A 57,671-nucleotide genomic window follows, 5' to 3' on the forward strand; every position below is an offset into this window, starting at 1 on the left:
TTATTTAGAAGAAATATTTATAGGAGAATGACAGATAAATTCTCTAAATTTATTTCTTTTTAGAGAAAAACGGCAGCTGTCTTAATTCTTCTTTTCGAATAAATCGTAATAGAATCAGCAATATCATATAAATTAGAGCAATAATGATGAGCAGCAGGATAAACGAGATTAAAGTTGTATCGGCTGTGTAAAATTGGTTTTTTATATAAAACGTCAGCAGGAAAGTAGTTCCGCATAAAATAATCATGCGGATAATCTCCTTCCAGGCAGGAAAATAATTTATTTCCTTTTTTAATACCATAATATGGAGAAAAGTAACGAGAACAACATTTGCGCAGATAGCGATTGCTGCTCCTTGGATTCCTAAATTGGAACTGGTTGCCAGCAGTATCATCGCTCCGAATTTTAAAATGACTCCAATCAATGAGTTCCACATTGCCGGCCGGGCTAAATCAAGTGCTTGCAGTGCTGCCTGCAATGGGGCTTGAATATATAAAAATAAGAAAAAAGGTGCCATAATAATCAACAACGGGGCAGCGGAATCCGAACGATACATAAGATTTAGCAGATCAGCAGCGAATAAAGTCATTACAATGGTGGCTAATGCCCCTGAAGCAAAGGAAATTCGGATGGATTGGTGAATACGGCTATGAATCAGTTCCTTTTGGTTCTTGGCAGCAGCTTCCGAAATAGAAGGAACAAGTGCTATTGACAGGGAGCTTGTTATAAAAGTCGGTAAAAATAATAAAGGCATGGTATAGCCCATTAATTCTCCGTATTGTTTCGTTGCAACAGCTGTAGTTACTCCAGCCAGCGCAAGAGATTGGACAATAATGATTGGGTCGAGAAAATTAGAAATCGAACCAATCATTCTGTTCCCCAGGGTAGGCATAGAAATAGATAATAGTTCTTTTGCGGTTTCTTTTCCGGATAAAACTGTTTCTGTAAAGTGTTTGCGTATTTTCAGCTTTCTTTTTTGACGAAATTTTCGAATCATGTATAAGAGAGAAGCGAATTCACCAATAATAATACTGAACATAGCGCCTGCCGCTGCATATTCCACCCCGTAAGGTAAAAGGATATATATGAATATACCGACGAAGGCAATCCGTACAACTTGTTCAAGAACTTGTGCGATACTTTGCGGCTTCATATTCTGTTTTCCCTGGAAATATCCCCTTAATACTGCGGAGACAGCAGCTATAGGGATAATCGGGCTAATCACCACTAGAGGAAGCAGTACACGTTTGTCCGTGAATAAGGTATCCGATAAAATGGGTGCTGCGAGAATCAAGATGACAGTAAACAGGATACTTGCACTTAAAGTTATCGCAAGGGAGACGGCAACGATTTGTTTTATTTTTTTCGAATCATTTTGAGCATCTGCTTCGGCTACACGCTTGGAAATAGCCACAGGAAGACCGAATTGCGTCAGCGTCATTACCAGAAATAAGGTAGGCAAAGCCATCATATAGAGACCGACACCTTCTTCACCCATAAAGCGTGCGACGACCATACGGTTAATGAAGCCCATAAAACGGGTCAGCATCCCGGCGATAATTAGAATCAATGCTCCTTGGATAAAGGATTGTTTTGTCATTTGTGTTGCCCCGCCTTCTCAAAAAAATAAATTTGATATACAATGATATATATGCTGTATAATGGACAAACCATGACAGTTGAATAAAAAAGTCGTACAATAAGAAAGTACTTCATGGTGATTAACAAGGATGCTTAAGAAGAAATGGTGGGATGAAATGGACAGCCGACATGTAGACACATGGAAAGAAATGATTTATCCGGCACTGAAAAGCAAACAAGAAGAATTAGAAATGCTAGGTTATGAACAAGCGACTCCAGAGGGCGTGTGGAAGTGTCTTTGTGTAAAAATCTGGAACGGAGAACCGGAAAAAAGGTTACATGAAATCGTTCAAGATATTTTTCATTTGAAATCATCTGTTTATTTAAGCTATTTAACGATTCAATCCTATGAAAATGATGATTTAGCCGCTTCAATCGAAGCACTTATAGGCAATTCACCAGATAACGGGTAAATAATACTCGTTTGAACACGTATGAAATGGTTGATATATGAAGGAGGAAGTGCAAACGATGAAAAAAAGAGGCAGAATCGTTGCCTTTTTTCTTGTCATCGCAATTTTGGCAGGAGTAATTGGAACAACGTTTAGTAATCTGGCAAGCAATGTGAACCTTGGCTTGGATCTGCAGGGAGGCTTTGAGGTTTTATATGAAGTAGAGCCTGTTGAAGATGGTCAGGAGATTTCAAGTAGTTTACTGGAAGGGACGGTCCAGACGCTGAATGACCGGGTGAACCGACTGGGAATAAGTGAAGCGGTTATCGATATAGAAGGAGATGACCGGATTCGAGTGCAGCTTGCAGGTGTTGACAACCAAGCTGAAGCAAGAGAATTGCTGTCTACATCCGCACAATTGTCTTTCAGGGATGTTGATGATGAAGAGTACCTTGATGGATCTGATATTGTAGAAGGAAGCGCCAGTCAGGATTATAATCCGAATACCAATGCGCCGATTGTTACCTTGCAATTACAAGATGCATCTAAGTTCGGTGAAGTAACCGAAGAAATTAGCCAAATGACAGATAACCGTTTAGTAATCTGGATGGATTATCAGGAAGGTGAGGATTCTTTTTCAGAAGAGGTGACGAAAGAAGATCCTAAATTTGTCTCTGCGCCGGCAGTAAGCGAGCCCATTCATTCTCGTGATGTCATGATTGAAGGAGACTTTACGGTAGAGTCGGCTCAGCAAATGGCAGATATCATTAATTCTGGTTCACTGGATGTACATATGAATGAAATTTTCTCTACATCTGTAGGTGCACAATTCGGCGAACAGGCATTAAATGAGACAGTTATTGCAGGACTGATTGGGATTGCTTTAATCGTTCTTTATCTCTGTGTAGTTTATCGCTTCAGCGGGATTATTGCTTCCATTAATTTGGCTGTATATGTATTCTTAGTTGTATTGATTTTTGAATTACTGAATGGCGTATTGACATTGCCGGGAATAGCAGCCCTGATTCTGGGAGTAGGAATGGCAGTTGATGCGAACGTTATTACGTTTGAACGTATTAAAGAAGAGCTGCGTGCCGGCAAGTCGGTGAAAGCTGCCTTTCAATCTGGAAATAAAAGCTCTTTTGTAACGATTTTAGACGCTAACATAACAACCTTAATTGCAGCTGCTGTGTTATTTATATTTGGGACAAGTTCTGTTAAAGGCTTTGCAACGATGCTGATTATCAGTATTTTAGTCAGCTTTATCACTGCAGTATTTGGCACAAGGGGACTTCTGGCTTTATGGGTCCAAAGCGGCTTCTTGAAAAAAAGAAAGACATGGCTTGGTGTCAATAAGAATCAAATCAAAGATATTGCAGAGGGCGAAGAAGCAGAGCCGACCGTTTTAGGAAAACAGGTTAACTTTACAAATCATCGCAGGAAGTTCTTTGCTGTAAGCTTAATACTTGTAATTATTGGAGCTCTCGTTATTGGCATCTTTCGAATTAATCCGGGTGTTGATTTTACAAGCGGCTCGCGAATAGAAGTAGTAGCTGACCAAAGCTTGACAGAAGAAGAAATAGAATCGGAATTTGCAACGCTTGGTTATGAAGTCAGCTCCGTGAATTTATCAGGTGAAAATAACGATATCGGAGTTGTCCGGTTTGACACGGTTCTTGACGAAGGGGAAGTGGATACCGTACAGCAGCACTTCCTGGAAATCTATGATCATGAGCCTAGTGTGAGTGTTGTATCACCAATTGTCGGTCAGGAGCTTGTGAAAAATGCAATCTATGCAGTTGCTATCGCATCCATATTTATTGTTGCGTACATTGCCATACGTTTTGAATTCTTCTTTGGGGTTACAGCAATTATTGCCCTCTTGCATGATGTCCTGTTTATGCTGATGGCTTTCAGTATCACGCAAATTGAATTTGATGTCACCATTGTAGCGGCAATTCTGACGATTATCGGTTATTCCTTGAATAATACGCTCGTTATTTTTGACCGAATCAGGGAAAACATTCGTCAGGAGAAAAGAGTCAAATCCTTTAAGAAGCTTGCAGAAATTGTGAATAAGAGTATTGTTCAATCATTTATCCGAACAATGAATACATCGATCACTACTATTATTGCTGTTGTTGCGTTCCTAGTACTTGGAGCTGCGTCTATATGGGCTTTTGCTTTCGCTCTCTTAATTGGATTGATTGCCGGAACTTACTCTTCTCTATTCCTTGCTTCCCATATCTGGTTAGTATGGAGAGGCAGAAAAGTGAAGGATAAGCCGGTAGACTTTAGAAAGAAAGAACGAGTGGAAGGACCGCAAGTATAAATACCTTAGAGTGCGTATTCAAAAAGCCCGAAGTACGGACACTCACTATGTCATGTGTATTGGATTTTTTGAATATCCTCTTTAAATAAAATGGATAAGAGCGATGAAAAAGAGAGCTTTCAACATGGTAATATGGTAATGTATTCGAATACGTCTGATCACGGACCTTGCCGGGTACAGTATCATTTGCAATATGGAAGCTCTCTTTTTTCATTAATATGCTTAAAATGATTCCTTATCGGGTAATAAACAGGTAGTAAATATTTTTTAATGGAGGAAGTTTTATGAATGCACAAGTTTATGTCATACTCGCAATTATATTTGTAATTATTATTGCCGTTTTTGCTGTAATCAATGTGGACCCTGTTGCAGTGAACTATTTATTTTGGACACAGGAGTCTCCTTTAATTCTGGTTATTCTTTTTTCTGTATTAATGGGAGGATTGATTACTGCAGCAGTAGGAGCTATCAGACTATACAGAGCACATCAAGAAGTGAAAAAACTCCGCACAGAAAATGAGCGTCTTAAAAAGCGCATGGCAGCAAATGGAATGACGGATGAACTGGATAATGAAAATGGCAGAAACGATAAAAAAGATTACCAAGAATCCCGAAAAGAAATGCGTGTGGAAAGAAGAAATGCGAAAAGAACAGATAAAGAATAATCTGTTTAATCAATTTAATTCATAATCAGAGAAATCTATTTGATGCCCCTGGCTTACTTTAGTATAATAACTAGGTCAGGGGTGAATTTATGCTATCAAGTAAAGCGAATTGGAAATATATAGATAATCCTCCTGTAGAGGAGAGAGAGTCGCTCGACATTGCGATGTCACCTATTGTAAAAGATTTATTTTTACAAAGAGGAATTACGACAACAGAAGAAGCAAAACAATTTATGCAGCCCGATCTCAACCATTTGATTGATCCATTTTGTTTAAACGGTATGGAAAAAGCCGTAAAGCGAATCAAAGAAGCGGTAGATAATAACGAAAAAATAGTTGTATACGGAGATTATGATGCGGATGGAGTAAGTTCTACGGTTGTTTTGCTGCACGCATTGAATAAAATTGGTGCAGTTTATGAATATTATATCCCGAATCGGTTTACAGAAGGATATGGTCCCAATGAAGCTGCCTTCAGGCAGCTTCATCAAGCTGGATTTGGATTAATTATAACGGTCGATACCGGGATTGCTTCAATTCGTGAAGCCGAAGTAGCAAAGGAGCTCGGGTTGGATTTAATTATTACAGACCACCATGAGCCCCAAGCGGAGATACCGGATTGTTATACCATTATTCATCCGAAGCTGTCTGAAGCGTATCCGTTTAAAGAACTGGCAGGTGTTGGTGTTTCTTTAAAATTAGCACATGCTCTTCTCGGAGAACTGCCTGTGGAGGTGCTTCCTTATGCAGCGATAGGTACGATAGCTGATCTGGTCCCGCTGGTGTCTGAAAATCGAATTTTAGCTGCATTTGGTCTAAAAGAATTGCAACGCACAAATTATGTTGGCTTGAAAGCATTAAAACAAGTATGTCAGCTGGAAGAAACCATAACCGAAGAAGATGTAGGCTTTCGCATTGGACCGCGTATAAACGCTGTAGGAAGACTGGGTGATGCTGATCTGGCTGTTGATCTTCTGCTGGAAGAGGACGCGGAAATTGCTCTGGAAATGGCGAATGAATTGAATCACATAAATGAACAGCGTAAGAAAATAGTTCAGGATATTGTAGATGAAGCAATGGACATGGTTCAAACAGATAAGCGGATTATTATTGTAGCTAAAGAAGGCTGGAATGAGGGCGTATTAGGGATAGTTGCTTCAAAATTAGTTCAAAAATATGATCGGCCGGCGATTGTGCTTGCGAAAAAGCCGGAACAGGGAATTGTAAAAGGGTCAGCCAGAAGTATTCCTGCATTTGATTTATTCGAGGGCTGTATGACAGTCAGAGATTTGTTCACACACTTTGGCGGACATGCCCAAGCAGCGGGGATGACATTACCTGCTGAAAATCTAGAGCCGTTAGAAACTGCTTTAAATAAGCTGCTTTTTGAAAATTTATCAGAAGAAGATTTTAAGCAGGAATTATATATTAATGCTATATTAGATATGGAAGATATCAATGTTTCTCTTATCGAGGAGATAGGAAAGCTTTCTCCGTTTGGTATGGGCAACTCAAAGCCGTTATTTGAGATAAAGGAGATACCAAAGGAAGTCCGTCAAATCGGAAGCAGAAAGAATCACTTGAAAATGCAATTTGCTTCTTCCAATGCCCAAATAGATACAGTAGGTTTTGGATTTGGAGAGCTGAAAGAAGCTATTTCGCCATACACTAAAGTATCCGTTGCCGGCGAGCTTTCTGTTAATGAGTGGAATGGGAGAAGGAATGCGCAAATAATGCTGGAAGATTTAAAAATTACGGAACGGCAGCTCTTTGACTTTCGCGGAAAAAAAGCAGAGCAATTGCTTTCTGAAACGGTGAAAGAAGTTTTTGTTTGCGGAGAGCCTCTCCGGTTGAGAGAGCATCAGGAGACATTTACCTATAAAGAGGCGCTTTCTAAGAAACTTGATGCTTATCAGACCATTGGTTTTACTGCGTTGCCGGCTTCATTAGATGATATGAAGAAGATTATTCGGCAGGTGAATCCTGAAAATATTGTCATCGCGATACGTCAGGTGCCAAATCAATATCCATTTCAATTCCCTTCCCGGAAAGAATTTGTAGACTATTATAGCTTGATTAAACAGCATAAGAAGTTTCAGATTAAAGAGATGCAGAAAGCGATTGAACAGCACCGGGGCTGGAATAAAGCAAAAGTAATGTTTATGTCGGAAGTTTTTGCAGATTTAGGTTTTGCAGAGAAAAAGGATGGATGGCTCCGTTATGCGGAATCAGGGAATAAAAAGGATTTATCCGAATCCGAAATTTATCAATCCTGCATGAAACAAAAAGAAGCAGAAAATATACTTATCTATTCGAATTATCAAGATTTAAAAAAATGGTTTGAAGCTTGTATGGACACGCCCAACAACCTGAAGGAGGAAGCAGTATATGGATTATAAAGAATATATTGAGATTGTGGAGAACTGGCCGAAAGAAGGTGTCCGGTTTAAAGATATTACGCCTTTGATGGCTAATGGACCAGCTTACAAATCGTCTGTCGATGAAATTGTAGAATATGCAAAAGAAAAAGAAATTGATGTGGTTGTAGGTCCGGAAGCAAGAGGATTTATCGTAGGATGTCCGGTTTCCTATGCCTTAGAAATTGGGTTTGCTCCTGTTCGCAAAGAAGGCAAGCTGCCGCGGGAAGTAATTAAAGTTGATTACGGTCTGGAGTACGGAGAGAATGTATTAACTATTCATAAGGATGCAATTAAGCCTGGACAGCGTGTATTAATTACAGATGATCTTTTAGCTACAGGCGGTACCATCGAAGCAACGATTAATTTAGTTGAACAGCTTGGCGGAATTGTTGCGGGGTGCGCTTTCCTGGTGGAGTTAAGTTATCTGGACGGCAAGGATAAGCTGGAAGGCTACGATGTACTTACCATCATGACCTATTAAAAGCTATGGAAAAAAGAGTCAAAACAGATTCTGATACTGTGTTGACTCTTTTTGTATAGATTAATTTATCCGTATATATTAGGTTTTAGTTGGACAGACATATAAAAAAAGTCTTATAATAGTAATTATTATCGAATAATGTATTTAAATCGAAGAAATGTAAGAGATTTTAATTCAAAAGATGGCTTCAAGCTCTAAAATACTTGTTGCTATTTTTATTTTTATACAATTTATTGAATACTGAAGGTAAATAAAGGTGATTACATGGCAAAAGATGAAAATGTCAACATTACAGATATTGTAGAAAAAGTAAAAGAGTATTTATCTGATGACGATGTTGCTTTAATTGAACATGCATATGAATTTGCAAAAGAAGCTCATAAAGATCAATTTCGCAAATCTGGTGAGCCGTATATCATTCATCCGGTACAGGTCGCAGGGATACTGGCTGAATTATTAATGGATGCAGAAACAATTTCAGCAGGCTTTCTTCATGACGTAATCGAGGATACTGACGTCACATTTGAACAGATGGAAGAAGAATTCAATCATGAGATAGCTGCGCTTGTAGATGGGGTAACGAAGCTTGGGAAAATCCGCTATGAAACAAAAGAGGCCCAGCAAGCAGAAAACCACCGAAAAATGTTCGTGGCGATGGCGAGGGATATTCGTGTTATCATGATTAAGCTTGCCGACAGATTGCATAATATGAGAACGTTAAAGCATCTGCCGCCAGAAAAGCAAAGGCGTATTTCCAATGAAACGCTGGAAATTTTTGCTCCGCTTGCCCACCGCCTGGGAATATCAACAATAAAGTGGGAGCTGGAGGATACGGCATTACGTTATCTTAATCCACAGCAATATTATCGTATTGTTCAGTTAATGAAGCAAAAACGGGAGGAAAGAGAAACTTATATCCAGGAGGTTATTGCTGACCTCTCCCAGGAATTTGAAGCTGTAAATATTAAAGCAGAGATGTCCGGGCGTCCGAAGCATCTATACAGCATTTATCAAAAGATGGTCAATCAGAAAAAGCAATTTAACGAAATATATGATCTTCTTGCTGTCCGTATTTTAGTTGATAATATTAAAGATTGTTATGCTGTTTTAGGTATTATCCATACAAATTGGAAGCCGATGCCCGGAAGATTTAAGGATTATATCGCGATGCCGAAGCAAAATCTGTATCAATCCCTGCATACAACAGTTATTGGACCAAAGGGCGACCCGCTGGAGGTGCAGATTCGTACCAAGGAAATGCATGATATTGCCGAATACGGGATTGCTGCGCACTGGGCCTATAAGGAAGGAAAGCAAGCAAAAGGAAAAAGCTCTTTTGAGGAAAAATTGTCATGGTTCCGGGAGATTCTGGAGTGGCAAAGTGAAACACATGATGCAGAGGAATTTATGGAATCGCTGAAGATTGATTTGTTTTCAGATATGGTTTATGTTTTCACACCAAAAGGCGAGGTAATTGAGCTGCCGTCTGGATCCATCCCAATTGATTTTGCATACAAGATTCATACTGAAATCGGTAATAAAACCATTGGAGCGAAAATCAATGGGAAAATGGAACCTTTGGATTACGAGTTGCAAAATGGAGATATCGTGGATGTGATGACTTCGAAGCATTCCTATGGACCATCGCAGGATTGGCTGAAAATGGTTCAAACCTCACAGGCTAAAAGTAAGATAAAGCAGTTTTTCAAAAAACAGCAGCGTGATGAGAATATTGTCAAAGGAAAAGAAGCTGTGGAAAAAGAAATTCGCGCCTTTGATATTGAGCCTAAAGAAGTATTGACTCCAGATAATCTGCAGCGTGTATTCGATAAGTTTAATTTTACAAACGAAGAAGATATGTATGCTGCTGTCGGCTATCAAGGAATTACCGCAGCGCTGATAGCAACCCGTTTAACAGAACGAATTCGTCATTTGAGAGAAGCAGATCAGGATTTAGAGACAAAAATAGAAGAAGTAAAAACCAATAAAGCAAAACCATCCTCTAAGAAGGATTCGGGTATTGAAGTGGCAGGAGTAAATAATTTACTTGTCCGGATTGCAAAATGCTGTAATCCAGTTCCCGGTGATGATATTTTAGGGTATATTACAAAAGGCAGAGGAGTGTCTGTTCATCGTGCGGATTGTCCGAATGTACAAACCGAAGAAGCGAGGCAGCGCTATATCGATGTAAAATGGAAAACCCAATACGCGGAACGAAAGCAATATCATGTAGACCTGGAAATTACAGGATATGATCGCCGCGGTCTGCTTAATGAAGTATTGCAGGCGGTCAACGAAACAAAAACAAATATCACACATGTGAATGGCAGGTCTGATCGTAATAAAATGGCAGTAATCCAATTAACTATTTTAATCCACAATACGAATCACTTGAAAAAAGTAGTTGATCGAATAAAGCAAATACAGGAAGTATATACCGTAACAAGAACAGTTCAATAAGGAGCGTTTGTTTTTTATGAAGGTAGTATTACAACGGGTGAAAGAAGCTTCTGTCACCGTCCGGGAAGAGAAAATAAGTGAAATACAAAAAGGATTTTTGCTGCTTGTTGGTATTACTCACGAAGACACAGAGGAAGACGTAAAATATCTCGTAAATAAGATTGTTCACCTGCGTGTCTTTGAAGATGAGAATGAAAAAATGAACCGTTCGATTAAAGATGTAGACGGGGGTATATTATCTGTATCGCAATTTACATTGTACGGAGACACTAAAAAAGGCAGACGACCAAGCTTTATCAAAGCAGCAAAGCCGGCCGAAGCAGAAGCATTGTATAATACATTTAATCAAGCATTACGTACAGAAGGCGTCATAACAGAAACAGGAGAATTTGGCGCAATGATGGATGTCCAGCTGGTAAATGACGGACCTGTTACATTGATTTTAGACAGCAAAGACAGATAAAAACGATTAAAGAATAAGATTCTTGTTTTGTGGAGATGCTATAAAAACTTAAAGAGGCCGAATCAAAAGGAGAAATGAAGTTATGCATCGACACACAAAACAACGCAATGCCAATAATTATTCTGAATTGATGATGACAGATTTCCATCATTTTATGAAAATGGAAAAATCATCAACCTATTTAGAAATAGCAACGGAGCTTGGAATTTCCATTCAGGAAGTAAAGCAATTGAAAAAAAGCTTAGGTCGTTCTTGACATTGTGAGCAACTAACCTTATTATTATAATCATTCCACTTCCACAAGTGTTTTCAGCGGGACGAGTAACCTCAGTCCCAGGATGTGGTGTAGCTTCTGCGTTGTCCACAGGGCGTGGGCGGTATTAGTAGAAGTTCCTTAAAATTAAATGATAAAAACCATTGAAGGAAAAAGTAATGTAAGTACAGATAGCAAGAGAGTAGTTGTCAAAGGCTGGAAGCAACTATCTATACGACTTATATGAAAGACATTCTGGAGGAGTTATATCGAAATAGATGAGTAGATATAAACGTGTTGCAGGCGTTAACTGATAAAGGTGGATATCATTCAGATATCAACTAGGGTGGCAACGCGGGTAAAAACCCGTCCCTTATTTTTTATAAGGGACGGGTTTTTTGTATTGTCCAATAAAAATATGGGGCAGCCGTCAAACGTTGCTTGTTATCATTTTCGCTAACCAGAAAATTACTTTCATCCGTGTTCTGTATATTCGCAAAGGAGGAAATAAAATGGCTATGAAGGCTCCAAGAGGAACAGTGGATATTTTGCCGGAAGATACGGCGAAATGGCAGTATGTTGAAAACAAAATTAAAGAAATTTGTGAAGCCTATTACTATCACGAAATACGCACGCCGATTTTCGAGCACACAGAAGTATTTCAGCGTGGGGTGGGAGATTCTACGGATATTGTACAAAAGGAAATGTATACTTTTGAAGATCGCGGAGGAAGAAGTCTGACCCTCCGTCCAGAAGGCACAGCTGCTGTAGCCCGTGCTTTTGTAGAAAATAAGTTATTTGGCAGTCCCAATTTACCGGAGAAGCTTTATTATTTCGGCTCGATGTTCCGTTATGAACGGCCGCAAAAAGGAAGAATGCGTCAACTAAATCAATTTGGCGTCGAAGCAATGGGAAGTGAAGATCCTGCAATTGACGCAGAAGTGATTGACCTGGCAATGCATATTTATCGCAGCTTAGGCTTGAAATCTTTGAAGCTGGTGATTAACTCATTAGGCGATAAAGAAAGTCGTCAAGCTCATCGTGACGCACTGGTGACTCATTTTGATCCATATCGTGAGGAACTTTGCTCCGACTGCCAATCACGATTAGATAACAATCCATTACGTGTATTGGATTGCAAGAAGGATCGTGATCATCCAGCAATGAAAACTGCGCCATCCATCTTGACCTATTTAAATGAAAAATCACAGGCTTATTTTGAGCAAGTGAAAGCTTATTTGGATGCAATGGATATTTCTTATACCGTAGACCCTAATTTGGTTCGCGGTCTAGATTACTATAATCACACTGCATTCGAAATCATGAGTGAAGCAGATGGATTTGGGGCAATCACAACACTGGCCGGCGGCGGCAGATATGATGGATTAATCAATGAATTTGGCGGACCTAACACTCCAGGTATCGGTTTTGGGATGGGATTAGAGCGCTTGTTAATGGCTCTTCAGGTAGAAAATATAGAAATCCCCGTAGATACAAAGTTAGACTGCTTTGTAGCAGGTTTTGGCTCTGAAAAGGTACGTACAGAGGCTGTGAAAGCTGTTCATCAGCTACGTATGGCCGGTATCCAGGCAGACACAGATTACCAGCACCGCAAAATGAAAGGCCAGCTTAAAGCAGCAGACCGGTTAAAAGCTAGATTTGTGATTTTCTTAGGCGATGATGAACTTGAAAAACAAATCGTAACCATTAAAAATATGGAATCCGGGGACCAAAAGGAAGTTCCGATGAAGGATATTGTTAGCGAATTTAAAGTGTTATTGGAGGAGAGCTAAAAAATGACAGAACGTGTTTTATCTGGACACTTAACTGAAAAAGAAATTGAAAAGGAGGTCAGGCTGAAAGGCTGGGTCCAAAAACGCCGTGATCTTGGCGGACTTATATTCATTGATTTACGCGATAAATCCGGAATCATCCAAATCGTTTTTAACCCAGATTATTCCGGGGAAGCATTAGAAATAGCTGAAAGCATCCGCTCGGAATATGTAATCGATGTGGTCGGAAAACTGGTTTTACGTGACGAGGCAACCATAAATCCCGCTATTGCAACTGGTAAATTGGAAGTGCTGGCCAGTTCAATCACCGTATTGAATAAGGCAAAAAATCCGCCGTTTATGATTCAGGATGATGTAAATATTGCAGAAGATATCCGTTTGAAATACCGTTATTTAGATCTGCGCCGTCCAGGCTTGCAAGAAACGTTTAAATTACGGCATCAAACAACGCAAAGCATCCGCAACTATTTAAATAAAAATGAATTCTTAGAAATGGAAACTCCGATTTTAACGAAAAGCACGCCGGAAGGAGCCCGTGATTACTTGGTGCCAAGCCGTGTACATCCTGGTGAATTCTATGCGCTGCCGCAATCTCCACAGTTATTTAAACAATTGATTATGATGAGCGGTTTTGAACGTTATTACCAAATCGCACGCTGCTTCCGGGATGAAGATTTGAGGGCGGACCGTCAGCCGGAATTTACACAGGTTGATATTGAAACTTCCTTTTTAACAAGTGATGAAATTATGACAATGACGGAAGAAATGATGAAAGAGGTTGTTAAAGAAGTAAAGGGCGTCGATATTCAATTACCTTTACAGCGGATGCCTTATGATGAAGCAATGGATCGTTATGGCTCGGATAAGCCGGATACCCGCTTTGGGTTAGAGTTAATCCATGTATCTGATATCGTAGCTGATTCTGGGTTTAAAGTATTTAAACAGGCGGTAGAGAATGGCGGTAAAGTAGCCTTATTAAATGTGGAAGGTGCTGCTGCCGGCTACTCTAGAAAGGATATTGATAAATTAACAGAGTTTGTCAATATTTATGGTGCAAAAGGCTTAGCTTGGCTGAAAGTAGAGGAAGAAGAAGTGAAAGGCCCAATCAGCAAATTCTTGTCAGATGATGAAAAAGCAGCGATTGTGGATAAAGCCAATGCAAGCAGTGGAGATTTGCTGTTATTTGTAGCTGATAAATCAGCTGTTGTCTATGATAGTTTAGGCGCTTTACGCTTAAAGCTTGGAAAAGACTTAGGGTTAATTGATGAAGAAGCGTTTCATTTCTTATGGGTAACAGATTGGCCATTATTTGAATATGATGAGGAACTGGGCCGTTATTTTGCAGCACACCATCCATTTACATCGCCAATTGAAGCGGATAAGGAAAAATTATTGACTGATCCAATCAATGTTCGGGCAAATGCATATGACTTGGTATTAAATGGATATGAGCTTGGCGGCGGGTCCATTCGTATTCACCAAACGGAACTTCAAAACCAGATGTTTAAAGCGCTGGGATTCACAGAAGAAGAAGCAAGAGAACAGTTTGGTTTCTTGCTGGATGCACTGGAATATGGTGCGCCTCCTCATGGAGGAGTTGCGCTTGGTCTGGACCGTATCATTATGCTTCTGGCAGGACGCTCGAATCTGCGTGATACGATTCTATTCCCTAAAACAGCGTCTGCATCTGACTTGATGACAGAAGCTCCGAGTGAAGTGAGCGGAGATCAATTGCAGGAATTGTCAATTGCATTGTCAAATCATGAAATGAAAGAATAGAAATAGTAGAATATGCACGGTATTTAAAATATCGTGCATATCATTTCAGGAATATTTGCTGAAAAATGTGAATTAAAAGCAACAAATCCTCAAGAATCTTGTGTTTATTTGGTTTTTCATATAAAATATAAAAACCTTCTAGTTGAGGAATCGGTTGAAATAAATAAAGGAGATGAATGATAGAAGCCATGGAAAATAAATTACAATATCAAAACAGAACAGCAAAAGAGTACGTGCAGGGAGTCTATGAGGAACTAAAGAATAGAAACAGCCACGAGACAGAATTTTTGCAAGCAGTAGAAGAAATTGTCGAATCTTTAGAAGGCGTTTTTGAGAAGCATCCTAAATATATGGAATTAGGCATTTTAGAGAGAATTGTAGAACCAGAGCGCTTGATTGCCTTCCGTGTACCCTGGGTGGATGATGAAGGCCGGGTTCAGGTAAACCGCGGATATCGTGTTCAATTCAGCAGTGCAATCGGACCTTATAAAGGCGGGCTTCGTTTTCATCCAACAGTAAACACAAGTATTATTAAATTTTTAGGCTTTGAACAAATCTTTAAAAATTCTTTGACCGGGCAGCCTATAGGCGGAGGAAAAGGTGGATCAGATTTTGATCCAAAAGGAAAATCAGACTTAGAAATTATGCGATTTTGTCAGAGTTTTATGTCAGAATTAGCTAGACATATCGGACAGGATACAGACGTGCCTGCAGGAGATATTGGTGTGGGCGCCAGAGAGATTGGCTACCTTTACGGGCAATATAAGAAAATCAAAGGCGCTGTAGAACCAGGCGTTCTAACAGGAAAAAGCTTAGGTTTTGGAGGCAGCTTGGCACGTAAGGAAGCAACTGGTTACGGTACAGTTTACTTTGTACAGGAAATGCTTAAAGATAATGGGCAGGACTTTTCTGGCAAAACAGTTATTGTATCCGGGTCAGGAAATGTATCGATTTATGCCATGGAGAAGGCAGCTGAATTTGGGGCAAAAGTTGTTGCCTGCAGTGACTCTAATGGATATGTCTATGATAAGAACGGCATCGATGTGGAACTTGTAAAGAAAATCAAAGAGGTAGACAGAGAGCGTATTAATGTATACTTAGAAACTTATCCAAATGCAGAATACGTTGCCGGCGGATCCGTTTGGGAGATTCCATGTGAGATTGCTTTACCTTGTGCGACACAAAATGAAATCGACGAAACTGCAGCAAAAACATTAATCAAAAATGGTGTTATTGCAGTAGGTGAAGGTGCTAACATGCCATCATCCTTAGATGCAATTAACCAATTCCAGGGAAATAATGTTTTATTCGCCCCAGCGAAAGCTGCAAACGCAGGCGGTGTAGCAGTATCAGCTCTGGAAATGGCGCAAAATAGCAGCCGCGTTTCCTGGAGCTTTGAAAAAGTCGATGAAAAGCTGCAAGGCATTATGCATGATATTTATCATAATAGCATCCAAGCCGCAAATGAATATGGTAAATCAGGAAATCTTGTTGCAGGGGCTAATATTGCAGGCTTCTTGAAAGTAGCAGATGCTATGGCAGAACAAGGAATTATTTAAATAAAAAATAGGCTTTCATATATTTGAACTTTGAATCAATGTATGCTAAGATTAATTCAAATAAAACGTTAATCATCCTGATGTGTACGTTAACAATTGGTATTTTGACCGAACACCTATAAGTTAGGGAGTCCGATTGGTCTTTAAAGTGCATGCATGCCTCAAGCAGGAAGCATAAAACCTTTAAAGCAGGACACCCACCTGCCAAAAGCGGGATCAAAACTTTATTGTTTGACGGCACTATCGGGATTACGCAAAAATACTGCACATTTTTTGTGCAGTATTTTTGTATATTGAAAAAAGGAATTCCGACTCCCTCCATCATTCCAATATATATGTCTGATTCAAACTAGTTAGAGCCTTGTGCAATCTGTTCAAGATTTCCGTTTTTATCCATACGGAAGGAAGGAGAATTCACAAGATTGGTATCCTCAAAAACTGTCATCTTGCGGGCACGATCCATAATCTGGATAAATGTCTGATAATCTTCTTTCATCGCTTGCAGCTGTTGTTCCGTATCTGCTAATTTCTTTTTTAATTCTTCGACTTTTGTCTGCAAGGATTGATTCTCACTCTCTAACGATTGCATCGACGATCTCGATTGATTGGAAGTATATAATTCTTTTTTTAGTGATTTTAAATACTTAATAACAGTATCTAAATTAAATGCTGCAACCGGTTCAGCACTTGTTTGTACGGCCGGCACCTCCACGGAAGTCTCCAGTGGCGGGATATTTTCTGTGCTTTCAACAGGCTCTGCTTTGGGAACAGCCTGAATGGTTTTGTTTAAAGCTCTTTTTCTTTCTTTTCTTTGTCTTTTTGCTAAATCAATTGCATTTTCGTATTTATTACGCACTTCTGCATTCCATCTGAATCCACAAGCTGCTGAAGTACGGTTTAAATGATCTCCCACTTCTTCAAAAGCGTTCAATTGGGTGCTGCCCTCACGAATATGCCGCAAGACAGTTTCTGCCAACAGCAAATCATCTTCATGAGACCAAGCGTCTTGTCTTACTTTTACCATGTTATTCACTCCTCATAATTATAAAAATACGTAGAAAATCTGTCATCCTTTATCGTTTAATGAATATACAGTTTTTCTTACACCTGCACGTTAAAAAGTGAGATTTCCTAACGTACTAGAAAGATTATAGTAATCTCTATTCTTTCCAGAGGAGTTTAAAATTATACATTGCTTTAAAATTATAGTGTGAGTTCAAAAGTTTGATAAAATGAAGCCTCCTGTTCTTTAAAGAGAGTGAAGAGTGCAAAAAAGCCCATACACATCAGGTCTAGAATGGATGTGTATGGGCGGAAAAAGGTCACTTTATCTAATTTTTGTTAATTCGTTCATATACTTGTTTTAATGCAGTCTCAAATTTTCCTGTGTCTTTGGGTGTATAGTAGTTTCGATTTTTAATGGTGTCAGGTAAATATTGCTGTTTGATCCATGCCCCTGGGTAATTATGCGGGTATTTATAATCTGCTCCTCTGCCAAGCTTAGTTGCCCCTGAATAATGTGCATCCTTTAAATGTGCTGGAATATCACCGCTGTTGCCTTTGCGAATATCCTCCAAGGCTGCGTCCAAAGCTTTATAGGCTGTATTTGATTTGGGAGAAAGGGCTAATTCCACAATAATATTAGCTAAAGGAATCCGCGCTTCCGGAAAGCCGATCCGTTCAGCTGCTTGAACAGCAGCAATGGCGCGCGGGCCAGCCTGCGGACTTGCCAGACCTACGTCTTCATATGCAATGACAATCAGCCTTCTGGCAATACTGTCTAAGTCGCCGGCTTCAATCAGACGTCCTAAATAATGAAGCGCTGCATCCACGTCGCTTCCGCGGATTGATTTTTGAAAAGCACTTAAAACATCGTAATGAGCATCTCCGTCTTTATCGTGAGAAAAGCTTTTTTTCTGCATACATTCTTCCGCAATTTCCAGTGTTATCTCGATTTGCCCCTCTGCGTCCGGCGGGGTAGAGCTGACCGCCAGTTCCAGGCCATTTAAAGCTGATCTCAAGTCCCCATTTGCTGAGATGGCAAAATGTTCTATAGCATCTTCATGGATATGAATCGCTTTATCTCCGTATCCGTTCGATGTATCCCGGACAGCGCGCTGCAGTGCCGTTTTAACATTGTCCAGCGTTAACCCGCGTAATTCAAATAAATGACAGCGGCTCCGGATTGCCGGGTTGATGGAATGGTACGGATTGCTGGTTGTACAGCCTATCAAGGTCAGTAAATTATTCTCTAAATGCGGCAGTAAAAAATCCTGTTTTGCTTTATCCAGACGATGTACTTCATCTAAGATAAGAACTGTTTGACCTTGCATTTTAGCCTGCTCGACAACAATTTCCATATCCTTCTTTTTATCTGTAACGGCATTTAAGGTTTTGGAGGGAAGTCCGATTGTTTCTGCAAGGGCAAATGCCATGGATGTTTTTCCTGTTCCGGGAGGGCCGAATAAAATCATGGAAGAAAGCTGGTTAGCTTTTATCATCCGATCAATTATTTTCGCTTGACCTACCAGGTGTTCTTGTCCTATAATATCATCTATGTTTTTTGGTCGCATTCGAAATGCGAGTGGCTGTTTATACATGACATAACTTCCTTCATCTGTTTAGGTATCGTATTCTATTAGCTTAAAGCGAATATAGAAGAAATGCAAGAGGTTAGCAGTCATGCTATAATAGGTATTGATAATATAAATAATCAAATTTGTATAGGTGGAATTAAAAGTTGGTATAATGAAAGAATAGGTTTGAATAGAATCTTTCAGCTATTATTCGTCCGCTTGAAGACCTTTATACTTCAGGGATTAAAAAGGAAGTTTGAGTACGTTTCATAACTTGATGGAACTTTACTTGCTAAAGTTTTTCAGCGGGGCGGGCAGCTGCAGTCCCGTTTATTAGAAAAGGTAAAGTGAAGCCGGACTGTATGAGGTTTCCCTTTGTAACAACTTATTATAGTACATTATATAAATGACAGAAGATAGTTAAAAAAATTGAGGTGTAAATGATGAAAATTTCAACTAAAGGAAGATACGGACTGACAATAATGATAGATTTGGCAAAAAACGAAGGGAACGGGCCGATTTCCCTAAAGGTTATTGCAAAGGATAATGATCTGTCAGAACATTATTTAGAGCAGCTAGCTTCTCCATTAAGAAATGCTGGATTAATTAAAAGTATACGCGGTGCATATGGAGGATACCAGCTTGCTAAAAAACCGGAGGAAATTAAAGCCGGTGATGTGATTCGGGTGTTGGAAGGTCCGTTAACCATTGTGGAAGGCATGGAAAATGAGAAGCCGGCACAGGCATCCTTATGGCTGCAAATCAGAGATGCGGTAAAAGATGTATTAGAAAAAACGACTCTGGAAGATTTGGCAAATTATGATGAAAGTGATGAAGGACCTGCAGAGGCATATATGTTTTATATTTAAGGGCTGGAAAGGATTTTGACTCATGGAAGCAATATATTTAGACCATGCCGCTACTTCTCCTATGGCAAGAGGAGTTGCGGAGGCAATGATTCCTGTATATGAAGAAATCATTGGCAATGCATCAAGCGTTCATTCTTTTGGACGGAAGGCAAGGCAGCAGCTGGATGCTTCAAGGCAGGCTCTGGCAGCATCTATTGGTGCAAATGAAAAGGAACTTATATTTACAAGCGGCGGAACAGAGGCGGATAATATGGCGCTCACAGGCGTTGCAGAAGCAAACCGGAATAAAGGGAACCATATTATCACTTCCATTCAGGAACATCATGCTGCTTTGCATACAGCTGAAAAGTTAGAAAAACAAGGCTTCCGTGTAACCTATTTACCTGTTGATGAAAAAGGGCTGGTCTCGACGCAAGATGTTGAAGCAGCTTTAACGGATGATACGATTTTAGTTTCTATTATGTATGTAAACAATGAGACAGGTGTTATTCAGCCTATCAGTGAGATTGGAGAATTGCTAAAGGAGCATCAGGCTTATTTTCATACGGATGCTGTGCAGGCTTACGGTTTGCTGGATATTGATGTGCATGCACAAAACATTGATTTACTGACAGCAACTGCACATAAAATCGGCGGTCCTAAAGGGATTGGCTTTTTATATGCAAATGAAAAAGTAGCTATGAGTCCGATTCAATTTGGCGGGGAACAGGAGCGGAAACGCCGCCCCGGTACAGAAAACATTCCGGCGGCAGTCGGTTTTGAACTGGCATCGAATATTGTAATGGAAACGAAAGCTGCAAGAAATCAACAATATGAGAAATATAAACAAATTTTAATAGATACCTTTACAGAAGCCGGCATTGATTTTGGTATCAATGGAGATCCGGAGAAGACTGTCTCCACGATAATCAATGTCCGTTTTCCAGGGGCGAATGTAGAAGCACTGCTTGCCAATTTTGATTTGAGCGGTGTTGCGGCTTCAAGTGGAAGCGCGTGTACAGCAGGAAGTGTTGAGCCTTCTCATGTATTGTCAGCCATGTTTGGTTCAGAAAGTCCGGTTACGACAAATTCAATTCGATTCAGTTTTGGACTGGCAAATACAGAAGAGAATGTAAAGGAAGCGGCAGAAAGAATTGCCGGAATCGTAAAACGATTAACAAGCTAAAGGAGGGGCGGAAATGAAAGAGAATAAAAATACACGTGTTGTTGTTGGTATGAGCGGCGGTGTCGACTCTTCCGTTGCAGCACTACTATTAAAAGAACAAGGATATGATGTTGTAGGGATCTTTATGAAAAACTGGGATGATACAGATGAATTTGGAGTCTGTACCGCGACAGAAGACTTTGATGATGTTGTCCGGGTCTGTAATCAATTAGATATACCCTATTACTCAGTCAATTTTGAAAAACAATACTGGGACAAGGTATTCACCTATTTTCTGGATGAATATAAAGCGGGAAGAACGCCAAATCCGGATGTGATGTGTAATAAAGAAATCAAGTTCAAAGCATTTCTTGACCATGCGCTTTCTTTAGGGGCAGATTATCTAGCTACCGGACATTATGCGCAGGTGGCAAGAGATGAAAATGGCAGTATTCAAATGCTGCGCGGGGCGGATGACAATAAGGATCAAACTTATTTCTTAAATCAACTCAGCTCAGATGTATTAGAAAAAGTCATGTTTCCGTTAGGGCATCTGCCAAAGCCGGAGGTCCGCAAAATTGCAGCTGATTATGGTTTGGTAACGGCAGCGAAGAAAGACTCTACCGGCATCTGCTTTATTGGAGAACGAAATTTTAAAACCTTTTTAAGTGAATATTTGCCGGCACAGCCAGGAAAAATGATGACGTTGGATGGGATTGAAAAAGGAAATCATGATGGGTTAATGTACTATACAATCGGTCAGCGTCAAGGGCTTGGCATCGGCGGTTCTGGTGACCCTTGGTTTGTTGTGGGCAAAAATTTAGAAGATAATTATTTATATGTTGCACAGGGCTATCATAATGATTATCTATATTCGGACTCGCTCGTAGCAACGGATATTAATTGGGTACAGCCGGATCAAATTGAAGAAACATTTACTTGCACAGCGAAATTCCGCTATCGTCAGAAAGATTCAGAAGTAACGGTGACAGTGAAAGACGATAAAGCCTATGTCGCATTTAAAGAAAGCCAGCGGGCAATTACGCCTGGCCAAGCCGTGGTATTTTATCAAGGCGATATTTGTCTCGGCGGCGGAACGATTGACGAAATTATTAAAGATAATAAAGCATTACAATATGTTGGTTAGTAGGATGGTTTGATAAATGGATAAAAATCAGCAGGCAATTGCATTATTAAATGAAAAAAAGTATGAAGAAGCAGCACAGCTGTTTAACGACGTTATTGAAGAGTCACCCAACGATCCGCTCGGTTATATTAATTTCGGCAACCTTTTAGTGCAGCTGAATGAGACAGAAAGGGCAGAGCGCTTTTTTGAGCGTGCTGTTGAACTGGATGAAAAAGCAGCAACAGCTTATTATGGTTTAGGTAATTTATATTTTGAGAAGGAAGATTACCAGAAAGCTTCGCAAAAATTTCTAAAGGCAATTGAGCAGGGGCTGGAGGAAGCGGATGCTTACTTTATGCTCGGGATGTGCTTCCGGAATCAAGAACAGTGGAAGCTGTCTTTACCTTATTTACTGCGGGCAACCGAACTAGATTCTCAGGATGAGAGCTTTCTGTTTCAATATGGTTTGTCCTTGGCTCAGGTTGAATTGTTAGATGAAGCGCAAAAAACATTTGAAAAAGTGCTTGAATTGGATGAAGCGCATAGCGATGCTTATTATAATCTGGGTGTGATTTCTTTATTCCATGAGAAAATAGAGGAAGCTTTGCGTTATTTTGAAAAAGCACTGGAATTGCAGTCAGATCATGTCTTAGCTGCAAACGGAAAGAAAATTGCATTACAGTATATGGAGCAATTTGAGGATAAATAAGGGGTAATCATCATGGGAAACCAGATAGAAACAAAGGAAGCACTGCCTTTTGTAACAGGGAGCGTCATCAATACAATTTTTCGCAATGAGGCAGAACATTTCTCTATCGTCCGAATTAAAATAACAAAAACAAACCTTGATTATCAAGATAAAGAAATCATTGTAAAGGGGTATTTTGATCAGCTTCAGGATCAGACTGCCTATTGTTTTTATGGAGTGATGGAGAAGCATCCCCGCTATGGTTCACAATTAAAAGTACAATCCTATGAGACCATTCTGCCGACCACAAAGGATGGGCTTGTCCAATATTTATCCAGTGATTTATTTTACGGTGTCGGAAAAAAGAGTGCCTTAAAAATTGTAGAGAAGCTTGGAGAGAATGCTGTGTCTAAAATTATGGATGATCCCTCTGTTTTAGACGGCGTTTCCGGCGTATCCAAGGAAACAGGAAAAAAGCTGGCTGAGCGTCTCCGGGAAAATCAAGGATTTGAACGGGTTGCTGTTAAATTATCAGAGTACGGAATTGGTCTGAAAATGGCTCAGGTCATTTATCAGACTTATCGAGATGAAGCATTAGAGGTTCTGAAAAAAGATCCGTATCAATATGTTTTTGATATTGAAGGCTTCGGGTTCAAAATGGCAGATCAAATAGCTTCCGGACAAGGGATTTCACATACACATGAAAGCCGTATTGGTGCAGGTGTCATTTATATTCTACAGCAAAGCATTCAGGCAGGTCATGTGTATCTTCCGTTTGAAAAATGTATGCAGGAGGTTATTTATTTACTTCATCTGCCTAATCCAGACCAAGGCTCTGTTTCTGATGTAATTATGCAGTTAAATACAGAGAAAAAAGTTATTGTCATTGATGAACGTGTTTACCTGCCCTCGTTATATTATGCAGAGGATAACTTTACTGCCAGCTTGAAAAAAATTCTTACCAAACCGATAGAGGATGAAGTGCCTTTGGCGGAGCTTTTGAAGATAACGGGTGAGATTGAGGAAGAAGAGTCATTGAGCTATGGAAAAGAACAATTTGATGCCATTGTTCAGGCAATCCACTCAAAAATTATGATTTTAACAGGCGGACCGGGAACGGGGAAAACAACGGTAATCACCGGAATTATTCAAGCATTTGCCCAAATCCACGAGCTTTCTTTAAATCTATCGGATTATCAAAAGAAAGATAATTTTCCGTTTATATTAACAGCTCCTACCGGGCGGGCAGCAAAACGGATGTCTGAGTCAACTGGCTTGCCGGCTGTGACCATCCATCGATTACTTGGCTGGAACGGTATGGGCAGCTTTGAAAAAGATGAGCATGAACCATTATCCGGAAAGCTGCTGATTGTTGATGAATTTTCCATGGTTGATACCTGGTTAGCCAATCACTTATTTAAAGCTATTCCCGATACAATGCAGATTATTCTGGTTGGTGATGAAGACCAGCTTCCATCGGTGGGGCCGGGTCAGGTTTTAACTGATTTGATGAAAAGTGAGGTATTGCCGGTTATTTCATTAACGGATGTATATCGTCAAAAAGAGGGCTCTAAAATTATTCAGCTTGCCCACCAAATTAAAAACACCGATTGTGATAAAAATTCGTTGGAGAATGCGCGTGATTTCAGTTTTATTTCCTGTCATGATTATCAGATGACAGATGTGTTGACATCTATTATTGATAAAGCGCAAAAAAAAGGAATTGATTCTTCTTCTATTCAGGTGCTGTCTCCCATGTATCGTTCGCAAGCTGGCATTCATGCAATCAATGAAGCATTGCAGCAATTGATTAATCCTCCCGGCGAGAAAAAACGGGAGATTGCATTTCAGGATGTGGTTTATCGTGTCGGCGATCGTGTAATACAGTTAATCAATCAGCCTGAGGATGGCATATACAATGGGGACATTGGAGAGATTGTCGCCATGTTTAAACCGGAAGAAAATGCAGAGAATGAAGAACAGATTGTAATTGCATTTGAAGATAAAGAAGTTGTTTTCATTCGAAAAGATTATAATAACTTTACTCATGCGTTTTGTATTTCCATTCATAAATCACAGGGAAGTGAATTTCCAATTGTGATTCTTCCGGTGGTTTATTCACACCACCGCATGTTGCGAAAAAATCTTTTGTATACAGCAATTACAAGAGGAAAAGAGTCATTGATTATTTGCGGTGAAAAAGAGGCCTTTATTAAAGGTGTGCAAACGGAAGATACGAATCGCAGATATACTTCATTACAGGAAATGCTGCACATTCAATTAGCGAATCAAAAAGCGGAGAAGAAGGAATATGAAACGGTAGAGGACATCCCGGAGGAAGAACTGTCTCCCTACGATTTTATGGATTAAATGTATAAATATTTTTATTTGGGGCAATACTTGGACTGATAGAAGCAGAAAAAGGATGAAGATGTATGCTAGTATGTCCAAATTGCCGGGAAAAACAAATAGGAAAATTAAGCCCCACAAGTTATTATTGCTGGGTGTGTTCGATTGAATTAACAGTGTCTGGAAAGGAAGTACACATCCACCAGGTAGAAGCGGACGGGACACTCAGTTCATTAGACGATCTATTTTCAAAAGAAGAAAGAAGATTATTATAATATGGGTTTCTAAATCGGGCAATGGTTTTCGGCGGGGCGAGTAACCGCAGTCCTAGCCCCATCGGAAAAACCACGTCAGCTAAAAAGAAAAAGTTCGCCGATTATCATTTAGTAACTTTTTGAACATCCTATTATAAACTCCCAGTCTGTTGGTTACACTACCATGGACTGGGAGTGATTATTATGTGGAAAAAAATAAAGGCAAAGCAAGTCATCTATTTCCTTGTGATTGCTATCCTTTCTTTTATTCTTTTATATTTTTTAGCTATCACCAAACCATATTATGCGGCATTTTTTTCCTTTGTCTTTAAGCTGGTGCTTCCATTTTTGATTGCCGGAATTTTGGCTTTCTTGCTGCACCCATTGATTGAGTGGCTGCATCGATACCGGATTCATCGCGGGATCGCAATATTAGTGATATATCTGCTTTTTTTTGGAGGTGCCGGCTACGCAATATATCGCGCGTATCCATTAATTGTTGAACAGGTGAAGGAAATGAGCCGTAACTTTCCAGAATTTATCGCGCTGTACCAAGACGGGTTAAATAAGGTATATACCTCTACTGCTTTTTTACCGGAGACCGTACATGACAGGATGGATATGTTTATTCAATCCCTAGAGAATGCGATGAACAACTTTTCAGGGAAAATCATCGGCGGTTTTAATGGAATGATGGATGCGGTTATTCTCTTAACGATTATCCCGGTCCTTGTCTTTTATTTCTTAAAGGATTATCCATTTATCAAATCCTTTCTGTTTCGACTTATCCCGTATAAATATCGAAGCGACACAGGAAATGTATGCAAAGAAATAGGGAAAGGACTCGGCGGTTATATTCGTGGACAGTTTATTATCAGCGCAGCAGTCGGCGTTATTTCCACCTTGAGCTGGATGTGGTTAGATTTACCTTATGCTTTATTGCTGGGAATCATTTTGGCAATCGTCAACATCATTCCTTATTTTGGTCCGATCCTTGGTGCTATCCCGGTAGTAACCGTTGCTTATATGGTTGAACCGGAAAAAGCATTATTCGTTATCGTGATCATCTTTGTCATTCAATTGATTGAGAGTAATCTGTTATCGCCATATATAATGGGAAAAACAGTAAAGATTCATCCGATCGGCATTATTTTCGCCTTGTTATTAGGCGGACAACTGGCCGGCGTCATTGGTATGGTTATTTCAGTCCCTGTTTTTACCATGTTGAAAGTATTGATTCAGCAGTATCAGGTTTCAAAAGCCGGCTAAATTAGAAATAAGTATTTCATTATGTATTTTCTAAAGGCGAAAAATTGACATACAGCGGAAAAATCACTATAATAACGCTATAATCATACAAACAACAGGAAATGATAAAAAACTGTCATTTTTAATCATGTAGAACACGTTGAAGGTATTAAGTACATGACATGATATTTCAAGAGAGGGACTCCCCCGGCTGAAAGGAATCCTAATTATACTGTTATGGAAAGCTACACTGGAGTACGGCTAATCCCCGTCGGTATCATACCGTTATAATGATGAAAGTGATGAACATGGATTGTTCATAATAAGGGTGGTACCGCGAAATCTCGTCCCTGCAATGATGCAGAGAGGAGATTTTTTGTTTGATAAAAAAAGGAGGGAAAATGATAATGAAATTTTTAAGTTCCGCAGAAATTCGGCAAATGTTTATTGATTTTTTTAAAGAGAAAGGGCATCAGGTTGAACCAAGTGCTTCTTTAGTACCGCATGAAGACCCTACGCTTCTTTGGATTAATAGCGGGGTGGCAACATTAAAAAAATATTTTGACGGCCGGATTATCCCGGATAATCCTAGGATTGTGAATGCACAAAAAGCAATACGTACAAATGATATTGAAAACGTCGGTTTTACAGCGCGTCACCATACGTTTTTTGAGATGCTAGGAAACTTCTCCATTGGTGATTATTTTAAAGAAGAAGCGATTGAATGGGCATGGGAGTTTTTGACAGATGAGAAATGGATAGGTTTTGATCCGGAAAAATTATCTGTCACGGTTCACCCGGAAGATGATGAAGCGTATGATCTTTGGCTGCAAAAAATTGGTCTGCCAAAAGAGCGGATCATCCGATTGGAAGAAAACTTCTGGGATATTGGAGAAGGCCCAAGCGGACCGAATACCGAGATTTTTTATGATAGAGGCGAAAGCTATGGAAATGACCCGGCTGATCCAGAACTTTATCCGGGGGGAGAAAACAGCAGGTATTTAGAGGTTTGGAATCTCGTGTTTTCGCAATTTAACCATAATCCAGACGATACGTATACACCGCTGCCAAAGAAAAACATTGATACAGGAATGGGATTAGAACGGTTAACCTCCATTATTCAAGAGGTACCTACAAACTATGAAACAGATTTATTTATGCCGATTATCCAGGCAACGGAAATGATTGCAAACAGCAAATATGGGGAGGATGATGCAGCGGATACGGCATTTAAAGTAATTGCTGATCATATTCGAACAGTCAGCTTTGCCATTGGTGATGGGGCCATGCCGTCGAATGAAGGCAGAGGTTATGTCCTGCGCCGGCTGCTTCGCCGTGCTATCCGTTTTGCGAAGGACCTTAATATCCATGAAGCCTTTATGTACCGTCTTGTTCCGGTAGTAGCTGAAATTATGAAAGATTTCTATCCGGAGGTTGTAAAGGAAACAGACTACATTCAAAAAATAATTAAAGTGGAGGAGGATCGCTTCCATGAAACGTTAAATGATGGATTAGAAATCTTAACCAAACTTATGGAAGCAGAAAAAGAAAAAGGAAGCACGATATTTCCTGGGGAAGAAGTATTCCGCTTATATGATACGTACGGTTTTCCAAAGGAATTAACAGAAGAATATGTAGAAAAACTTGGTTTTACTGTGAATCAAGAAGGCTTTGAAAATGAAATGAAGCTGCAGCGTGAAAGAGCAAGAAATGCACGGCAAAAAGTGGATTCCATGCAGGTTCAAGACACTGTTTTTTCAACGATAGATGTAGAAAGTGAATTTGTAGGATATTCTTTATTAGAAAAAGAAACGGTCATTCAAGCAATCATTCAGGGCAAAGAAACAACAGAATCTGCAGAAGCAGGACAAGAAGCATATATTCTGCTGAAGGAAACGCCATTTTATGCGGAAAGCGGTGGGCAGGTTGCTGATATTGGTTTCATTCAAACAGATCATGCCTATGCGGTCGTTACGGATGTGCAAAAGTCTCCAAATGGCCAGCATATACACCGTGTAGAAGTAAAAGAGGGCGTATTACAGGTTGGGGAGCAAGCAGAAGCGGTTGTTGACCGTGCATTTCGGAATGATGTCATTAAAAACCATACGGCGACGCATTTACTTCATCAGGCATTAAAAGATGTACTGGGTTCTCATGTTAATCAGGCAGGTTCATTGAACGGGACCAATCGTCTCCGCTTTGATTTTTCTCATTTCAGCAGTGTAACGGATGAAGAACTGGATGAAATCGAAAAAATAGTAAATCAAAAAATATGGGAATCGATTCCGGTTGTGATTGAAACAAAAGGAATTGAAGAAGCAAAAGCGATGGGGGCAATGGCCTTATTCGGTGAAAAATATGGCGATGTTGTCCGGGTTGTTCAAATCAATGATTACAGTATTGAGCTGTGCGGCGGATGCCATGTGAGCAATACAGCTGAAATAGGCTTGTTTAAAATCGTATCAGAAAGCGGCATAGGTGCAGGTACAAGAAGGATTGAAGCTGTTACAAGCAAAGAAGCTTACAGCTATTTAAATAATAAAATCGAATTGTTGAAGCAGTCAGGTACATTATTAAAAGCTAAAGACGAGCAGATTCCGCAAAAAGTGACTGCTTTACAATCGGAATTAAAAGAAACACAAAAACAGGTAGATTCACTGCAGGCTAAACTATCTAATCTCGAAGCATCTTCTATTTTAGATGAAATAAAAGAGGTAAATAATGTAAAAGTTCTGGCTAAACAAGTCGATGTAAAAGATATGAATCAGTTACGTTCGATGGTAGATGAATTAAAACAAAAAATAGAATCAGGTGTAATTCTTCTCGCAGCTGTCAATAATAATAAAGTACAGCTTATTGCAGGAGTGACAAAAGACCTGATGAAACAAAATCTCCATGCCGGAAACTTGGTGAAGCAGGCAGCTGCAATTTGCGGCGGCGGTGGTGGTGGCCGTCCGGATATGGCACAGGCTGGGGGAAAAGACCCATCTAAAGTTACAGAAGCATTACAAAGTGCTTTAACTTATGTAACAGACGTGACAAATGCTTAATCCTTGGTTGTATGTTTTCTCGTTAATAAGTATAATGATAGAGATAAACATGTTAAAATAGAAGTAGAAGGTTAATGAAGGACGAGGTGTCATTATGAGTTCAATTGATAAAACAATGAAATTCAACTTTTCCGAAGAACCATTTGACCAGGATATTAAAAAGATTTTAATGACTGTTCATGAATCATTACAGGAAAAAGGATATAATCCGATCAATCAGATTGTCGGATACCTATTGTCAGGTGATCCTGCATACATTCCTAGATATAATGATGCGCGTAATTTGATACGTAAAGTTGAACGGGATGAAGTTATTGAAGAACTTGTAAAGTTTTATCTAGAACAGAATAAGGAGAATTCATGAAAGCGATAGGTTTAGACGTGGGTTCAAAAACAATAGGTGTTGCCGTAAGTGATGCCCTTGGCTGGACAGCGCAAGGGTTAACCACTATTTATTGGGATGAGAATGAATTTGAATCTGCAGATGAAGAACTAAAGGGTCTGATTGAGGAAAATGAAGCATCTCTGATTGTAATCGGACTCCCTAAAAATATGAACGGCACGATTGGTGAAAGAGGCGAGGCGTCCGAGCGCTATGCTGCGTATGTAAAGGAAAAGTATGAATTGCCTGTGGTATTATGGGACGAGCGTTTAACCACGATGGCAGCGGAACGTGTACTGCTGGAAGCGGACATGAGCCGTAAGAAAAGGAAAAAAGTAATTGATAAGATGGCAGCTACAATGATTTTGCAGGGTTATCTAGATTCAAAAGGAGGCATTATGTAATGACATTAGAAGAAAAAGAACGCATTATTATCCCCGACGAAAATGGGGACGAGCATTTGTTTGAAGTGCTATTCACCTTTGATGTGGATGAAACAGAACAATCTTATATTGCTGTCGTGCCTGCTGAACAAGCAGAGGATGAAGAGGTAGAGGTATACGCATTCCGTTACGAAGAACAGGAGAATGAAGATTTTACCCTGTACCCGATTGATTCCGATGAAGAGTGGAGCATGGTAGAGGAAATGTTAAACACATTAGCTGAAGAAGAAGAGTAAAGAGATAAAAGAAAGCTGACATTCACATTTTGTGACATCAGCTTTCTTTTCCCGTGTAATTGCTGCTTTCTATCCCTTTTCATACCTGCTGAAATATATATTTTTTTCAAAATTCCTGTTGAAAATGAATCTTTTTGTTTAAGATGTAGAAGGATGAAATAAAATAACAGGAATATTGGATAATTTTATATGAATTTAGTATAATGAAGCGGATGAAAGGGGGACACAGAGTGTCAAAAGATGACAAGCATAACGGATTCCAAAAGAATCTTATACAAAGAGCAAAAGATGCTTCTAAAGTAAGAAAGATTGTCGCAATTATTATTGTTTGTTTTACGCTCATCTTAATAATCGGCGGAATTTCAGGTTATTTATATATTCATTCTGCACTACAGCCTATTGATGAAGAAAATTCAACTCCTGTAGAAGTGGAAATCCCGATTGGGTCTTCCAGCTCAACGATAGCCGGGATACTTGAAGAAAACGGAATTATCAAGGATGCCCGTGTATTTCGTTTTTATACAAAATTTAATAATGTGAACGAATTTCAAGCTGGAAATTATACATTCAATACAGCCATGAGCATGGATGAAATTATTGAATCGCTGCAGCATGGAAGAATTATTGTCGATGCGGTCCATACTATTACAATCCCTGAAGGATTGACTGTAGACCAAATTGCTGAAATATATAGTGAGCAGCTTTCTTTTTCGGAGGAAGATTTCCTGGAGGTTGCCAATGATCCAGATTTTATTGAGGAATTAATGGAGGAATATCCTTCCTTACTGACGGAGGATATTCTGGATGAAGATATTCGTACCCCTTTAGAAGGTTATATGTTTGCTTCCACTTATGAGTTTTATGAAGAAGAACCATCCATTGAATCGATAATAGATCGTATGGTAGAACAAACAAATTCTATCTTCCAGCAATATGAAGGAGAGATTGCAGATCGAGGTTTTACTCCACACGAAGCGATAACCTTTGCATCCGTAGTGGAAAAAGAAACTGCTCATGAAGAGGAGCGCGCACAAATTGCCGGCGTATTCCAGAATCGTTTGGATGAGGATATCCAGCTGCAGACAGATCCAACGGTATTGTATGCAAAAGGAGAACATCAAGCAGTGGTCACCTTTGATGATTTAGAAACCGAGTCACCTTACAATACCTATTTGGTGGATGGACTGCCGGTAGGCCCGATATCGAATTTTGCGGAAAACTCCTTGAAAGCAGTAATCTCACCGGAAGATTCCGATTATCTGTATTTCTTACATGATGAAGATGGTAATATTCATTTTGCTGAAACATTTGATGAACATGTAGAAAACCGGGAAAAATATATCAATTAAAGTGTGTTCCAAAAGTGCTCACTCTTAAACGGACTAATGGAGAGCTTCTCCATTTTCCGTTTTCTTTTTTAGCCGTCAGGAAAGGGTCGTGTTTTTCTAAGAATTGGTTGCGATTGCTCAACCCGTCATGCCCTCACAGCGGTTGTTAATATTAAAAATAAAGCTGCATTGTCACCCATCGATTTTGGTGAAGAACCAATTATAATGGTTGAATGTAAAAGGAAATGATGAAATGGAAAAAGATATCGAGAGCTACTTGGAAAATCTGCTTCCTGCTTCTTCAGGAGCTGCAGACGTTCTTGAAAAATATGCCGAAATCAATCATGTGCCGATTATCAACCGGAGCAGCATGCATATGATTAATCTTATTTTAAAGATGAAGCAGCCGGAAAAGATTTTAGAAGTAGGCACAGCGATTGGTTATTCCGCATTGCGTATGCTGGAAGGAGCGTCAAAAGCAAATATCGTTACCATTGAAAAAGATGCCAATCGTTATCAGGAAGCAATCACAAATATCAAGGAACAGAAACGTGATAATCAAATCGAAGTTATTTTTGGAGACGCCGCAGAAGTCATGCAGGAATTAGCTGAAAAAAAATTACAGTATGATGTTATTTTTATTGATGCAGCAAAAGGGCAATATCAAGTTTATTTTGATTTAGCAGATAAAATGCTGATGCCCGGAGGTGTATTGATTACCGATAATGTATTATTTCGGGGCATGGTCTTCTCGAATGAAGAGGTGCCTAAAAAATATAAAACACTGGTACGGAAATTAAGATCGTACAATGAGATGCTAGTGAATCATCCGGATTATCATACATCGATTATACCGATGGATGATGGTGTCTCCATTAGCTATAAAAAGTAAGGTGTGTAAGGAGTTAGCAGCATGGAAAAAAATAAACCCGTTGTAATCGGTGTTGCCGGGGGAAGCGGCAGTGGAAAAACCTCCGTTACAAGAGCTATCTATGAGCGTTTTAAGGAAACGTCCATCCTGGTAATTGAGCAGGATGCATATTATAAGGATCAGTCGCATCTTCCTTTTGAGGAAAGATTAAAAACAAATTATGACCATCCCTTGGCATTTGATAACGATTTATTAGTAGAGCATCTTCAACAATTACTTGAATATAAATCAATTGAAAAGCCTATATATGATTATAAGGTGCATAACCGTTCAACAGAAACAATCCATGTTGAGCCCAAAGAAGTCATTATCGTTGAAGGAATTCTGATTTTAGAGGATGCTAACCTCGTTGAATTAATGGATATAAAAGTATTTGTCGATACCGATGCAGATTTGAGAATTATCCGCCGGCTATTAAGAGACATTAAAGATCGCGGGAGAACATTGGATTCAGTCATTGACCAGTACATTCAAGTGGTCCGGCCGGCACATATGCAATTTATTGAACCGTCAAAACGATATGCAGATTTGATTATTCCAGAGGGCGGAGAAAATCATGTTGCAGTGGATATTATGGCATCTAAAATTGAAAATATCTTAGTAAAGAATTCAAATTTATAATTATTTTTCTTGATATTTTAGGTAATATCTGCCATAGTATTGATTAGTATATTTTGAAGAGTTAGCACATAAGCTATATAGCCAATTTTATTAATTAAATTATATATACTAGGAATAGGCAGCTGTGTTCTTTTGGATAAACCAGGTTTGAGAATAAGCTGCGATTATTACCAGATAGAAAAGAAATTAGAAGGAGTGTTTAGAAGATGGCTGCAGAAAAAAGCTTTTACATGACACAAGAAGGGAAAGACAAGTTAGAGGAAGAATTGCATTATTTAAAAACGGACCGTCGCCAAGAGGTCGTTGAAAGAATAAAAGTAGCTCGTGATTTCGGAGATTTGTCCGAGAACTCGGAGTACGATGCGGCAAAAGATGAGCAGGCGTTTGTGGAACAGCGTATTACCCAAGTAGAAAACATGATTCGCAATGCCGTAATTATTGAGAATGATAATGAAGATCCTAATGTAGTCGGAATGGGAAAATCAGTTACATTTGTGGAATTACCTGATGGGGATGAAGAAACATATACTATCGTCGGCAGTGCAGAAGCTGATCCCTTTGAAGGGAAAATTTCCAATGATTCTCCAATGGCAAAAAGCCTGTTAGGACAAGAAATTGGACAGGAAGTTTCCGTAGCTACACCAGCTGGAGACATTGAAGTCCGCATAACCAATGTTGAATAAAAATTGGAAAGCGTTTGCGTAAACTTTTATCTCATTGAAGCTGCTGAGAAAAAGGTATTATCTTTGACCAGTAGAAAGGTTATCCAAACGTATATTTTTGAAGTACGAAAACTTACAGTTAAACACAACTGTAAGTTTTCGTACTTCTATATATTTCTATATTGTTTGAAAATATAAACCTGTTTGCTGTATTAATGCGGCGATGTTGTAAAACAGGAACCGCAATAGTTTTCTAATTAAAACGTTAAAAACCAAACAATCTGTACGAATAGTATTACATACCCGAATTTTTAAGGATTTAAATAAGGTGTCTATCTTCATCACATTCTCTTAATCCTTTAAGTTTAAACAAGAAATAAACAGTAATTTTGTGCTAAAATAGAATAGACAAAAATCGCTGGATTCGATAGGATAGTATAAAGTAAATAGTGTAGCGAGGGGGAATCTCTGGTGAGTCAGACAAGATCAAACAAATTTGAAAAAAGAAGAAAAAATACAAACGCAATTACCATTCTATCTATTGCTGCAGGAATCGTCTTAGTTATTTTTCTTGCGATATGGGTGTTTGGCGGCGGAGATGATACAACGGAGGAAGGTACTGAATCGGATGCATCCGAAAATACGTCAGAGGAAGATAATGGGGAGGCCGGCGGAGAAGATGATAATGGCTTCTTAATAACCGATCCGGAATCTAATGAAGATGAAGAAAATAACAATGAATCTGACAATGAGGACGCAAATCGAGAAGAAGACAATGCAGATGAAGACGAGGATGCTGATGAAGATGCAGCCAATGAAGAAGATGAGAATGAGGAAGAAAATGAAGAAGATAATTCCTACGAAGACAGAGAGTCTGCAGAACCTTCCGGTGATGACGTTGCGGAGGCCTATACCGGTGACTGGGATCCGATCGGTACAGAACAGGAAGGCGACCATAATACAGATTTTAGTGATGGATCTTCAGACCGTGTTGAAATTAAGAGAGCAGTCTCTAAAGTTACTGGTTTAAGTGAAGATGGTATGATAGAGCACTGGGTTGGAAATAATGGACCTGACAAAGTAATTGCTACCGTTTCCGATTCAAGCAATTCAGAGAATTATCGTGTATTCCTAGACTGGGTTGACGGTGAAGGCTGGCAGCCGACTCAGGTAGAAGAATTGAATTAAATTGACGCGGGACAATAATGGAGGATTAGAATGACTATCGGAATTATTGGAGCAATGGATGAAGAAATTGAATTACTGAAACAAAGCATGACTGATGTACGAGAAATTGAAATAGCAAAGACTCATTTTTATCAAGGTTACCTGGAAGGGAAAAAAGTTGTCCTCATGCTATCCGGTATCGGGAAAGTAAATGCAGCCATGTCTGCAACCATCTTACATGAACGGTTTAATCCGGATAAAATTATTAATACTGGGTCTGCAGGAGGTTTTGCTGAAAACCTGGAGGTTGGAGATGTTGTTATTTCCACCGAGGTATTGCATCATGATGTGGATGCGACAGCATTTAATTATGTCTATGGACAAGTTCCGGGGATGCCTGCAGTCTATACAGCTTCGCCTGATTTGATAGATTTGGCAGGTAAGGTAGTATTAGAATCAGGTATTCAGGCAGAAACAGGTATTATTGCAACTGGTGATTCATTTATGCAGCGTGAGGATCAGACAGCTGTTGTCCGTGGACGTTTTCCTGAAATGCTTGCTTTAGAAATGGAAGCTGCTGCAATTGCGCAGGTATGCTATCAATATCAAACGCCATTTGTCATTATTCGAGCATTATCAGATATTGCCGGAAAGAAATCATCGGTTTCATTTGATGCATTTTTAGAAAAAGCAGCAAAAAATGCAGCGGATGTGATTATAAAAATGGTTCGTGAATTATAAGTTGTTTAGTTAGAAAAACTCGTATTTGCTAATGAGCGAATACGAGTTTTTTAATGCATTGGTATTTCTTTGTGAAATATCATCCTTGAAGACCTGGACGGGTATCCTTTTACTCCCCAACATCAAAATAATCCTGAATAAAATTATAAAAAACTCGTTCAGATGGAGCCAGGTTACGGTTTTTCGGAATGATAATACCGACTGCCCGCTTGAGAGGCGGATTATCAATAGCTACCTTGGCGCTATAAGCGGTATTTAAATCATTAAAGGCACTTTCAGGAAGTAACGTAATCCCCATCCCGGCCGCAACTAATCCTTTAATGGCATCTAAGTCCTCTCCTTGGGATTGAATATTCGGTGTAAACCCGGAACGGATACAAGCATCAATAACTAGCTGATGAAGCACATACCCCTCAGGAAACAATACAAAATTCTCCGCTTCTAACTCTGCGACAGAAATTTTTTCTTCGTTTGATTTAGCGTGAGAACTGGGAATAAGAGCATAAAAATTTTCCATAAATAGAACCTTGCCAATGATGTCCGGCTGATTATCGGGAACAGGGCCAAGGAATGCTAAATCAATTTCTCTATTCCGGACAGATTCAATTAGAAAATTATAAGATCCCTGTCTTAATTGAAAACGGATATTAGGATAGCTTTTCTTAAATGCGGATAAAACGGTCGGCAAGAGATTACTGGCTAAGCTTGTCGGAAAGCCTATTTTTATTGAACCGCCTTCCGGGTCTAAGTATTCATCGACCTGTTTCTTAGCATAATCCACTCCCCTTAAAGCGGATTTTATATGAGTTAAAAATATTTTTCCAATAGGTGTTAAATGTACATTTCTCCCAGCTCTTTCAAAAAGCTGAACCCCTAATTCACTTTCTAAATTTGAAATTTGCCGGCTGACTGCAGATTGGGCAACATGCAGTTCGAAGGCAGCCTCTGATACATGTTCTCTTTCTGCTACAGCAACAAAATATCTTAATTGGCGCAGTTCCATATTTCCACCTCATATCAAAATTAGATTATTCCTATGTTTATTATATATTGTTTCGATAAATAAAAAAACATAAAATATATTTTACCCACTTTTATTGCAGTGTGAGATGAAAAGAGCATCCCGCTGAATGAAACAGATATTAATGGATACGGAATGGAGGAACAAAGATGATATTTCAAGATTTGCCAAAAGCACAAGGTCTATATCAACCGGATTTTGAGCATGATGCTTGCGGCATTGGCTTATATGCACATATTAAAGGGAAGCAGACGCATGACACAGTTACAAAAGGGCTGGATATGCTTTGTAAGCTGGAGCACCGCGGCGGACAGGGAAGTGATCCGATGACGGGCGACGGTTCTGGTTTAATGGTGCAGATTCCCGATCAATATTTCAGAAGAGTCTGCCCGGAATTTCAACTGCCGTCTGCAGGAGAATATGCTGTTGGTATGATCTTTCTTTCTCAAGATAAACAAGAGCAAACAGCAGTCATAAACCAAGTCAATCAGCTGATTGCGGGGGAGAGACAGCAGTTGATTGGATGGAGAGATGTGCCTGTAGACACTGCTTGTATCGGTAAAGGTGCAGTAGAAACGCTCCCGGAAGTTAAGCAGGTATTTATTCGGTCGACTATGGCGGCAGACGAAATGGCTTTTGAAAGAAAGCTGTATGTGATTCGTAAGCAAGCAGAGCATTGGGCTGAGGAAAAGAATATTCGCTTCTATGTTCCGAGTCTTTCTGCCAGAACCATTGTATATAAAGGCTTGCTGACTCCAGAGCAGGTAAATGGATTTTATTTAGATTTACAGGAAACGGATTTTGTTTCAGCTTTTTCACTCGTTCATTCCCGATTCAGCACAAACACATTTCCATCCTGGGAACGGGCGCATCCGAACCGCTATTTAATCCATAATGGCGAAATTAATACATTACGTGGAAATGTCAATTGGATGCGGGCGAGAGAAAAACAATTTGTTTCTGATGCATTTGGCGATGATTTAGAAAAGCTGCTTCCCATTATCCGCAGTGACGGAAGTGATTCAGCAACATTAGATAATGCACTGGAATTTTTAACACTTGCAGGAAGAGAGCCTGCTCATGCGGCGATGATGCTGATACCAGAACCATGGGATAAGAATAGCCATATGAATCAGGAAAGACGTGCTTTTTATCAATATCACAGTCTGATGATGGAGCCTTGGGATGGGCCGACATCAATTACCTTTACGAATGGAAAGCAAATCGGAGCAATATTAGATCGAAATGGGCTGCGTCCGGCAAGGTATTATGTGACGAAGGATGATTACATTATCTATTCCTCTGAAGTAGGTGTCGTTGACGTAGAGGAAAGCAATGTTTTATTAAAGGAACGATTAAGTCCTGGGAAAATGCTGTTAATAGATATCGAGAAAGGAAGAATTATTTCCGATGAAGAGATAAAATCTGCTATTACAACAGAATACCCCTATCAAGATTGGGTAAAGGAGCAAACCGACGTCTTAGCTCCAGAAGTTGATGAAAGCACGGAAATGGATCCGCAATTGTATCATAAACAGAAAGCATTCGGTTATACGATGGAGGATATTGAAAAGTATTTGATTCCGCTTGTACAGGATGGAAAGGACCCGATCGGTGCAATGGGGAATGATGCTCCGTTAGCTGTTCTATCCGAACGTCCGCAAAGCCTGTTCAATTATTTTAAACAGCTCTTTGCTCAAGTGACAAATCCGCCGATTGATGCTTATCGGGAGCAGTTAGTGACATCCATGCTGACCTGGCTTGGAAGCGAGGGGGATATGCTTCACCCGGAAACTGAAAAGAAAAGACGAATCCGTCTGGATTCACCAATTTTATCGAATGTGCAGATGGAAAAAATTGAAAATAATGAAATAGACGGTTTAAAAGCGGAAGTCATTGAAGCATTATTTACAGATGATTTGGAAGCTGCGCTGAAACAAGTGTTTGAGCAGGCGAAAGCAGCAATCTATAAAGGGAAAAATATATTGGTGTTGCGGGATACAGAAATGAATCAAATGCAGAAAGCAATCCCGGCACTGCTTGCAGTCAGCGGGCTGCATCAATTTTTAATTCGTGAGGGTATCCGTACAAAAGCGAGTATTCTTATCCAGTCAGGGGAAGCGCGTGAGGTGCATCATTTTGCAGCCATGCTTGGTTATGGAGTCGATGCGATTTACCCATATCTCGTGTATCAAACCTACCATCAGGCATTTGATACGGGTAAATTAGCATTAAATCCAAAAGAAGCACAGGCAAAATATATTGCCGTGGCGACAGAAGGCATTATCAAAGTAATGTCTAAAATCGGAATTTCAACTGTACAGAGCTATCGCGGTGCTCAGATTTTTGAGGCGGTCGGCATCAGCAAGCAGGTCATTGAAGATTATTTTACCGGAACGGCTTCGCAAATAGACGGAATTGATTTGGGTGTGATTCAGCTTGAAACAGAAAAACGTCATCAGGAAGGGTACCAGGAAGCATTTGATCAGCTTCTGGATTCAGGAAGTGAGTTTCAATGGCGAAAAACAGGTGAACATCACGCATTTAATCCGTCAACGATTTATAAGCTGCAATGGTCCTGCCGGCGTGGGGACTATAAGCTGTTCAAGCAATTTTCTAAAGAATCAAATGAAGCGCGTATCGGCTTTTTACGAAATCTATTTGACTTTAAAAAGACAAACTCGATTTCTATCGATGAGGTAGAATCTGTGGACACGATTGTAAAACGATTTAAAACAGGAGCGATGTCGTTCGGATCTATTAGTAAAGAGGCACATGAGACATTGGCGATTGCCATGAATCGCCTCGGCGGTAAAAGCAACAGCGGAGAAGGCGGCGAGGATACAGCACGCTTCACCCCGGATGCGAATGGGGATTTACGATCCAGCGCAATTAAGCAGGTAGCATCCGGCCGCTTTGGAGTGACCAGTAATTATTTGATAAATGCGAAAGAACTGCAAATTAAAGTAGCGCAGGGAGCGAAGCCTGGAGAAGGCGGTCAGCTGCCGGCGGAAAAAGTATATCCATGGGTTGCTGATGTGCGCAGGTCCACACCTGGAGTCGATTTAATTTCTCCGCCTCCGCATCACGATATCTACTCCATTGAAGATTTGGCGCAGTTGATTCATGATTTAAAAAATGCGAATCGCAACGCAAGAGTGAGTGTTAAGCTTGTTGCTAAATCAGGTGTCGGAACGATTGCTGCCGGTGTGGCTAAAGGGAATGCGGACGTTATCTCTGTCGTCGGTTATGATGGAGGAACAGGGGCTTCGCCAAAAACAAGTATTAAGCATACAGGTCTGCCGTGGGAATTGGGTCTGGCGGAAGCGCATCAGACATTAATGCTAAACGGACTGAGAGACCGTGTTATTTTAGAAACGGACGGCAAGCTGTTAACTGGAAAAGACGTGGTAACAGCAGCCTTGCTGGGAGCAGAGGAATATGGGTTTGCTACAGCACCGCTCATTGTTGTCGGCTGCGTGATGATGCGTGTCTGTCACAAGGATACCTGTCCAGTCGGTGTCGCTACCCAAAATCCAGAGCTTCGTAAAAAGTTTGCCGGAGACCCGGACCATGTTGTGAACTATATGCGGTTTATTGCGGAAGAGGTCAGGGAATTTATGGCAGATCTTGGCTTCCGGACAATGGATGAGATGATTGGGCGGACAGAATATTTGGAAAGGTCAGCGCGTGCTGACGCACATTGGAAAGCGAAGCATCTCGATTTATCAACACTTGTTTATCAGGTGGAAGGAACCAAAAGAAACACCACGCAGCAGGATCATAAATTAGATCGATCCTTAGACATAAAAGAAATCCTGCCTGCTGTTCAAGAATCATTAAAAACAGGCGAAGCAATGGAAGCAAGCTTCTCTATAAAAAATACAGATCGTGTGGCAGGCACGATTGTCGGCAGTGAAATAACGGCTAAATATGGAGAAGAAGGCCTGCCGGAGGATACAATCAATTTACATTTTACCGGTTCAGCCGGGCAAAGCTTTGGTGCTTTTATCCCTTCAGGTATGACCATGACAGTAAGTGGGGATGCCAATGACTATGTAGGCAAAGGGCTTTCAGGAGGGAAAGTGATTGTGCGTGCGCCAGAAGTTACAACCATTGACGCCAGCCATAATGTCATCGCTGGAAATGTTTCCTTCTATGGTGCGACAAGCGGAGAAGCATATATTCATGGCTATGCAGGCGAGCGTTTTGCAGTCAGAAACAGCGGTGCAAAAATTGTTGTAGAAGGCGTCGGAGATCATGGCTGCGAGTATATGACAGGCGGCAGAGTTGTTATCCTTGGCAATGTCGGTAAAAACTTTGCAGCCGGAATGTCTGGCGGAATTGCTTATGTAAGACCGGATGATGTTCCTGCCTTCCGTGCTTTAACGAATGCGGCGCTGATTCAATTTGAAGAAATAACAGATTTGGAAGAGCAGGAAGAAGTAAAAGATTTGATTATCAACCATTTAGATTATACCAACAGTGAGAAAGCAGCATTTATCTTAAAGCACTGGAAGGAAGAAGTGAAGAAATTTGTCAAAGTAATCCCGACAGACTATAAATTAATGCTTCAGCAGATTGAATGGTTTAAAGAACAGGGCTTAGGTACAGAAGATGCGCGTTATGAAGCGTTTATGGCAAAGAAAAATAACGAAATGACTGTAAAGTTAGATGAGGAATCCTTGATGAAGGAAGAGAAAGGGGCCAGAGTAAATGGGTAAAGCAACTGGATTTATGGAAATCAAAAGAAAAAAAGCAACGGAGCGTGACCCGCTTGAAAGAATAAAAGACTGGAAAGAGTACGCTGGCACCTTCTCTGATGATGCAGCAAGCCAGCAGGGTGCGCGCTGCATGGATTGCAGTATTCCGTTTTGTCATATCGGCATGGAAATCGAGGGGGCAGCCTCAGGCTGCCCTGTCTATAATCTGATTCCGGAGTGGAATGACCTTGTTTATAAAGGCAGATGGAGAGAAGCGCTAGACAGGTTAATGAAAACTAATAATTTTCCTGAATTCACTGGAAGAGTTTGTCCTGCCCCATGTGAAGGTTCTTGTACCGTAGCAATTAATGACCCGGCTGTATCGATCAAGAATATTGAGCAGAAAATTATTGATAAAGGCTTTGAAGAAGGCTGGATTGAACCGCGAATTCCAGAAGTGCGTACTGGCAAAAAAATCGCTGTGATTGGTTCGGGGCCGGCTGGATTAGCGGCAGCAGATCAATTAAACCAGGCGGGGCATGAAGTAACTATTTACGAACGTGCAGACCGTGCCGGCGGATTATTGATCTATGGTATTCCAAACATGAAGCTGGATAAGGGAGTCGTTGAACGGCGTATTCAATTGCTACGGCAGGAAGGGATTCATTTTGTATTGAACACCGAGGTAGGAAAGGATATTTCAGCCGAGGATATGAAAGCAAGCTTTGATTCGGTGATTATTTGTACTGGTGCCCAGAAGCATCGTGATCTGCCTTTAGAAGGAAGAGATGGAAAGGGAGTCCGTTTTGCGATGGATTACTTGACGCGTTCAACGAAAAAGCTGCTTGATGCAGACATCGAGTTGGAAGAGGAGTTAAATGCAGAAGGAAAAGATGTGATTGTTATCGGCGGCGGAGATACTGGCGCGGATTGCATCGCCACAGCACTTCGTCAGGGAGCTAAAAGCATTGTCCAATTCGGAAAGCATCCGCAGCTGCCGGTAAGGCGCGCTGACTCCAATCAATGGCCGGCTTATCCGCAGGTATTCAGTCTGGAATACGCGCACAAGGAAGCAAAAGAAAAATTCAGGAAGGATATTCGTGAATATTCTATCCAGACACAAAAATTTGTAACAGATGCGCAGGGGAATTTAAAAGAGCTGCATACGATTCAAATGGAGAAAAAACAGGATGAAAATGGTGTCTTCTTTTTTGAGGAAATACCGGGAACTGAAAAAGTGTGGCCGGCACAGCTTGTGTTAATTGCTATCGGTTTTGAAGGTGCTGAGGAAACAGCTGTTAAAGCATTTGGGGTGAAAACGATGCGAAACCGCGTGCTTGCAGCTTATGGAAAGTTTTTAACGACAGAAGAAAATGTATTTACAGCAGGAGATGCCCGCCGCGGTCAGAGCTTAATTGTCTGGGCAATTAATGAAGGGAGAGAAGCGGCTTACCAGGTTGATGAATATTTAATGGGAACCACTTCCTTGCCGACTGTTGCGAATATGTAATAGCAACGTGATAAATAAGCGAGTTGCCTGTCTAAGCATAGATGGGTAACTCGCTTATTGTATGAATATACTTTTTTTAATGGAGGTAAAAGCATTATGCTTTGATAAGCCTATGGCGAATCTTTATAGGCATCTGTCACCTCTTTTTAGGTATTTGCGTATATTGTTAGGGAATAAGGGGTGATGGAGAATTGGCACAGGCAGAAGGGTATAAAAATGGCCGTATTAATATTATATTAAGTGAGAATACACCGCAATCCAGCGCGAATCTCCGTGTAAAAAAACAAAAGCATTCGCCGCTTGAAATCGTCGATAAAGAATTTGCATCGTTTGTCGGATTAAATGACTTAAAAACGTCCATTAAAGAGATTTATGCGAGTATTCTTATCAATGAAAAGAGAAAGGAAGAAGGGTTAAAAAGTTCGAAACAGGTTCTTCATATGCTGTTTAAGGGGAATCCGGGAACGGGAAAGACGACGGTAGCCCGAAAATTAGCAAAGCTTTATCATGATATGAATATCCTTTCAAAAGGGCATTTTATAGAGGCGGAGCGTGCCGATTTAGTCGGAGAATATATCGGCCAGACAGCGCAAAAAACAAGAGCGGTTATCCAGAAGGCGATGGGAGGTATTCTGTTTATTGATGAAGCTTATTCTTTATCTCGGGGCGGAGAAAAAGATTTTGGTAAAGAAGCGATTGATCTGCTTGTAAAGCATATGGAAGACGGACGGGAAGATATGGTTCTCATCCTTGCTGGTTATCCGCGCGAAATGGATCGTTTTCTTTCGATGAATCCCGGCCTCGAATCTCGATTTCCGTTTATTTTAGATTTTGATGATTACTCTGTGGATGAATTATTAAATATAGGAAACCGTATGCTGAGTGAAAGACAGTATCAATTATCAAAACAGGCGGAATGGAAGTTTCGCAATCATTTGGCCAAAAAATTGCGGGAAGATAACTATAATTTTTCGAATGCGAGATATGTGCGGAATGTAATTGAAAAAGCAATCCGGCTGCAGGCGGTCCGGCTGCTTAACTCTGACAAAATGGTATCCAGAGATTTAATTGTTTTAACAGACCAGGATTTGTTGCTAGAATAGAAATAATGGGTATGATAGTATAAGAACTATTTTAAGAAAGAGGTAGGCTATGACAGTAGAAAATGTATTAGTAATTGCGGTTAACCAATCTGAAAGATCTGAACCTCAATTCGATTCTTCTTTAGATGAGCTTGTTTCTCTGTGTAAAACTGCAGGAGGGCAGGTTCAGGACGTTATCACACAAAATCGGGAACGTATCCATCCGGCTACCTATATCGGAGAAGGAAAGCTTCAGGAAGTAGCTCAAATCATTCGCGCAGAGGGAATTGATTTGGTAGTAGCTAATAATGAGTTATCGGCTGGTCAGGTTCGCAATTTAGCCGATACACTGGATGTTCGTGTCCTTGATCGAAGTCAATTGATATTGGATATTTTTGCGATGCGCGCGCAAACGAAGGAAGGGAAGCTCCAGGTCGAGCTGGCTCAGTTGGAGTATTTGCTTCCCCGTTTGCATGGACAAGGGGCTAATTTGTCCAGACTTGGCGGTGGAATCGGGACAAGAGGGCCAGGGGAAACAAAATTGGAAACAGACCGCCGGCATATCGAAAGAAGAATCTATGATATCAAACGCCGCTTACAGCTGGTTGTGAAGCAGCGGGATCAATATCGGAAGCGCAGACGATCAAACGATGTTTTCCAAATAGCGATTGTCGGGTATACGAATGCGGGGAAGTCAACGATATTTAACAGATTGACAAATAGTCATTCATTAGAAGAGGACCAACTATTTGCAACGCTGGATCCGCTCACGCGCCGTATTCAATTCCCCAGCGGTTTGAAAAGCTTAATAACAGATACAGTCGGGTTTATTCAGGATCTCCCGACAGCCCTGATTGCTGCATTTAAATCAACACTGGAGGAAGTGACAGAAGCAGATTTTCTTCTGCATGTGGTCGATATCTCAGATCCTGATTTATTACAGCAGCAGGAAACCGTTCGCAAGCTTTTGCAGGAATTAGACGCCGGCCATATCCCGGTATTGACCGTGTATAATAAAAAGGATCAGCTGGAGGCCGATTTCTTTTTGGCAAACCAATTCCCTAATATTCAAATTAGTGCATTAGAGGAAGAAGACTTACATGCATTATTAATCAAAATGGAAGAAGTATTAAAAGAAGAATGGGATTTATTTGACATTGTGTTAGATTCAAGTGAAGGAGATTTGTTGTACCAGCTTCAGTCAGCAGCGTTAGTTGTCAAAAAAGAACTGCTGGAGGAAACGAACCAATTTCATGTGCAGGGCTATGTCAGAAAAAATCATCCATTTCACCGATTTGTAGAGGAGAAGTAAACGATGCAAGCAGAATCACTTATAATAGAAGCAGAAAAAGATTGTTTAGAAGGTCACCAGTATATACAAGAAATTGTAGAGAAAAATCAAAGACGTGTTCTGGAGGCCTTCCGAAATCATCGGATTAGTGACGCACACCTGCAAGGGACAACAGGCTATGGGTACGATGATTTAGGCCGGGAAGGCTTAGAAGCGGTATATGCGCAGGTTTTCGGCGGAGAGGATGCCGTTGTGCGGCCGCAGATTGTTTCGGGTACACATGCTATTACAACAGCTTTATTCGGCATGCTCCGCCCGCAGGATGAGCTTGTTTATATTACAGGGCATCCATATGATACGTTGGAAGAAGTAATCGGGAAGCCCGGCAAAGAAGAAGGATCGCTTGCTGATTTTCAAATTGGGTATCGTGAGGTTGCCTTAAAAGAAACAGGGGAAATTGACTTTGAAGCGATAAAAAGCAGCTGGACAAAGCAGACGAAAGTTATTGCTATCCAGCGTTCAAAAGGTTATGATGCCAGACCTTCCTTCACGATTAGTGAAATAAAAGAAATGGTGGATTTTGTGAAAGCTATTGATCCATCTGTTATCGTATTTGTTGATAATTGCTATGGGGAATTTACAGAAACAAAAGAACCGCTGCATGTCGGTGCCGACTTGATTGCCGGTTCACTCATTAAAAACCCTGGCGGCGGATTAGTCCGGGCAGGAGGATATATTGCAGGCCGTCAAGACCTGATCCATTTATGTGCAAACCGTCTGACAGCTCCTGGTCTGGGCAAGGAAACAGGAGCTTCTCTCGGTATGCTTCAGGAAATGTATCAGGGTTTCTTTATGGCGCCGCATACCGTAGGGGAAGCCTTAAAGGGCGCCTTGTTCACAGCACGTTTTCTGGAGCTGGCCGGGTTCCGGACAGCGCCGTCCTATCACGAAAAAAGAACAGACCTGATACAAACAGTTACTTTTCATACAGCGGAGGAAATGATTGCTTTTTGTCAGGCGATCCAAGAGAACTCCCCTATTAATTCTTATGTAACACCTTATCCGAGTGGAATGCCGGGATATGAAGATGAAGTGATTATGGCTGCAGGAACGTTTATACAAGGGGCGAGTATTGAGTTGTCTGCGGACGGGCCTATTCGTGCTCCGTATACAGCTTATGTTCAGGGCGGTTTAACCTATACGCATGTAAAAATTGCCATTATCGAAGCAGTAAAAACATTAAAAAATCAAGGTTTTATTTCTTAGTGTGAGGGTAAAAATAAGTATCGAATAATTTATATGTCAAATAACCTAACATTTCATTGACATTAAAACTGACATCCATTATACTGAATGTATCATATAAAGAAGGGGGTCATCTTTTGAATGATCAAGATCGTCGTTCAATGCCCTTATTCTCAATAGGAATAGTTATGAAATTAACCGAACTGACTGCGAGACAAATTCGTTACTATGAAGCAAATGATTTAATTGCTCCCGAGCGGACAAAAGGAAATCAGCGTCTATTTTCATTTAACGATGTAGACAGGCTGCTTCAAATCAAGGATCTCTTAGACAAAGGATTAAATATGGCTGGCATCAAGCTTCTGCTGGATGAAGAAAACAAAGAAACTCCGGAAGAAGCTCCGAAGAAAGAGAAAAAAACACCGGCTAATTTAACGGATAAAGAGCTTAGAGGAATCTTGAAAAATGAATTAAACGAAGCGGGAAGATACGGAAAAGCCAGTATGAGGCAAGGAGAACTGGCACGCTTTTTTATAAAGCATTAACATCAGGTTAAAAGAGTTTTCGCTGCAAAGACAGTGTAGTGGAGGTTTTCTTTTCATACTTAAATGAATTTTTAGGAGGAGAACAAATGGCTAAGAAATTAACCAGAGAAGAAATTATTACACAGATTAAAGAGGAGAATGTACGTTTTATCCGCCTGCAGTTTACAGATATGCTCGGAACCATTAAAAACGTTGAAATCCCTTTAAGCCAGCTTGACAAAGCATTAGATAATAAAATGGCTTTTGACGGGTCCAGCATCGAAGGGTTTGTCCGTATTGAAGAATCAGATATGCTCTTGCATCCTGATTTGGATACATTCATTGTATTCCCTTGGACTTCTGAAAAAGGAAAAGTGGCGCGTTTTATCTGTGATATCTATAATCCGGATGGTACTCCTTTTGCAGGCTGCCCGCGTTATAACCTGAAACGCAACCTGAAAAAAATGGAGGAATTAGGATTTGATGCATTTAATATTGGTGCGGAGCCGGAGTTCTTCTTATTCAAATTGGATGAAAACAGAGAACCTACACTGGAATTGAATGACCACGGCGGTTATTTTGACTTAGCGCCGACAGACCTGGGTGAAAACTGCCGACGTGATATTGTATTAGAGCTGGAAGAAATGGGCTTTGAAATTGAAGCATCTCACCATGAGGTTGCCCCTGGACAGCATGAAATTGATTTTAAATATTCGGATGCAGTGAAGCATGCAGATGATATTCAAACCTTCAAGCTGGTAGTAAAAACCATTGCCAGAAAGCATAATTTACACGCTACATTTATGCCGAAACCATTATTTGGAGTGAATGGATCAGGAATGCATGTAAATATGTCCCTTTTCTCAGGAAAAGAAAATAAATTTTACGATACAAAAGGTGAGTTAGAACTAAGTCAGACAGCTTATCAGTTTATCGCCGGCATTATTGATCATGCGACAAACTTTACAGCGATAACAAATCCTACAGTCAACTCTTATAAGCGTCTTGTACCCGGATACGAAGCGCCTTGTTACGTGGCATGGTCTGCATCTAACCGCAGCCCGCTTGTTCGTATCCCGAGCTCACGCGGTTTAAGTACTCGTGTAGAAGTACGAAGTGTTGACCCGGCTGCTAACCCGTATATGGCATTATCCGTACTATTAGCTTCTGGCTTAGACGGCATTAAGAGAAAGTTAGACGTGCCAGAATCTGTCGACCGCAACATTTATGTTATGAATAAAGCAGAGCGCGAAGAGAATGGTGTGAAAGATTTACCGTCTACTTTAAAAGAAGCAATGGATTTGCTTGAGCAGGATGAAGTGCTTGTTGAATCTTTAGGAGAGCATTTATTCGAACACTTTATTGAAGCAAAAGATATTGAGTGGGATATGTTCCGTACAACTGTGCACCCATGGGAGCGCGAGCAGTATCTGACGAACTATTAATTCAGACGTAAAGAATTACTATCTCTTAAACATTAATAAATAACAGCTGTTTAGGTACTGTGCATAGACTTTTTGTTTTAGCACAGTACCTTTTTTTGTGAAAGGGACAGATTTTGGATGCGTGGAATAATTCGAAAAAATATGATGGAATGGTTTTTTATTGCTCTTGTAAATAAAGACACGCAAGCAGTTCGTGCTTCAACCTGCTTGCGTGTCTTTATTTGTTTACTTTTGATTCCTGCGATATAAGATAAATCCAGATCCGGTTAAAATAGGCGTAGCTATAGAGAGAGCAAAAATAAAACGATGCGCCGTCTGGTCAGAGAAGTGAGAGGAAATGTAAATGGATTCTACATCTCCGCCCTGACATTGTATGCGGTCAAAATGAGAGTACTCGCCATCATTGGTAAAAAGGTGAGTTACCTCTGTATCTGAAAAGGTGACTTCTGTATTTTTAGAATCCAAAGAAACTTCTTCACTATTCTTTTCTGTAATGCACCGCACTTCATTTGCATTAGTTGTTGCCGGGTAGGCCCAAATTTCTGTGGTTTTACGATTGTCTGCCGGCGAGAAGGATTCATTTATTTCTATTCCACTTGCTGATAATTCTCCTGGGAATGCTGCTTTTTGATATACCATCCAAATACCTAACGGACCGACTATAATACAAAGCATGCAAGATATTGCAAGTAAGGAGGTGATTTTTTTAGCATTTTTCATAACTAAAACACCTTTCTGTCAGTAGATAGCTGTTATACTATACGTTTGCAAAACGGGATTTGTTTCAAAAAACATCGCATGAGAGCGAAATTTTGCTCTCATGCGATGTTTTATGCTTTCGTATTATTGATGGCCTCTTGCGACTGCAGAAGGGAAAGTTAAATTGGATTCATCCTCTGTGAAAAATTCTTTGTACAGCGACTGAATTGCTTTTTCCAAATCAACTGCGTGAACACCGAACATCATGGATACTTCTGAAGAGCCTTGGTTAATCATATCAATATTGATACCCGCTTTAGCAAACGATGCGGTAGCTTTAGCGGCAACACCAATTGTGTTTACCAATCCTTCTCCGACCACCATAACAACAGCCAGGTCACGATGAATACTTACGGTATCCACATGCAATTCATTGCGGATACGGTCAATAACAATCTGTTCCTTTTCAGGTGTGAAAAGATGATCTCTGAAAATAACAGACATATCATCAATTCCAGAAGGTGCATGCTCGAAGGAGATTCCTTCATCTTCAAAAATATTTAACAGCTTTCGGCCAAACCCGACTTCCCGGTTCATCAGGAATTTACTGACGTATAAGCTGCAGAAGCCGACGTCGCTTGCTATGCCTACTACACATTGATCTGTGGAATCTCTTTCTGCAACAACCATTGTGCCGGGAGCTTCCGGGTTGTTGGTGTTTTTGATACAGACCGGGATTTCTTCTTTAAAAGCCGGGATAAGCGCTTCGTCGTGAAATACAGAAAAGCCGGCATAAGATAATTCCCGCATTTCCTTATATGTTAGAACAGTAATATCTTTAGGATTTTCTACGAAGTTTGGATTTACCGCAAACACTGAATCAACGTCTGTGAAATTTTCGTACAAGCTTGCTTTGGTACCTGCAGCTAAGATAGCTCCAGTAATATCGGAACCGCCCCGGGAGAAGGTAACTAAATCATTATTTTCGGTATAACCAAAGAATCCGGGGACGACAGATACACCTTCGCGTTCTCTGAGTTTATAAATTCTAGAAAAGCTTTCCGGCAATAATTGAGCATTTCCAGGTTCATTACTGACAAAAATTCCAGCCTCTTTTGGATTGACATAGCTTGCATTTAAGCCTAAATGCTTTAAATAAGCACTTACGATTTTAGCAGAACTGTCTTCACCGATGGATTTTAAAGCATCAAGCTGTGCCATAGGTGATATATCAAACTGAAGATACTTTTCAATGGTTTGCTGAATATCTTCTAAAATAGACTGGTCAAGGCCCAAATCCTCTATTATTTCTTGAAATCTAACCATGATGTTTTGTAACTGCAAATCATGATCTTGATTTTGCTGTTTTGCATAACAAAGCTCGATTAATAAGTCTGTCATTTTTACGTCATCTGAGAAGCGTTTCCCTGGTGCAGATACAACAATCACTTTTCGGGAGGAATCAGACTTAATGATATTCGCTACCTTTTTAATCTGTTTTGCATTTGCTACAGAACTTCCTCCAAATTTTGCTACTTTCATTTACATGATACCCCATTTCAAAATTCCCACTATAAACTAGCTATTTTAGTTACGAAGATTTTTAGTGCGTGGTATTTTTTATTTTTACTAATATAACATATTTTCTGTTAAATTAAAGAGGAAAATGAAAAAAAGAAAGAAAAATAACGAAAATACCATTTTTATTCTCTTTGCTGGACAAATGTTTACCATTTTAGGCCATTTAGAAGGAAAAACAAGTGTTTAGCAGGGATGAATCAAATTCCATTTTTAGTATTACTGCAAGCATGAACAGTGTAGCGGAAATGTAGTTTAAATGAAAAAATCCCGTTTCAATGAAACAGGATAGATCAGCTTGCTGATTCCTTTTCTTGACTGCGCTTCTTCCTGTCTCTGTAGACAATAAAACCGCCAAGGAATAACAAACCGCCGAGAAAAAGAATTAAACCAACAATAAATTGAATGCTTCCAAAAATAAAAAATGGATAAAATGTATCAAAAAGCGTATCCCGCATCAATTTAATACCAAAAGCTGCAATCACCCCTGGAATAAATAGGATGATTAAAGCGAGGTTTCTTTGCATAAAAACTCCTGCTCCTTTATAGATATACTTGCAATCATTCATCAATCTTCTGTCCGTTCAGATGCCTCTTTATTTTTAATCAAACAATTTCTTAAAACTTCATTATAAGTATATCAAAATACGTCGAAAAATAGAAATAGAATTCATTTGCTAAATTATGCATGGTATCGTATGATGAAACTGTGCAAATAAATTCAAGGTGGATGAAAAGTATGAAGCAAATTCTGATAGTCGGCGCTGGTAAAGGTGGTACAGCATTATTCCGCCTGTTTAAAGAAACAAAAAGCATGCAGATTTGTGCAATCGTTGACAAGGAAGCAGACGCTCCTGCTATGAAGCTTGCGGAAGAAATGGATGTTCATACAAGTACAGAGTGGAAAGATTGGATTCACCATGACATTGATATTGTAATTAACGTAACAGGCGAAGAGGAATTATTTGAAAAGATGATTGAGCTGTTTCCAAGAAAGACAATTATCATCCCTGGTTCTGTAGCCAATATTATTTATGAATTAATTCATGAGAAAACTGTTTTAACAGATGAGGTAAAAGTACAGGCGAGCCGTTTGGAATTAATTTTAAACCATATGAATGACGGCATGATTGTTGTCAATAAAATGGAACAGGTTCAGCTGTTGAATCGCCGGGCGGAACAAATTCTCGGCAAAAAAGAAAAAGACTACAAAGGGAAGCATATCAAAGATTTACTCAAAACAAGCCGTTTATCTCACGTGTTAAGGAGTCAAAGAAAAGAGTTAAACCAAAAGACAATTTTAGATAATGGCAAGAAAGTGATTGCTTCACGTATCCCCATTATTAATAAAACAGGAGATTTAGTGGGAGCCTTTGCTGTTTTTAAAGACATTACGGAAGTAGTGCAATTAGCAGAAGAAAATACCGATTTAAATGAAATCAAAACCATGCTGGAAGCCATTATTAAATCTTCGGATGAGGCAATCAGTGTGGTGGATGAGCATGGAAAAGGCTTAATTATTAATCCCGCCTATACGAGAATCACTGGTCTGACCGAAGAGGAAGTAATAGGGAAGCCGGCAACAGTAGATATATCTGAAGGGGACAGTGTGCACATGAAGGTCTTAAAAAACCGGCGTGCTGTTCGCGGTGTACATATGAAGGTCGGACCGTCAAAAAAAGATGTTATCGTTAACGGGGCGCCGGTGATTGTACAAGGAAAGATAAAAGGCAGTGTTGGCGTGCTCCATGACGTCAGTGAATTACAATCTGTGACAAGGGAGTTAAAGCGTGCCAGACAAATCATCCGTAATTTGGAAGCAAGGTATACATTCGATGATATTATTGGTAACTCATCCGAAATGAAGCTTGCTTTAGAACAGGCAAAAGTAGCTGCGAAAGCACCGGCTATTGTTCTTTTGAGAGGGGAAACCGGCACCGGCAAAGAATTATTCGCCCATGCAATACACCATGAAAGTGATCGGAAATTTAATAAATTTATTCGTGTGAACTGTGCTGCATTGTCAGAACCAATGCTGGAAAAAGAGCTGTTTGGTTCGGCAGAGGAGCAGGCAGAACATTTGAAAAAAAAGGAAGGTCTGTTTGAACAGGCGAACAATGGAAGCATCTTTCTTGATGAAATTGGTGAATTATCTTTATCAATCCAGGAAAAATTAATCCATGTACTCAAGGAGAACAGAGTCACTCCAGTCGGCGCATCCAATTCGGTGCCGGTTGATGTCCGCGTGATTGCCGGAACGAATACAAATCTGGAGAAGGCTGTGATGAATGAGAAATTTCGTGAAGATCTTTATTATCTCATTAATAAACTTCCAATATCCATCCCATCGCTAAAGGAACGGGAGGAGGATATCCCTGAGTTGGTGGAGCATATCATCCATCAGCTGAACGAAGAATATGGAAAAAATGTGCAAAAGATATCGGATGAAGCGTTAAAAAAACTAATGGCATATCATTGGCCGGGGAATGTCAGGGAAATGGCTAATGTTATCAGTCATTCCATGATATTTATCGGCAACATGGAGGAGCAGATTGAAGTATCTCATTTGCCTAAATTGCAAACGAAAGAAATGACAGCAGGACCGGATATGGTACAGACAGATAAACCATTAAAATTACAGGAAGCGTTAGATCGTTTTGAAAAAAAATACTTGCAGGAAGTGTATCTGCAATGTAATAAAAACAAGACAAAGACAGCAAAAGCGTTACAAATATCTGTCCGCAATTTGTATTATAAGCTTGAAAAATATCAGCTTGAATAAGGTGTCTGCAACATTTTGCAGGGAGGGCAGGTATATCATGCTGTGGAAAATTTACGGAGGGTTCTCCGTGGTAAATAGGGAATACTGACAAATGTATTACAATAGCATACCATTCAGGAGTTGGATTCATTTGTCATTTTAAATAAGTATGTATGATTAGTGAATCACGATGTATTACAGGAGGGGTTAAGATGGAAATCTTCAGTTACTTAGAAAAATACGATTATGAACAGGTACTTTTCTGTCAGGATAAACAATCAGGGCTAAAGGCTATTATTGCCATTCATGACACGACATTAGGACCAGCATTAGGCGGGACCAGAATGTGGACGTATCGTTCAGAAGCAGAAGCTATCGAAGACGCACTGCGTTTAGCTCGTGGAATGACATATAAAAATGCGGCAGCCGGCTTAGATCTCGGCGGCGGAAAAACAGTAATTATCGGAGATCCCAAAAAGGATAAGAATCCGGAAATGTTCCGTGCATTCGGTCGTTATATCCAAAGCTTGAATGGAAGATACATCACTGCTGAGGATGTAGGAACGAATGAATCAGATATGGATCAAATTGCGCTTGAAACAGAATATGTAACGGGATTGTCCTCCTACAGCGGAACTGCCGGCAATCCTTCCCCTGTTACTGCATGGGGAATTTATCAGGGGATGAAAGCAACTGCAAAAGAAGCATTCGGATCAGAATCTTTAGAGGGCAAAGTTGTTGCAGTTCAAGGAGTCGGAAACGTGGCTTACAGCCTATGCGAATTATTGCATGAAGAGGGCGCAGAATTAGTTGTTACAGATATTAATAAGGAAGCTGTGAAGCGTGCGGAAAATGATTTTAATGCCAAAGCAGTCGATCCAGATGATATTTATGATGTGGAATGCGATATCTATGCTCCTTGCGCACTTGGAGCAACCATTAATGATCATACGATACCGAGGCTGAAAGCTAAAGTAATTGCAGGTTCGGCTAATAATCAGCTGCAGAGTCATGAACATGGAGATATTCTGCATCAAAAAGGAATTTTATATGCTCCTGATTATGTGATCAATGCAGGCGGGGTAATCAATGTTGCAGATGAACTGGTTGGTTACAATCGCGATCGCGCTTTACATAATGTACAGCGCATCTATAAAAATCTGGAGCAGGTCTTTGCCATTTCTAATCGTGATCAGGTACCGACTTATATTGCGGCTGATCGTCTGGCTGAGGAAAGAATTCAAGCAAAACAACAATCACGCAGTCAATTTCTTACAAATGAGCGAAATATTTTAGATCGCCGACAATAGAAATTTACTGTTGTACTTATCATTTACAGCTTTGGAAGAACGGCATATTGGAGGGTATTTTGTGAATCAACGTGGTCGTATTTTAGTTATCTACCCCGACTTGTATTTCACCACGATCGGTGTATTTGAAGGAAATCATCTTTTATATCAGCAAAAAATTTCACATAACGAAGATGAACTGCATCGTTTTGAACAGCTGATGGAGCAAGTGCCGTACAGAAAGCAGGCTATATTTGAACAGCTTGATTTGGATGGAATGAATACATCACGTTTTATTAGTGTATGCGGGCGGGGAGGACTATTGCGTCCAATCAGCGGCGGAACGTATAAAGTGAATAACGCGATGCTATATGATTTAAAAACAAATGCTTACGGGGAACATGTATCCAATTTGGGAGCTGTTCTAGCCCATGAAATTGCTGAGAATTTAAATATACAAGCATATATTGTTGACCCGCCGGTAGTAGATGAACTGCAAACCATTGCAAAATATACAGGTATACCGGAAATAGAGAGAGCCAGTATCTTTCATTCGCTAAATCATCGTCATGCCGGCCGGATTGCGGCAAAACAAATTGGTTCAGCCTATCATTCGTTAAAGCTCATTTCCATTCATATTGCAAGAGGGATTACCATTGCATCCCATCATAGCGGCAAAATTATTGATGTAACGAATGGCGTAGACGGAGAGGGTCCGTTTACTATCGATCGATCCGGCAGTATACCGTTAAAAGGATTTCTGACTTATCTATCTGAACAATACACTACAGATGAAGATTTTTTGTGGAATCATGTCCAGCAGGATGGGGGAATCAAAGCATATCTGCATACAGAGGACCCTTCCATCATCCGTTCCCGGCTGACGAAAGGTGATCAGTATACGAAAGAAGTAATTGAGGCACAGGCATACCAGATTGCTAAAGAAATTGGAGCAATGAGCACGGTATTGCATGGAGAAGTAGATGGCATTGTTTTTACTGGAAAAATCAATGAAAATGATTTTGTTATTGATGCGGTTATTCCAAGAGTCAATTGGATTGCCGATGTGATGGTGTTTCCTGGTAAAAATGATTTAGAAGCGATGAATGAGGGCGTATTAGAGGTTTTAAACAATACCCAGAAAGAAAAGATATATGTTGCAGAGGAGGCAAATTAGATGGCAACTGAGTACGATTTAGTCATTTTAGGGGGCGGAACAGGAGGCTATGTTTCTGCTATTCGTGCCACTCAATTAGGCATGAAAGTGGCAATAGTAGAGAAATCTGAGCTGGGAGGGACCTGCTTACACAGAGGCTGCATACCCTCTAAAGCATTACTTCGCAGTGCAGAGGTTTTTCAGCAGACAAAAAAAGCAGATGCATTCGGAGTAGAGGTAAACGAACCAGTCTTAAACTTTTCAAAAGTCCAGCAGAGAAAAAATGAGATTATTGAACAGCTGCATAAAGGTGTCCAGGGTTTAATGAAAAAGGGAAAGATTGATGTCTATCAAGGGTTCGGCCGCATTCTTGGACCAAGTATCTTTTCTCCAATGCCTGGAACTATCTCTGTTGAATATGAAAATGGAAATGAAAATGATATGCTGCTTCCTAAAAATGTTTTAATTGCGACCGGATCGCAGCCGAATACATTACCTGGTCTGGACTTTGACGGTGAGTACCTCATCAGCTCAAATGAAGCTTTAGAAATGAAGGACCTGCCTAAATCAATGCTTATTGTAGGCGGCGGAGTTATTGGCATCGAATGGGCCTCCATGCTAAACGATTTTGGAGTTGATGTAACCGTCTTGGAATTTCAAAAGCAAATCTTGCCGACAGAGGATAAAGATATCGCAAAAGAGATGGAAAAACAGTTGAAAAAAAGAGGCGTCAATATTATAACCGGAGCCAATGTTCAGACGGATACAATAGAAAAAAATAACGGCATCGTGATAGAAGCAGTAATCGGTGATAAAAAAGAAAGATTTGAAGCTGACAGACTGCTTGTATCTGTCGGCAGAAAAGCGAATATCCAAAATATTGGTTTAGAGAATACGGAAATTCAAATTTCTAATCATACGATTGACACAAACGCGTTTTATCAAACAAAAGAATCAGATATTTACGCTATTGGCGATGTTATTGGAGGCATGCAGCTGGCTCATGTGGCTTCCCATGAGGGAATTGCTGCTGTGGAGCATATGGCAGGGGAATATACCCAAGAGATAGACTACCAGACGGTATCAAGCTGTATCTATGCCAGTCCGGAAGCTGCAAGTGTCGGCTTGACGGAAACACAGGCCAAAGAAGAAGGATATGACCTTGTCATCGGCAAGTTCCCATTTAAAGCAGTAGGAAAGGCATTGGTTTATGGTGAATCAGATGGTTTTGTCAAAATAATCACAGATAAAAAGACACAGGATTTAATTGGGGTTCATATGATTGGTCCCCATGTGACAGATATGATAACAGAA

At 40.1% G+C, this 57,671-nt stretch carries 46 protein-coding genes, 1 other RNA gene and 2 other annotated features (1 of these 49 only partly in view); of the genes, 40 read left to right on the plus strand and 7 right to left on the minus strand.

The annotated features are described in order from the left end of the window. Positions 1 to 49: 49 nt before the first annotated feature. Positions 50 to 1,600, minus strand: coding sequence for a stage V sporulation protein B (gene spoVB, locus ACFO3P_RS19150; protein WP_042534353.1), 1,551 nt, complete (start codon positions 1,598 to 1,600; stop codon positions 50 to 52). A gap of 130 nt (positions 1,601 to 1,730) precedes the next feature. Here spoVB and ACFO3P_RS19155 point away from each other — a divergent pair, with 130 nt between their 5' ends. The 12 genes from ACFO3P_RS19155 to ssrS all read left to right on the plus strand — a co-directional run bounded on the left by ACFO3P_RS19155 (position 1,731) and on the right by ssrS (position 16,492). Then, entirely contained in the window at positions 1,731 to 2,054 is a 324-nt protein-coding gene (locus tag ACFO3P_RS19155) for a post-transcriptional regulator (protein WP_226894692.1), read from the plus strand. Between the two features lie 58 nt (positions 2,055 to 2,112). After that, on the plus strand, positions 2,113 to 4,365 hold the full coding sequence (gene secDF / locus ACFO3P_RS19160; protein WP_042534351.1) for a protein translocase subunit SecDF: 2,253 nt from the start codon (positions 2,113 to 2,115) through the stop codon (positions 4,363 to 4,365). A 284-nt stretch (positions 4,366 to 4,649) separates the two neighbouring features. Beyond that, positions 4,650 to 5,030, plus strand: coding sequence for a LapA family protein (locus tag ACFO3P_RS19165; protein WP_289584811.1), 381 nt, complete (start codon positions 4,650 to 4,652; stop codon positions 5,028 to 5,030). 89 nt (positions 5,031 to 5,119) lie between these two features. Next, entirely contained in the window at positions 5,120 to 7,429 is a 2,310-nt protein-coding gene (gene recJ / locus ACFO3P_RS19170) for a single-stranded-DNA-specific exonuclease RecJ (RefSeq protein ID WP_289584810.1), read from the plus strand. Next, complete coding sequence (locus ACFO3P_RS19175) at positions 7,419 to 7,931, plus strand: adenine phosphoribosyltransferase (RefSeq protein WP_042534345.1); 513 nt, start codon at positions 7,419 to 7,421, stop codon at positions 7,929 to 7,931. Before recJ ends, ACFO3P_RS19175 begins: the two co-directional genes overlap by 11 nt. 264 nt (positions 7,932 to 8,195) lie before the next feature. Next, complete coding sequence (locus ACFO3P_RS19180) at positions 8,196 to 10,391, plus strand: RelA/SpoT family protein (protein ID WP_042534343.1); 2,196 nt, start codon at positions 8,196 to 8,198, stop codon at positions 10,389 to 10,391. Positions 10,392 to 10,407: 16 nt separating this feature from the next. Further along, a complete protein-coding gene (dtd, locus tag ACFO3P_RS19185; protein WP_042534341.1) occupies positions 10,408 to 10,854 on the plus strand; it encodes a D-aminoacyl-tRNA deacylase in 447 nt (148 codons plus the stop codon). 82 nt (positions 10,855 to 10,936) lie between these two features. After that, positions 10,937 to 11,110, plus strand: coding sequence for a hypothetical protein (locus tag ACFO3P_RS19190; RefSeq protein ID WP_256704747.1), 174 nt, complete (start codon positions 10,937 to 10,939; stop codon positions 11,108 to 11,110). 152 nt (positions 11,111 to 11,262) lie between these two features. After that, positions 11,263 to 11,484, plus strand: a binding site (T-box leader). A 135-nt stretch (positions 11,485 to 11,619) separates the two neighbouring features. Next, a complete protein-coding gene (gene hisS, locus ACFO3P_RS19195; RefSeq protein WP_042534339.1) occupies positions 11,620 to 12,900 on the plus strand; it encodes a histidine--tRNA ligase in 1,281 nt (426 codons plus the stop codon). Positions 12,901 to 12,903: 3 nt separating this feature from the next. Then, entirely contained in the window at positions 12,904 to 14,679 is a 1,776-nt protein-coding gene (aspS, locus tag ACFO3P_RS19200; RefSeq protein WP_256704746.1) for an aspartate--tRNA ligase, read from the plus strand. A gap of 176 nt (positions 14,680 to 14,855) precedes the next feature. Continuing rightward, a complete protein-coding gene (gene gdhA, locus ACFO3P_RS19205) occupies positions 14,856 to 16,238 on the plus strand; it encodes an NADP-specific glutamate dehydrogenase (RefSeq protein ID WP_084612980.1) in 1,383 nt (460 codons plus the stop codon). Positions 16,239 to 16,309: 71 nt separating this feature from the next. Beyond that, positions 16,310 to 16,492: non-coding RNA, 6S RNA (gene ssrS, locus ACFO3P_RS19210), on the plus strand. Between the two features lie 95 nt (positions 16,493 to 16,587). On the opposite strand, the gene ACFO3P_RS19215 is transcribed toward ssrS, so the two are convergent. Together ACFO3P_RS19215 and ACFO3P_RS19220 are read right to left on the minus strand one after the other, a co-directional pair. After that, on the minus strand, positions 16,588 to 17,262 hold the full coding sequence (locus tag ACFO3P_RS19215) for an RsfA family transcriptional regulator (protein ID WP_042534335.1): 675 nt from the start codon (positions 17,260 to 17,262) through the stop codon (positions 16,588 to 16,590). Positions 17,263 to 17,569: 307 nt separating this feature from the next. Continuing rightward, positions 17,570 to 18,838: a replication-associated recombination protein A gene (locus tag ACFO3P_RS19220; RefSeq protein ID WP_256704745.1), complete on the minus strand. Its 1,269-nt coding sequence runs from the start codon at positions 18,836 to 18,838 to the stop codon at positions 17,570 to 17,572. A 419-nt stretch (positions 18,839 to 19,257) separates the two neighbouring features. On the opposite strand from ACFO3P_RS19220, the gene cymR reads away from it, so the two are divergent. The 17 genes from cymR to mtnN all read left to right on the plus strand — a co-directional run bounded on the left by cymR (position 19,258) and on the right by mtnN (position 36,053). Next, positions 19,258 to 19,683, plus strand: a complete 426-nt coding sequence (cymR, locus tag ACFO3P_RS19225) for a cysteine metabolism transcriptional regulator CymR (RefSeq protein WP_042534331.1) — start codon at positions 19,258 to 19,260, stop codon at positions 19,681 to 19,683. Between the two features lie 22 nt (positions 19,684 to 19,705). Then, a complete protein-coding gene (locus ACFO3P_RS19230) occupies positions 19,706 to 20,848 on the plus strand; it encodes a cysteine desulfurase family protein (protein ID WP_256704744.1) in 1,143 nt (380 codons plus the stop codon). Between the two features lie 13 nt (positions 20,849 to 20,861). Beyond that, a complete protein-coding gene (mnmA, locus tag ACFO3P_RS19235; RefSeq protein WP_042534327.1) occupies positions 20,862 to 21,974 on the plus strand; it encodes a tRNA 2-thiouridine(34) synthase MnmA in 1,113 nt (370 codons plus the stop codon). Between the two features lie 16 nt (positions 21,975 to 21,990). Beyond that, entirely contained in the window at positions 21,991 to 22,662 is a 672-nt protein-coding gene (locus ACFO3P_RS19240; protein WP_193062270.1) for a tetratricopeptide repeat protein, read from the plus strand. Between the two features lie 12 nt (positions 22,663 to 22,674). Next, positions 22,675 to 25,011 (plus strand): SF1B family DNA helicase RecD2, encoded by a 2,337-nt coding sequence (recD2, locus tag ACFO3P_RS19245; RefSeq protein ID WP_042534325.1) that lies wholly within the window; start codon positions 22,675 to 22,677, stop codon positions 25,009 to 25,011. Positions 25,012 to 25,076: 65 nt separating this feature from the next. Continuing rightward, entirely contained in the window at positions 25,077 to 25,265 is a 189-nt protein-coding gene (locus tag ACFO3P_RS19250; RefSeq protein ID WP_084612979.1) for a hypothetical protein, read from the plus strand. Between the two features lie 183 nt (positions 25,266 to 25,448). Continuing rightward, a complete protein-coding gene (locus ACFO3P_RS19255; protein WP_052485078.1) occupies positions 25,449 to 26,513 on the plus strand; it encodes an AI-2E family transporter in 1,065 nt (354 codons plus the stop codon). A gap of 130 nt (positions 26,514 to 26,643) precedes the next feature. After that, positions 26,644 to 26,847 (plus strand) — a binding site (T-box leader). 52 nt (positions 26,848 to 26,899) lie between these two features. Then, a complete protein-coding gene (gene alaS / locus ACFO3P_RS19260) occupies positions 26,900 to 29,542 on the plus strand; it encodes an alanine--tRNA ligase (RefSeq protein ID WP_042534323.1) in 2,643 nt (880 codons plus the stop codon). A 94-nt stretch (positions 29,543 to 29,636) separates the two neighbouring features. Further along, positions 29,637 to 29,906, plus strand: coding sequence for an IreB family regulatory phosphoprotein (locus ACFO3P_RS19265; protein ID WP_042534321.1), 270 nt, complete (start codon positions 29,637 to 29,639; stop codon positions 29,904 to 29,906). Then, positions 29,903 to 30,328 (plus strand): Holliday junction resolvase RuvX, encoded by a 426-nt coding sequence (gene ruvX / locus ACFO3P_RS19270; RefSeq protein WP_042534319.1) that lies wholly within the window; start codon positions 29,903 to 29,905, stop codon positions 30,326 to 30,328. The genes ACFO3P_RS19265 and ruvX overlap by 4 nt, the downstream gene beginning before the upstream one ends. Then, the gene (locus ACFO3P_RS19275; protein ID WP_042534317.1) at positions 30,328 to 30,603 is read left to right on the plus strand and encodes a DUF1292 domain-containing protein; all 276 of its coding nucleotides are present in this window, start codon (positions 30,328 to 30,330) and stop codon (positions 30,601 to 30,603) included. The genes ruvX and ACFO3P_RS19275 overlap by 1 nt, the downstream gene beginning before the upstream one ends. A gap of 230 nt (positions 30,604 to 30,833) precedes the next feature. Beyond that, on the plus strand, positions 30,834 to 31,952 hold the full coding sequence (gene mltG / locus ACFO3P_RS19280; protein ID WP_042534316.1) for an endolytic transglycosylase MltG: 1,119 nt from the start codon (positions 30,834 to 30,836) through the stop codon (positions 31,950 to 31,952). 232 nt (positions 31,953 to 32,184) lie between these two features. Beyond that, the gene (locus ACFO3P_RS19285; RefSeq protein WP_052485077.1) at positions 32,185 to 32,823 is read left to right on the plus strand and encodes an O-methyltransferase; all 639 of its coding nucleotides are present in this window, start codon (positions 32,185 to 32,187) and stop codon (positions 32,821 to 32,823) included. A gap of 21 nt (positions 32,824 to 32,844) precedes the next feature. Then, positions 32,845 to 33,483, plus strand: coding sequence for a uridine kinase (gene udk, locus ACFO3P_RS19290; protein ID WP_289584809.1), 639 nt, complete (start codon positions 32,845 to 32,847; stop codon positions 33,481 to 33,483). Positions 33,484 to 33,689: 206 nt separating this feature from the next. After that, the gene (gene greA / locus ACFO3P_RS19295; RefSeq protein WP_042534313.1) at positions 33,690 to 34,166 is read left to right on the plus strand and encodes a transcription elongation factor GreA; all 477 of its coding nucleotides are present in this window, start codon (positions 33,690 to 33,692) and stop codon (positions 34,164 to 34,166) included. A gap of 450 nt (positions 34,167 to 34,616) precedes the next feature. Next, positions 34,617 to 35,333: a YrrS family protein gene (locus ACFO3P_RS19300; RefSeq protein WP_244882404.1), complete on the plus strand. Its 717-nt coding sequence runs from the start codon at positions 34,617 to 34,619 to the stop codon at positions 35,331 to 35,333. Between the two features lie 30 nt (positions 35,334 to 35,363). Then, the gene (gene mtnN / locus ACFO3P_RS19305) at positions 35,364 to 36,053 is read left to right on the plus strand and encodes a 5'-methylthioadenosine/S-adenosylhomocysteine nucleosidase (RefSeq protein ID WP_042534310.1); all 690 of its coding nucleotides are present in this window, start codon (positions 35,364 to 35,366) and stop codon (positions 36,051 to 36,053) included. A gap of 109 nt (positions 36,054 to 36,162) precedes the next feature. Here the strand turns inward: mtnN and ACFO3P_RS19310 are convergent, their stop codons facing one another. Then, complete coding sequence (locus ACFO3P_RS19310; RefSeq protein WP_042534308.1) at positions 36,163 to 37,056, minus strand: LysR family transcriptional regulator; 894 nt, start codon at positions 37,054 to 37,056, stop codon at positions 36,163 to 36,165. 167 nt (positions 37,057 to 37,223) lie between these two features. Here ACFO3P_RS19310 and gltB point away from each other — a divergent pair, with 167 nt between their 5' ends. The 7 genes from gltB to glnA all read left to right on the plus strand — a co-directional run bounded on the left by gltB (position 37,224) and on the right by glnA (position 48,874). Beyond that, positions 37,224 to 41,798 carry a glutamate synthase large subunit gene (gene gltB, locus ACFO3P_RS19315; RefSeq protein WP_042534306.1) on the plus strand — a complete coding sequence of 1,525 codons (4,575 nt, stop codon included), beginning with the start codon at positions 37,224 to 37,226 and terminating at the stop codon, positions 41,796 to 41,798. After that, positions 41,791 to 43,287, plus strand: coding sequence for a glutamate synthase subunit beta (locus ACFO3P_RS19320; RefSeq protein WP_042534304.1), 1,497 nt, complete (start codon positions 41,791 to 41,793; stop codon positions 43,285 to 43,287). Before gltB ends, ACFO3P_RS19320 begins: the two co-directional genes overlap by 8 nt. A 191-nt stretch (positions 43,288 to 43,478) precedes the next feature. Continuing rightward, positions 43,479 to 44,390, plus strand: a complete 912-nt coding sequence (gene spoVK / locus ACFO3P_RS19325) for a stage V sporulation protein K (RefSeq protein WP_042534302.1) — start codon at positions 43,479 to 43,481, stop codon at positions 44,388 to 44,390. A gap of 49 nt (positions 44,391 to 44,439) precedes the next feature. Beyond that, positions 44,440 to 45,681 (plus strand): GTPase HflX, encoded by a 1,242-nt coding sequence (hflX, locus tag ACFO3P_RS19330; protein ID WP_042534301.1) that lies wholly within the window; start codon positions 44,440 to 44,442, stop codon positions 45,679 to 45,681. 3 nt (positions 45,682 to 45,684) lie between these two features. Further along, positions 45,685 to 46,926, plus strand: coding sequence for a methionine gamma-lyase family protein (locus ACFO3P_RS19335; RefSeq protein WP_042534299.1), 1,242 nt, complete (start codon positions 45,685 to 45,687; stop codon positions 46,924 to 46,926). 116 nt (positions 46,927 to 47,042) lie between these two features. Beyond that, positions 47,043 to 47,450, plus strand: a complete 408-nt coding sequence (locus ACFO3P_RS19340; protein ID WP_042534297.1) for a MerR family transcriptional regulator — start codon at positions 47,043 to 47,045, stop codon at positions 47,448 to 47,450. A gap of 86 nt (positions 47,451 to 47,536) precedes the next feature. Next, positions 47,537 to 48,874, plus strand: coding sequence for a type I glutamate--ammonia ligase (gene glnA, locus ACFO3P_RS19345; protein WP_042534295.1), 1,338 nt, complete (start codon positions 47,537 to 47,539; stop codon positions 48,872 to 48,874). A gap of 225 nt (positions 48,875 to 49,099) precedes the next feature. Here glnA and ACFO3P_RS19350 read toward each other — a convergent pair whose 3' ends face one another. From ACFO3P_RS19350 to ACFO3P_RS19360, 3 genes are all read right to left on the minus strand, one after another. Then, positions 49,100 to 49,594: a hypothetical protein gene (locus tag ACFO3P_RS19350; RefSeq protein WP_042534293.1), complete on the minus strand. Its 495-nt coding sequence runs from the start codon at positions 49,592 to 49,594 to the stop codon at positions 49,100 to 49,102. Between the two features lie 123 nt (positions 49,595 to 49,717). Next, positions 49,718 to 51,115 (minus strand): aspartate kinase, encoded by a 1,398-nt coding sequence (locus tag ACFO3P_RS19355; RefSeq protein ID WP_289584807.1) that lies wholly within the window; start codon positions 51,113 to 51,115, stop codon positions 49,718 to 49,720. Between the two features lie 329 nt (positions 51,116 to 51,444). Beyond that, on the minus strand, positions 51,445 to 51,678 hold the full coding sequence (locus tag ACFO3P_RS19360; protein WP_042534289.1) for a DUF2627 family protein: 234 nt from the start codon (positions 51,676 to 51,678) through the stop codon (positions 51,445 to 51,447). Between the two features lie 212 nt (positions 51,679 to 51,890). Here ACFO3P_RS19360 and ACFO3P_RS19365 point away from each other — a divergent pair, with 212 nt between their 5' ends. From ACFO3P_RS19365 to lpdA, 4 genes are all read left to right on the plus strand, one after another. After that, complete coding sequence (locus tag ACFO3P_RS19365) at positions 51,891 to 53,933, plus strand: sigma 54-interacting transcriptional regulator (protein WP_256704738.1); 2,043 nt, start codon at positions 51,891 to 51,893, stop codon at positions 53,931 to 53,933. A gap of 191 nt (positions 53,934 to 54,124) precedes the next feature. After that, a complete protein-coding gene (locus tag ACFO3P_RS19370; protein ID WP_256704737.1) occupies positions 54,125 to 55,222 on the plus strand; it encodes a Glu/Leu/Phe/Val family dehydrogenase in 1,098 nt (365 codons plus the stop codon). A 61-nt stretch (positions 55,223 to 55,283) separates the two neighbouring features. Continuing rightward, positions 55,284 to 56,378, plus strand: coding sequence for a butyrate kinase (gene buk, locus ACFO3P_RS19375; protein ID WP_256704736.1), 1,095 nt, complete (start codon positions 55,284 to 55,286; stop codon positions 56,376 to 56,378). After that, positions 56,379 to 57,671: the 5' portion of a dihydrolipoyl dehydrogenase gene (gene lpdA, locus ACFO3P_RS19380; protein ID WP_379542593.1), read on the plus strand. 129 nt of this gene lie beyond the right edge of the window; 1,293 of the gene's 1,422 nt are visible here — the first part of the coding sequence; it begins with the start codon at positions 56,379 to 56,381; its stop codon lies off the right edge, out of view.

This window comes from Oceanobacillus aidingensis (assembly GCF_042654105.1).
GTDB lineage: Bacteria > Bacillota > Bacilli > Bacillales > Amphibacillaceae > Oceanobacillus > Oceanobacillus oncorhynchi.

Excerpts from the sequence above, each read along its gene's own strand:
- ACFO3P_RS19360 (WP_042534289.1), bottom strand. The coding sequence starts at position 51,678 with ATGCAAAGAAACCTCGCTTTAATCATCCTATTTATTCCAGGGGTGATT.
- ACFO3P_RS19230 (WP_256704744.1), top strand. The coding sequence starts at position 19,706 with ATGGAAGCAATATATTTAGACCATGCCGCTACTTCTCCTATGGCAAGA.
- ACFO3P_RS19285 (WP_052485077.1), top strand. The coding sequence starts at position 32,185 with ATGGAAAAAGATATCGAGAGCTACTTGGAAAATCTGCTTCCTGCTTCT.
- ACFO3P_RS19355 (WP_289584807.1), bottom strand. The coding sequence starts at position 51,115 with ATGAAAGTAGCAAAATTTGGAGGAAGTTCTGTAGCAAATGCAAAACAG.
- recD2 (WP_042534325.1), top strand. The coding sequence starts at position 22,675 with ATGGGAAACCAGATAGAAACAAAGGAAGCACTGCCTTTTGTAACAGGG.
- alaS (WP_042534323.1), top strand. The coding sequence starts at position 26,900 with ATGAAATTTTTAAGTTCCGCAGAAATTCGGCAAATGTTTATTGATTTT.
- ACFO3P_RS19275 (WP_042534317.1), top strand. The coding sequence starts at position 30,328 with ATGACATTAGAAGAAAAAGAACGCATTATTATCCCCGACGAAAATGGG.
- greA (WP_042534313.1), top strand. The coding sequence starts at position 33,690 with ATGGCTGCAGAAAAAAGCTTTTACATGACACAAGAAGGGAAAGACAAG.
- ACFO3P_RS19165 (WP_289584811.1), top strand. The coding sequence starts at position 4,650 with ATGAATGCACAAGTTTATGTCATACTCGCAATTATATTTGTAATTATT.
- cymR (WP_042534331.1), top strand. The coding sequence starts at position 19,258 with ATGAAAATTTCAACTAAAGGAAGATACGGACTGACAATAATGATAGAT.
- ACFO3P_RS19265 (WP_042534321.1), top strand. The coding sequence starts at position 29,637 with ATGAGTTCAATTGATAAAACAATGAAATTCAACTTTTCCGAAGAACCA.
- ACFO3P_RS19180 (WP_042534343.1), top strand. The coding sequence starts at position 8,196 with ATGGCAAAAGATGAAAATGTCAACATTACAGATATTGTAGAAAAAGTA.
- ACFO3P_RS19220 (WP_256704745.1), bottom strand. The coding sequence starts at position 18,838 with ATGTATAAACAGCCACTCGCATTTCGAATGCGACCAAAAAACATAGAT.
- dtd (WP_042534341.1), top strand. The coding sequence starts at position 10,408 with ATGAAGGTAGTATTACAACGGGTGAAAGAAGCTTCTGTCACCGTCCGG.
- ACFO3P_RS19350 (WP_042534293.1), bottom strand. The coding sequence starts at position 49,594 with ATGAAAAATGCTAAAAAAATCACCTCCTTACTTGCAATATCTTGCATG.
- ACFO3P_RS19370 (WP_256704737.1), top strand. The coding sequence starts at position 54,125 with ATGGAAATCTTCAGTTACTTAGAAAAATACGATTATGAACAGGTACTT.
- udk (WP_289584809.1), top strand. The coding sequence starts at position 32,845 with ATGGAAAAAAATAAACCCGTTGTAATCGGTGTTGCCGGGGGAAGCGGC.
- mnmA (WP_042534327.1), top strand. The coding sequence starts at position 20,862 with ATGAAAGAGAATAAAAATACACGTGTTGTTGTTGGTATGAGCGGCGGT.
- gltB (WP_042534306.1), top strand. The coding sequence starts at position 37,224 with ATGATATTTCAAGATTTGCCAAAAGCACAAGGTCTATATCAACCGGAT.
- ACFO3P_RS19155 (WP_226894692.1), top strand. The coding sequence starts at position 1,731 with ATGCTTAAGAAGAAATGGTGGGATGAAATGGACAGCCGACATGTAGAC.
- ACFO3P_RS19240 (WP_193062270.1), top strand. The coding sequence starts at position 21,991 with ATGGATAAAAATCAGCAGGCAATTGCATTATTAAATGAAAAAAAGTAT.
- ACFO3P_RS19215 (WP_042534335.1), bottom strand. The coding sequence starts at position 17,262 with ATGGTAAAAGTAAGACAAGACGCTTGGTCTCATGAAGATGATTTGCTG.
- ACFO3P_RS19175 (WP_042534345.1), top strand. The coding sequence starts at position 7,419 with ATGGATTATAAAGAATATATTGAGATTGTGGAGAACTGGCCGAAAGAA.
- ACFO3P_RS19310 (WP_042534308.1), bottom strand. The coding sequence starts at position 37,056 with ATGGAACTGCGCCAATTAAGATATTTTGTTGCTGTAGCAGAAAGAGAA.
- ACFO3P_RS19255 (WP_052485078.1), top strand. The coding sequence starts at position 25,449 with ATGTGGAAAAAAATAAAGGCAAAGCAAGTCATCTATTTCCTTGTGATT.
- aspS (WP_256704746.1), top strand. The coding sequence starts at position 12,904 with ATGACAGAACGTGTTTTATCTGGACACTTAACTGAAAAAGAAATTGAA.
- secDF (WP_042534351.1), top strand. The coding sequence starts at position 2,113 with ATGAAAAAAAGAGGCAGAATCGTTGCCTTTTTTCTTGTCATCGCAATT.
- ACFO3P_RS19320 (WP_042534304.1), top strand. The coding sequence starts at position 41,791 with ATGGGTAAAGCAACTGGATTTATGGAAATCAAAAGAAAAAAAGCAACG.
- ACFO3P_RS19365 (WP_256704738.1), top strand. The coding sequence starts at position 51,891 with ATGAAGCAAATTCTGATAGTCGGCGCTGGTAAAGGTGGTACAGCATTA.
- mtnN (WP_042534310.1), top strand. The coding sequence starts at position 35,364 with ATGACTATCGGAATTATTGGAGCAATGGATGAAGAAATTGAATTACTG.
- ACFO3P_RS19190 (WP_256704747.1), top strand. The coding sequence starts at position 10,937 with ATGCATCGACACACAAAACAACGCAATGCCAATAATTATTCTGAATTG.
- gdhA (WP_084612980.1), top strand. The coding sequence starts at position 14,856 with ATGATAGAAGCCATGGAAAATAAATTACAATATCAAAACAGAACAGCA.
- spoVB (WP_042534353.1), bottom strand. The coding sequence starts at position 1,600 with ATGACAAAACAATCCTTTATCCAAGGAGCATTGATTCTAATTATCGCC.
- glnA (WP_042534295.1), top strand. The coding sequence starts at position 47,537 with ATGGCTAAGAAATTAACCAGAGAAGAAATTATTACACAGATTAAAGAG.
- ACFO3P_RS19250 (WP_084612979.1), top strand. The coding sequence starts at position 25,077 with ATGCTAGTATGTCCAAATTGCCGGGAAAAACAAATAGGAAAATTAAGC.
- ACFO3P_RS19335 (WP_042534299.1), top strand. The coding sequence starts at position 45,685 with ATGCAAGCAGAATCACTTATAATAGAAGCAGAAAAAGATTGTTTAGAA.
- ruvX (WP_042534319.1), top strand. The coding sequence starts at position 29,903 with ATGAAAGCGATAGGTTTAGACGTGGGTTCAAAAACAATAGGTGTTGCC.
- hflX (WP_042534301.1), top strand. The coding sequence starts at position 44,440 with ATGACAGTAGAAAATGTATTAGTAATTGCGGTTAACCAATCTGAAAGA.
- hisS (WP_042534339.1), top strand. The coding sequence starts at position 11,620 with ATGGCTATGAAGGCTCCAAGAGGAACAGTGGATATTTTGCCGGAAGAT.
- recJ (WP_289584810.1), top strand. The coding sequence starts at position 5,120 with ATGCTATCAAGTAAAGCGAATTGGAAATATATAGATAATCCTCCTGTA.